Origin of the sequence: Enterobacteriaceae endosymbiont of Plateumaris sericea, assembly GCF_012562605.1 — a bacterium.
In the GTDB taxonomy this organism is placed as follows: domain Bacteria; phylum Pseudomonadota; class Gammaproteobacteria; order Enterobacterales; family Enterobacteriaceae.
On sequence record NZ_CP046224.1, the window covers coordinates 312,659 to 370,329 of the forward strand.

Annotated in this window: 45 protein-coding genes, 7 tRNA genes and 2 pseudogenes (2 of these 54 running past the window's edge); 10 read left to right on the top strand and 44 right to left on the bottom strand. The window is 21.2% G+C overall.

Translation table 11 applies throughout. The features are described from left to right. The 3 genes in view from rplD to rpsJ are tightly spaced (at most 40 nt apart) and all read right to left on the bottom strand, a layout consistent with a single transcriptional unit that may run on beyond the window. Nucleotides 1-34 carry the beginning of a 50S ribosomal protein L4 gene (gene rplD, locus GJT84_RS01505; RefSeq protein ID WP_168867177.1) on the bottom strand. Its footprint begins 572 nt before the window's first position, so only the first 34 of its 606 coding nucleotides appear in the window; the start codon lies at nucleotides 32-34; its stop codon lies beyond the left edge, outside the window. A gap of 24 nt (nucleotides 35-58) precedes the next feature. Beyond that, a complete protein-coding gene (rplC, locus tag GJT84_RS01510) occupies nucleotides 59-706 on the bottom strand; it encodes a 50S ribosomal protein L3 (RefSeq protein ID WP_168867178.1) in 648 nt (215 codons plus the stop codon). A gap of 40 nt (nucleotides 707-746) precedes the next feature. Further along, nucleotides 747-1,058, bottom strand: coding sequence for a 30S ribosomal protein S10 (gene rpsJ, locus GJT84_RS01515; RefSeq protein WP_168867179.1), 312 nt, complete (start codon nucleotides 1,056-1,058; stop codon nucleotides 747-749). A gap of 262 nt (nucleotides 1,059-1,320) precedes the next feature. On the opposite strand from rpsJ, the gene ruvX reads away from it, so the two are divergent. The 3 genes from ruvX (at nucleotide 1,321) to hemW (ending at nucleotide 3,689) form a co-directional block, all read left to right on the top strand. Continuing rightward, nucleotides 1,321-1,767 (top strand): Holliday junction resolvase RuvX, encoded by a 447-nt coding sequence (gene ruvX, locus GJT84_RS01520; protein ID WP_168867180.1) that lies wholly within the window; start codon nucleotides 1,321-1,323, stop codon nucleotides 1,765-1,767. 206 nt (nucleotides 1,768-1,973) lie between these two features. Next, a complete protein-coding gene (locus tag GJT84_RS01525) occupies nucleotides 1,974-2,531 on the top strand; it encodes a YggT family protein (protein WP_168867181.1) in 558 nt (185 codons plus the stop codon). 9 nt (nucleotides 2,532-2,540) lie between these two features. After that, on the top strand, nucleotides 2,541-3,689 hold the full coding sequence (hemW, locus tag GJT84_RS01530; protein WP_168867182.1) for a radical SAM family heme chaperone HemW: 1,149 nt from the start codon (nucleotides 2,541-2,543) through the stop codon (nucleotides 3,687-3,689). A gap of 13 nt (nucleotides 3,690-3,702) precedes the next feature. Here hemW and trmB read toward each other — a convergent pair whose 3' ends face one another. Beyond that, the gene (trmB, locus tag GJT84_RS01535) at nucleotides 3,703-4,383 is read right to left on the bottom strand and encodes a tRNA (guanosine(46)-N7)-methyltransferase TrmB (RefSeq protein WP_168867183.1); all 681 of its coding nucleotides are present in this window, start codon (nucleotides 4,381-4,383) and stop codon (nucleotides 3,703-3,705) included. 117 nt (nucleotides 4,384-4,500) lie between these two features. On the opposite strand from trmB, the gene GJT84_RS01540 reads away from it, so the two are divergent. After that, the gene (locus tag GJT84_RS01540) at nucleotides 4,501-4,737 is read left to right on the top strand and encodes an oxidative damage protection protein (protein WP_168867184.1); all 237 of its coding nucleotides are present in this window, start codon (nucleotides 4,501-4,503) and stop codon (nucleotides 4,735-4,737) included. 35 nt (nucleotides 4,738-4,772) lie between these two features. Here the strand turns inward: GJT84_RS01540 and GJT84_RS01545 are convergent. Together GJT84_RS01545 and GJT84_RS01550 are read right to left on the bottom strand one after the other, a co-directional pair. Beyond that, a tRNA-Ala gene (locus GJT84_RS01545) sits at nucleotides 4,773-4,845 on the bottom strand. 6 nt (nucleotides 4,846-4,851) lie between these two features. After that, nucleotides 4,852-4,925, bottom strand: a tRNA-Ile gene (locus GJT84_RS01550). 129 nt (nucleotides 4,926-5,054) lie between these two features. Between GJT84_RS01550 and rmuC the strand changes: the two genes are divergently transcribed. The 4 genes from rmuC to GJT84_RS01570 all read left to right on the top strand — a co-directional run bounded on the left by rmuC (nucleotide 5,055) and on the right by GJT84_RS01570 (nucleotide 10,097). Continuing rightward, a complete protein-coding gene (gene rmuC, locus GJT84_RS01555) occupies nucleotides 5,055-6,491 on the top strand; it encodes a DNA recombination protein RmuC (RefSeq protein ID WP_168867185.1) in 1,437 nt (478 codons plus the stop codon). Nucleotides 6,492-6,533: 42 nt separating this feature from the next. Further along, nucleotides 6,534-7,325 carry a TatD family hydrolase gene (locus GJT84_RS01560; protein WP_168867186.1) on the top strand — a complete coding sequence of 264 codons (792 nt, stop codon included), beginning with the start codon at nucleotides 6,534-6,536 and terminating at the stop codon, nucleotides 7,323-7,325. 55 nt (nucleotides 7,326-7,380) lie between these two features. Then, nucleotides 7,381-8,781 (top strand): asparagine--tRNA ligase, encoded by a 1,401-nt coding sequence (gene asnS / locus GJT84_RS01565; protein ID WP_168867364.1) that lies wholly within the window; start codon nucleotides 7,381-7,383, stop codon nucleotides 8,779-8,781. A gap of 140 nt (nucleotides 8,782-8,921) precedes the next feature. Next, nucleotides 8,922-10,097, top strand: coding sequence for a porin (locus GJT84_RS01570; protein WP_168867187.1), 1,176 nt, complete (start codon nucleotides 8,922-8,924; stop codon nucleotides 10,095-10,097). A gap of 112 nt (nucleotides 10,098-10,209) precedes the next feature. Here GJT84_RS01570 and GJT84_RS01575 read toward each other — a convergent pair whose 3' ends face one another. The 14 genes from GJT84_RS01575 to GJT84_RS01640 all read right to left on the bottom strand — a co-directional run bounded on the left by GJT84_RS01575 (nucleotide 10,210) and on the right by GJT84_RS01640 (nucleotide 25,027). Continuing rightward, complete coding sequence (locus GJT84_RS01575; RefSeq protein WP_168867188.1) at nucleotides 10,210-10,833, bottom strand: MBL fold metallo-hydrolase; 624 nt, start codon at nucleotides 10,831-10,833, stop codon at nucleotides 10,210-10,212. Nucleotides 10,834-10,863: 30 nt separating this feature from the next. Further along, nucleotides 10,864-11,157 (bottom strand): HU family DNA-binding protein, encoded by a 294-nt coding sequence (locus tag GJT84_RS01580; protein ID WP_168867189.1) that lies wholly within the window; start codon nucleotides 11,155-11,157, stop codon nucleotides 10,864-10,866. Between the two features lie 54 nt (nucleotides 11,158-11,211). After that, nucleotides 11,212-12,870, bottom strand: a complete 1,659-nt coding sequence (gene rpsA / locus GJT84_RS01585) for a 30S ribosomal protein S1 (protein ID WP_168867190.1) — start codon at nucleotides 12,868-12,870, stop codon at nucleotides 11,212-11,214. Between the two features lie 297 nt (nucleotides 12,871-13,167). Then, nucleotides 13,168-14,457 carry a 3-phosphoshikimate 1-carboxyvinyltransferase gene (aroA, locus tag GJT84_RS01590; protein WP_168867191.1) on the bottom strand — a complete coding sequence of 430 codons (1,290 nt, stop codon included), beginning with the start codon at nucleotides 14,455-14,457 and terminating at the stop codon, nucleotides 13,168-13,170. Nucleotides 14,458-14,502: 45 nt separating this feature from the next. Next, nucleotides 14,503-15,594 (bottom strand): 3-phosphoserine/phosphohydroxythreonine transaminase, encoded by a 1,092-nt coding sequence (serC, locus tag GJT84_RS01595; protein WP_168867192.1) that lies wholly within the window; start codon nucleotides 15,592-15,594, stop codon nucleotides 14,503-14,505. A 124-nt stretch (nucleotides 15,595-15,718) separates the two neighbouring features. Then, complete coding sequence (rodA, locus tag GJT84_RS01600) at nucleotides 15,719-16,825, bottom strand: rod shape-determining protein RodA (protein ID WP_168867193.1); 1,107 nt, start codon at nucleotides 16,823-16,825, stop codon at nucleotides 15,719-15,721. 21 nt (nucleotides 16,826-16,846) lie between these two features. Further along, nucleotides 16,847-18,712 carry a penicillin-binding protein 2 gene (gene mrdA / locus GJT84_RS01605; RefSeq protein ID WP_168867194.1) on the bottom strand — a complete coding sequence of 622 codons (1,866 nt, stop codon included), beginning with the start codon at nucleotides 18,710-18,712 and terminating at the stop codon, nucleotides 16,847-16,849. Nucleotides 18,713-18,778: 66 nt separating this feature from the next. Then, nucleotides 18,779-19,795 (bottom strand): DNA polymerase III subunit delta, encoded by a 1,017-nt coding sequence (gene holA, locus GJT84_RS01610; RefSeq protein ID WP_168867195.1) that lies wholly within the window; start codon nucleotides 19,793-19,795, stop codon nucleotides 18,779-18,781. Between the two features lie 92 nt (nucleotides 19,796-19,887). Further along, a complete protein-coding gene (gene leuS, locus GJT84_RS01615) occupies nucleotides 19,888-22,422 on the bottom strand; it encodes a leucine--tRNA ligase (RefSeq protein ID WP_168867196.1) in 2,535 nt (844 codons plus the stop codon). 381 nt (nucleotides 22,423-22,803) lie between these two features. Continuing rightward, nucleotides 22,804-23,256 carry an rRNA maturation RNase YbeY gene (gene ybeY, locus GJT84_RS01620; protein WP_168867197.1) on the bottom strand — a complete coding sequence of 151 codons (453 nt, stop codon included), beginning with the start codon at nucleotides 23,254-23,256 and terminating at the stop codon, nucleotides 22,804-22,806. A gap of 70 nt (nucleotides 23,257-23,326) precedes the next feature. Next, complete coding sequence (miaB, locus tag GJT84_RS01625) at nucleotides 23,327-24,673, bottom strand: tRNA (N6-isopentenyl adenosine(37)-C2)-methylthiotransferase MiaB (protein WP_168867198.1); 1,347 nt, start codon at nucleotides 24,671-24,673, stop codon at nucleotides 23,327-23,329. 81 nt (nucleotides 24,674-24,754) lie between these two features. Beyond that, nucleotides 24,755-24,826, bottom strand: a tRNA-Gln gene (locus GJT84_RS01630). A 29-nt stretch (nucleotides 24,827-24,855) separates the two neighbouring features. After that, nucleotides 24,856-24,938: transfer RNA gene (locus GJT84_RS01635), tRNA-Leu, on the bottom strand. Between the two features lie 15 nt (nucleotides 24,939-24,953). Further along, nucleotides 24,954-25,027, bottom strand: a tRNA-Met gene (locus tag GJT84_RS01640). A 125-nt stretch (nucleotides 25,028-25,152) separates the two neighbouring features. Between GJT84_RS01640 and glnS the strand changes: the two genes are divergently transcribed. Then, complete coding sequence (gene glnS / locus GJT84_RS01645) at nucleotides 25,153-26,811, top strand: glutamine--tRNA ligase (protein WP_168867199.1); 1,659 nt, start codon at nucleotides 25,153-25,155, stop codon at nucleotides 26,809-26,811. Between the two features lie 61 nt (nucleotides 26,812-26,872). Here the strand turns inward: glnS and fldA are convergent, their stop codons facing one another. Continuing rightward, complete coding sequence (gene fldA, locus GJT84_RS01650; protein WP_168867200.1) at nucleotides 26,873-27,385, bottom strand: flavodoxin FldA; 513 nt, start codon at nucleotides 27,383-27,385, stop codon at nucleotides 26,873-26,875. Nucleotides 27,386-27,409: 24 nt separating this feature from the next. Further along, nucleotides 27,410-28,183, bottom strand: a complete 774-nt coding sequence (locus GJT84_RS01655; protein ID WP_168867201.1) for an alpha/beta fold hydrolase — start codon at nucleotides 28,181-28,183, stop codon at nucleotides 27,410-27,412. A gap of 228 nt (nucleotides 28,184-28,411) precedes the next feature. Here GJT84_RS01655 and pgi point away from each other — a divergent pair, with 228 nt between their 5' ends. After that, nucleotides 28,412-30,034 carry a glucose-6-phosphate isomerase gene (gene pgi / locus GJT84_RS01660; RefSeq protein ID WP_168867202.1) on the top strand — a complete coding sequence of 541 codons (1,623 nt, stop codon included), beginning with the start codon at nucleotides 28,412-28,414 and terminating at the stop codon, nucleotides 30,032-30,034. A 163-nt stretch (nucleotides 30,035-30,197) separates the two neighbouring features. Here pgi and GJT84_RS01665 read toward each other — a convergent pair whose 3' ends face one another. The 22 genes and pseudogenes from GJT84_RS01665 to fusA all read right to left on the bottom strand — a co-directional run. Then, nucleotides 30,198-31,871, bottom strand: coding sequence for a DEAD/DEAH box helicase (locus GJT84_RS01665; RefSeq protein ID WP_168867203.1), 1,674 nt, complete (start codon nucleotides 31,869-31,871; stop codon nucleotides 30,198-30,200). Between the two features lie 407 nt (nucleotides 31,872-32,278). Then, nucleotides 32,279-34,369 carry a polyribonucleotide nucleotidyltransferase gene (gene pnp, locus GJT84_RS01670; protein WP_168867204.1) on the bottom strand — a complete coding sequence of 697 codons (2,091 nt, stop codon included), beginning with the start codon at nucleotides 34,367-34,369 and terminating at the stop codon, nucleotides 32,279-32,281. Nucleotides 34,370-34,449: 80 nt separating this feature from the next. Next, entirely contained in the window at nucleotides 34,450-34,719 is a 270-nt protein-coding gene (rpsO, locus tag GJT84_RS01675) for a 30S ribosomal protein S15 (RefSeq protein ID WP_168867205.1), read from the bottom strand. Nucleotides 34,720-34,758: 39 nt separating this feature from the next. Then, on the bottom strand, nucleotides 34,759-35,682 hold the full coding sequence (gene truB / locus GJT84_RS01680) for a tRNA pseudouridine(55) synthase TruB (protein WP_168867365.1): 924 nt from the start codon (nucleotides 35,680-35,682) through the stop codon (nucleotides 34,759-34,761). 30 nt (nucleotides 35,683-35,712) lie between these two features. Beyond that, nucleotides 35,713-36,081, bottom strand: coding sequence for a 30S ribosome-binding factor RbfA (gene rbfA / locus GJT84_RS01685; protein WP_168867206.1), 369 nt, complete (start codon nucleotides 36,079-36,081; stop codon nucleotides 35,713-35,715). A 46-nt stretch (nucleotides 36,082-36,127) separates the two neighbouring features. Then, nucleotides 36,128-38,419: pseudogene (gene infB, locus GJT84_RS01690) on the bottom strand (translation initiation factor IF-2); the annotation flags it as partial. A 226-nt stretch (nucleotides 38,420-38,645) separates the two neighbouring features. Beyond that, nucleotides 38,646-40,136: a transcription termination factor NusA gene (gene nusA / locus GJT84_RS01695; RefSeq protein ID WP_168867208.1), complete on the bottom strand. Its 1,491-nt coding sequence runs from the start codon at nucleotides 40,134-40,136 to the stop codon at nucleotides 38,646-38,648. Nucleotides 40,137-40,385: 249 nt separating this feature from the next. Next, nucleotides 40,386-40,462 (bottom strand) — tRNA-Met (locus GJT84_RS01700). Nucleotides 40,463-40,523: 61 nt separating this feature from the next. Further along, a tRNA-Leu gene (locus GJT84_RS01705) sits at nucleotides 40,524-40,613 on the bottom strand. Between the two features lie 22 nt (nucleotides 40,614-40,635). Continuing rightward, complete coding sequence (gene secG, locus GJT84_RS01710) at nucleotides 40,636-40,896, bottom strand: preprotein translocase subunit SecG (RefSeq protein ID WP_168867209.1); 261 nt, start codon at nucleotides 40,894-40,896, stop codon at nucleotides 40,636-40,638. 203 nt (nucleotides 40,897-41,099) lie between these two features. Then, nucleotides 41,100-42,911, bottom strand: a pseudogene (ftsH, locus tag GJT84_RS01715) (ATP-dependent zinc metalloprotease FtsH); the annotation flags it as partial. A gap of 44 nt (nucleotides 42,912-42,955) precedes the next feature. Continuing rightward, complete coding sequence (locus tag GJT84_RS01720) at nucleotides 42,956-43,588, bottom strand: RlmE family RNA methyltransferase (RefSeq protein ID WP_168867211.1); 633 nt, start codon at nucleotides 43,586-43,588, stop codon at nucleotides 42,956-42,958. 380 nt (nucleotides 43,589-43,968) lie between these two features. Beyond that, nucleotides 43,969-48,168 (bottom strand): DNA-directed RNA polymerase subunit beta', encoded by a 4,200-nt coding sequence (gene rpoC, locus GJT84_RS01725; protein ID WP_168867212.1) that lies wholly within the window; start codon nucleotides 48,166-48,168, stop codon nucleotides 43,969-43,971. A 68-nt stretch (nucleotides 48,169-48,236) separates the two neighbouring features. Then, nucleotides 48,237-52,280, bottom strand: a complete 4,044-nt coding sequence (gene rpoB / locus GJT84_RS01730; protein WP_168867213.1) for a DNA-directed RNA polymerase subunit beta — start codon at nucleotides 52,278-52,280, stop codon at nucleotides 48,237-48,239. 176 nt (nucleotides 52,281-52,456) lie between these two features. Continuing rightward, nucleotides 52,457-52,828, bottom strand: a complete 372-nt coding sequence (rplL, locus tag GJT84_RS01735) for a 50S ribosomal protein L7/L12 (RefSeq protein WP_168867214.1) — start codon at nucleotides 52,826-52,828, stop codon at nucleotides 52,457-52,459. 53 nt (nucleotides 52,829-52,881) lie between these two features. Then, nucleotides 52,882-53,382: a 50S ribosomal protein L10 gene (gene rplJ / locus GJT84_RS01740; protein WP_168867215.1), complete on the bottom strand. Its 501-nt coding sequence runs from the start codon at nucleotides 53,380-53,382 to the stop codon at nucleotides 52,882-52,884. Nucleotides 53,383-53,536: 154 nt separating this feature from the next. Next, entirely contained in the window at nucleotides 53,537-54,232 is a 696-nt protein-coding gene (gene rplA, locus GJT84_RS01745) for a 50S ribosomal protein L1 (RefSeq protein WP_168867216.1), read from the bottom strand. A gap of 9 nt (nucleotides 54,233-54,241) precedes the next feature. After that, nucleotides 54,242-54,670, bottom strand: a complete 429-nt coding sequence (rplK, locus tag GJT84_RS01750; protein WP_168867217.1) for a 50S ribosomal protein L11 — start codon at nucleotides 54,668-54,670, stop codon at nucleotides 54,242-54,244. Between the two features lie 57 nt (nucleotides 54,671-54,727). After that, the gene (gene nusG, locus GJT84_RS01755; protein ID WP_168867218.1) at nucleotides 54,728-55,273 is read right to left on the bottom strand and encodes a transcription termination/antitermination protein NusG; all 546 of its coding nucleotides are present in this window, start codon (nucleotides 55,271-55,273) and stop codon (nucleotides 54,728-54,730) included. Then, nucleotides 55,274-55,657 (bottom strand): preprotein translocase subunit SecE, encoded by a 384-nt coding sequence (gene secE, locus GJT84_RS01760; RefSeq protein WP_168867219.1) that lies wholly within the window; start codon nucleotides 55,655-55,657, stop codon nucleotides 55,274-55,276. Nucleotides 55,658-55,821: 164 nt separating this feature from the next. Then, the gene (gene tuf, locus GJT84_RS01765; RefSeq protein ID WP_168867220.1) at nucleotides 55,822-57,006 is read right to left on the bottom strand and encodes an elongation factor Tu; all 1,185 of its coding nucleotides are present in this window, start codon (nucleotides 57,004-57,006) and stop codon (nucleotides 55,822-55,824) included. A 65-nt stretch (nucleotides 57,007-57,071) separates the two neighbouring features. Further along, nucleotides 57,072-57,671: the 3' portion of an elongation factor G gene (gene fusA, locus GJT84_RS01770; protein ID WP_168867221.1), read on the bottom strand. The gene runs 1,518 nt beyond the window's last position; only the last 600 of its 2,118 coding nucleotides appear in the window; its start codon lies off the right edge, out of view; it ends in the stop codon at nucleotides 57,072-57,074.

The following is a 57,671-nucleotide window of genomic DNA, read 5'->3' on the forward strand; positions in this document are numbered from 1 at the left end:
CTATTTTTTTTGTATCTTGTGTTATAATTTCCATTTTTATTCCTGAAAGTTAAATTTTTCAGATTTTAAAGTTAGTTTTAATAGCAGGTTTAACAATAACATTACTACCAGTAAATCCAGGAATAGCACCTTTAATTAATAATAAATTTTTTTTTATATCTAATTTAATAATATTTAAATTTTGAGTTGTAATTTTTTTATTTCCTAATTGACCTGCCATTTTCTTACCTTTAAATACTTTTCCTGGTGTTTGATTTTGACCAATAGATCCAGGAACTCTATGAGATAACGAATTTCCATGACTAGCATCTTGAGTTTTAAAATTCCATCTTTTAACTGTTCCAGAAAAACCTTTACCTTTAGAAATTCCAGTTACATCTACTTTTTTTATTTTATTAAAAACTTCAATAGTTATATTTTGACCTATATAAAATATATTTTTATTTTTAGAAAAAAAACGATGTTCCCATAATATATATCCAGCTTGAGTTTTTGCTTTAGCAAAATGTCCTGCTTCAGCTTTATTTATACGACTAACTTTTTTTTGACCTGTCGTCATTTGAATTGCATCATATCCATCATTCAAAACAGTTTTTATTTGAGTAATACGAATAGATTCAAATTTTATTACTGTTATAGGAATAGATATACCATCTTCAGTAAAAATACGAGTCATCCCTAATTTTTTACCGATTAAACCAATCATGATTATATAACCTCATATAATTTTAAAAATAATGATATTTTTAACCTAAACTAATTTGTACATCTACACCTGCTGCTAAATCTAAACGCATTAAAGCATCTACAGTTTTTTCTGTAGGTTCTATAATATCAACTAAACGTTTATGAGTACGAATTTCATATTGATCACGAGCATCTTTATTAACATGCGGAGAAATTAAAATTGTAAAACGTTCTTTTTGTGTAGGTAATGGTATTGGGCCATGTACTTGTGCACCAGTACGTTTAGCAGTTTCAACTATTTCAGTAGTTGATTGATCTATTAAACGATGATCAAAAGCTTTTAAACGAATACGGATTCTTTGGTTGGGCATTATTAAACTAGAGCCTCTAATTTAAAAAATTAAAATAACCTTCCACAAACTTTAAAATAGCTTTGAGAAGACCTATGTGATATTATAATAATTATTTTATAAAAATTATTATGACATAATCTTTCTATTATGACTTATAAAATATATAGAAAGCAATATATTTAGTCTATAAAACTTAAAAAATAATATATAAATTTAAAATTAATGTTTTATAAGAATTTTTTATAAAAAGTAATAATAAATTAAAAATTATTTTAATAATATGATTTTAAATAAAAAAAATATAACTTTATTAGCATTTGATTATGGAACTAAAAATATAGGTGTAGCTGTTGGAAACACTATTATTAGAATAGCTCATACATTAAAAAAAATCAAAAATAATAAAAAAGAAAAAATTTACTGGAATAAATTTCAAACAATAATTAAATATTGGGAACCTAAAAAAATAATAATTGGTTTACCATTAAATATGAATGGTAGTGAACAAAATATTACAATATTAACTAAAAAATTTGCTCGTCTTATAAAAAATAAATTTAGTTTAGATGTAGAATTACATGATGAACGTTTAAGTACTGTTGAAGCTAAAAATATTTTATTTACAAATGGAGGATGGAAAATGTTAAAAAAAAATGATATAAATTCTTTATCAGCATCAGTTATACTTCAAAGTTGGTTTGAAAATAATAAAAAATATTATTGTTAATATTTTTTAATTAAATTAAATTAAATAATCAATTTTATTATAAAATTTAAAATAAAATAACTTATTATTTTATTTTAAATTATAGAAATATACATTTATTTAAATTATTATTACTAAATAACAATATATATAAAACAAAAATATTATTAAAAATAATATTTTTATGAAAAATATATTTTATTGATATTAATTATTTTGAGGAAATTATGTTAACATTAACATTTTTATTTAAAAATATATTTGATATTATTACAACAATCTTATTATTAAGAATTTGGATTATTTGGTCTATGAATAATACTTATAATTCTTTTATACAATTTATTACTGTAATATCACAACCTATTGTTAAACCAATACAATCAATTATACCTAATGTTAAAAATATTGAATTAGCATCATTAGTTATATTAACTATTGTTCTTTTAATAAGATATCCATTATTAGTATATTTACAAATAGGAATTCTTTCTAAACATTTAGTTTGGTATATTTTTATAGGGTTATTATCTGGTTTAAAATCTATTGGATATGTAATATTTTGGCTAATAACCATACGTTCTATATTCAGTTGGTTTAATAGAAATTATAATGATTTTGACCATGTATTAAATACATTAACAGATCAACTTTTAGAACCTTTAAAAGTATATATTCCTCCTATTTATAATATAGATATATCACCTTTTATCATTAGTATTACTTTATATTTATTAAATTGTTTAGGTGCAGATTGTTTTCCTTTATTTTGGCCATTTATATAAATTTTATATATGAAAAAACAATATTATAGTTTATATATCCATATTCCATGGTGTTTAAAAAAATGTCCTTATTGTGATTTTTATTCTGTAATTATTACTGATAATAATTTATATGAAAATATAAAGTTAAAATATATTAATAATTTATTATTAGATTTAGATAACGATTTATTATTCTTAAAAAAAAAAATTTATATTAAAAGTATTTTTTTTGGAGGAGGAACACCTAGTTTAATAAGTGGAAAATTAATTTCTTATTTATTAAATGAAATAACAAAAAAAGTATATATAAAAAAAACAGCTGAAATTACTATAGAAACAAATCCCTCATCTATTAATAAACAAAATATTATAGAATATAAAAAAAGTGGAATTAATCGTATTTCTATTGGTGTTCAAAGTTTTAATGATATTAGTTTAAAGTTATTAGGTAGAATTCATTCTGCTAAAGATGCTATTAATGCGATTAATACAGTAATAGATAATGATTTGATAAATTTTAATATAGATTTAATCTATGGCATACCAGGACAATCTTTAAAATCAGCAAAAAATGATTTATACCAAACATTATCATTTAATCCTAAACATATATCATGGTATCAACTTACAATAGAACCTAATACAATATTTGGAAAATATAAACCAAAAAATTTACCAAAATATAATATTTTATGGAAAATATTTAAAGAAGGAAATAAAATTTTACAACAATATGGATATATTAATTATGAAATATCTTCTTATGCAAAAGAAGATATTTTTAAATGTAAACATAATTTAAATTATTGGAATTTTGGTGATTATATTGGTATAGGTTGTTCTGCTCATGGTAAATTTACTATGAGTAATAAAACTATTATTCGTACTGTTAAAAACAGTAATATAACAAAATATATGAATGGTTATTATTTATTTTCTAGTAATAAAATTAAAGATTGTGATAAAACATTTGAATTTTTTTTAAATAAATTTCGTATTTTAGAAAAATTTTCTAAAAAAGAATTTACTTCAATTACAGGAATAAATATTCATTCTATTCATTCTCATATAAAAAAATCAGAAAAATTAGGATATATTAAATATGATAAAAATGATTTTATAATTACTAAAAAAGGTTATTTATTTTTAAATAATTTATTAGAAATTTTTATTTAATTAATTGTATTTTTTAAATTTTTTTATATTCTAAAATCCATATTTGTTTTTTTTTTTCTTGCGCTTTTTTAAAAAATTTTGTTGATAATAAATTATCAAAATTTTTATATATCATTGTAAATATATTTGATGGAATAATATAATTATTATAATTAATATTATTAACATTAGAAATAATATAATCTTTATATTCTTTATGATCTGTATTAATATATAATATTCCTTTTTTTTGTAATACTAAAAATACTTGTTTTAAAAAATCATAAGTTAATAATCTTCTTTTTTTATGTTTTAATTTTGGCCAAGGATCAGGAAAATATATTTGAATTAATTTTACACAATTAAAAGGGATCATTCTTTGTAAAACATCTACAGCATTATAATTAATTAATTTTAAATTATTTATTTTATTTTTATTAATATTTTTTAAACAATTAATTATTCCTGGAATATATACTTCAATTCCAATAAAATTATATTGAGGATTATTAATAGCAATATCAATAAGTAATTCTCCAGTTCCAAAACCAATATCAATTATAATTGGTAAATTATTATGAAATATTAAATCAAAATTTATAGGAGTCATTTGAAATTTAATATTAGATATACGTGAATATTTTTCTAATATTTTTTTTTTAAATATACTTAATTTTCTATAACGACAAGTAAAACTTTTTATATTATTTTTCATTTTTATATCTTTTATAAAATAAATATAATATATTTTTATGATTTTATTGATTTACTTCTATAATTATAATTAATATCATATAAAAATATAATAAAATTATATGTTGGAAGATTTTATATGTCTAGAGAAATTTTTTGTATCTTTTATAAATGTAAAATGAAAGGATTAGATCATTATATATATCCTGAATATATAGGTCAAATTATTTTTAATCAAATATCTGAAAAAGCATGGAATAAATGGTTAAATAAACAAACTAAATTAATAAATGAAAATAATTTAAATATGATGAATAAAAAACATTTTAATTTTTTAAAAAAAAATATGATCAATTTTCTTTTTGTAAAAAATTAATATAATATTTTAAAATTTAAAATATTAATAAAAATTGGAGCTAAGCGGGATCGAACCGCTGACCCTCTGCGTGCAAAGCAGATGCTCTACCATCTGAGCTATAGCCCCTTTTATTAGGCTTGAGTGGATTTGAACCACCGACCTCACCCTTATCAGGGGTGTGCTCTAACCATCTGAGCTACAAGCCTATTATTTATTATTAAATAATTTATTCATATTTATTATTAAAAGTCAACTTAAATATTTTAATTATTTTATAAAATAATTTTTTCATTTAATATAAATAGTTATTATCTCTTAATATAAGATTAAATCATATGTTATATTACAAAATATTTGTGTTTTTAGAATCAATATTAATTTTTATTTTTATATTATTATATAAAAAAAATATTAAAAATTTAAATAAATTAAATTTAAAATTTAAAATAAATGAAAAAATTTTAGAACAAACAATAAAAGAAAATAATAAATTAAATTATGAATTTAAAAAATATTTACATTTAGAAAATAATTTGAATAATAAATTAAAAAAATTAGAAATTGAATTAATTCTTACAATAGAAAAAAATAATAATTTAAAATTTTTAAAATTAAAAAATAAAGATTTAAAAATAAAAATATTTAATCAATTAGAAATTATTTCTGATTTAAAATCAGAAATAAGTAAAATTAAAACTCAATTAAAAGATTACATTATTTTTTTTGAAAAAAAAGAAATATTAATGACAAAAAATAAGAACTATTTAAATTCAGAATTTATAAATTTAGCTAATAAAATTTTTGAAAATAATGAAAAACGAATTAATGAAAATAATAATAAAAATATAAAAAATATAATTAATCCATTAAAAGATCAATTAAATGACTTTAAAAATCAACTTCAAAATAATTTACATCAAGAATCTTCTGAAAGAAATATATTAACTTATGAGTTACGCAATTTACAAAAATTAAATAATCATTTATCTCAAGAAGCAATTAATTTAACAAATGCTTTAAAAGGAAATAATAAAATTCAAGGTAATTGGGGTGAATTAATTTTAAATAAAATATTAGAATCATCAGGTTTAAGAAAAGGATATGAATATGAAATTCAAAAAATGATAAAATTAAAAGATAATCAAAAAAAAATACAACCTGATATAATAATAAAATTACCTCATGATAAAAATATAATTATTGATTCTAAAATGACTTTAGTAGCTTATGAGCGTTATTTTAATTCTGATGATAATAAATCTAAAAATAAAGCTTTAGAAGAACATATTCTTGCTATTAGAAATCATTTACGTTTATTAAGTAATAAAAATTATCAAAATTTACCTAATATTAAATCATTAGATTATATCATTATGTTTATTCCTATAGAACCAGCATTTTTAATAGCTATAGGTTATAAACCTTCATTATTAAATGAAGCATTAAAACAAAATATTATGTTAGTTAGTCCAACAACATTAATGGTTACTCTTAGAACTATTAGTAATTTATGGCGTTTTGATAAACAAAATAAAAATTCTTTAATAATAGCTAATAAAGCTACAAAATTATATGATAAAATTAGACTTTTTATAGAAGATATATATAATATTGAAAAAATTTTAAATAAATTACAAGATAATTATAATTCAGTAAAAAAAAAATTATTTACAGGTAAAGGTAATATTATTTCTCAAGCAGAAAGTTTTAGAAAATTAGGTATTAAAGTAGTTAATAAAATAAACAAAAAAAATATAGATAATAATGATTAATATAAATTTATTACATTTATTTTATAATAAGGATATTAAATAATGTTTGATATTAGTGTTAACTTAACTCACGTACAATTTAATAAAGATCTTAATTTAGTTATTGATAGAGCAGTAAATAAAGGAATAAATGGTATGTTAGTTATAGGATCTAATATTATTGATAGTTACCGTGCATATACCATTGTTAAAAAATATAATAATTATTGTTGGTCTACTGTAGGAGTTCATCCTCATTATGCTAGTTTATGGAAAGAAGATACAATTAAGAATATTTATTCTATGACATCTAAAAAAAAAGTAGTAGCTATAGGAGAATGTGGTTTAGATTTTTATAGAAATAAATCTTCTATAAAAGAACAATTATTTGCTTTTAATGCACAATTAGAATTAGCATCAAGTTTATTTATGCCAGTATTTTTACATTGTCGTAATGCTTTTCATATTTTTATTAAAGAATTATCTCCTTGGATTAGTAAAATTCCTCAATCAATAATTCATTGTTTTTCTGGTAATAAATATGAATTAGAACAATGTTTATCTATGAATTTAGCTATAGGTATATCTGGATTGTTTTTTAATAAACAATATAGATCATCATCCATCAATGATCTTAAATTAATACCACAAGATTATTTATTAACAGAAACAGATTCTCCTTTTTTATCATTTAAAAAAATACAAAATAATCATTATTACAATATAATAAAAAATAGAAATGAACCATTATTTTTATATTATCTTTTACAAAATATAGCATATATAAGAAATGAGGATTTTAAATCACTACAAATATATACAGAAAAAAATGCCCGTAATATTTTAAAAATTTAATTTTTATAAATTTAAATTCTATAAGATAAAATTGAAATAAAGAGAAAAAATTATGATTTTAGTTTCTAGTATTTCTCAATTAATAAAAGATAAAATTAAAGTTAATAGTGAAATAACTATAGGTGGATGGGTTCGTACAAAAAGACATTCTAAAATAGGAATAACTTTTATTGTTTTATATGATGGTTCATGTATTAATGATATTCAAATTATAGCTAATTCATCATTAGATAATTATAAAAAAGAAATATTATTAATAACTAGTGGTTGTTCTTTAATTGTTATAGGAAAATTAGTAAAATCTCCTAAAAAATTACAAAATTATGAAATACAAGCTTCACAAATAAAAATTTTAGGATGGGTTAAAAATCCTGAAAGATATCCTATTACACCTAAAAAACATAGTTTAGAATATTTAAGAGAAGTATCTCATTTACGTTCACGTACTAAATTAATTAGTAGTATTACTAGAATAAAACATAATATAGCTTTATATATTCATAATTTTTTTCATAAAAATAATTTTTTTTGGATTAATACTCCATTAATTACTACTTTAGATACTGAAGGATCAGGTAAAATGTTTAGAGTTTCTACTTTAAATTTTAAAAAATTATTTTTAGATAAATATCAAACAATAAATTTTAAAAAAGATTTTTTTGGTAAAGAATCTTTTTTAACTGTATCTGGACAATTAAATTTAGAATCATATGCATGTTCTATGTCTAAAGTATATACATTTGGACCTACTTTTAGAGCAGAAAATTCTAATACTAATCGACATTTAGCTGAGTTTTGGATGTTAGAAATAGAAATGTCATTTGCAAATTTAAAAAATATTATTAATTTATCTGAAAAATTATTAAAACATTTATGTAAAAAATTTTTAAATAATCATATAGATGAAATTAATTTTTTGTCAAAGATAAAAAAAATTAATTTAATTAATAAAATTAATAAAATTATATTAAATAAATTTATAATTATTGATTATAATAGTGTCATTAAAATTTTAATAAAAAATGGAAAAAAATTCAAAAATCAAATAATATGGGGCAAAGATTTATCTATAGAACATGAAAAATATTTAACTAATAAATATTTTGATGGACCAGTAATAGTATATAATTACCCAAAAGAAATAAAAGCTTTTTATATGTATCTTAATAATGATAAAAAAACAGTTGCTTCTATGGATGTATTATTTCCAGATATAGGAGAAATTATAGGTGGTTCTCAACGAGAACATAGAATAAATATTCTAGATAATAGAATTAATGAATTAAAATTAAATAAAAAAGATTATTGGTGGTATCGTGATTTAAGAAAATACGGTACTGTTATACATTCTGGATTTGGTTTAGGATTTGAAAGATTTATAGCATATATTACAGGATCTTGTAATATTAGAGAAATTATTCCGTTTCCAAGAACTCCATATAATGCTAAATTTTAATTAAGTCTATTATAAATTAAAACATTATAAATAAAATTAAATATTAGTTTTCTGAATTAAAAAAATAAAGTAATATTATTAATATAAATATATTTAAATAATTAATAAATATTATAAAAAATATATTATCGAGGATAATTATGAAATTTAATATATTAAAAATATTCATACCATTTTTATTATTATTTAACATTGTATATGCTAATGAAATTTATAATAAAAATGATCAAACATTAGATTTATATGGAAATCTAGATGTAAATAATATTATTACTAAAAAAGAAGCTAAATCAACAAAAAGTGTAGAAAAATATAATTTTGATTTAGGATTAAAAGGTACTACAATTATTAGTAATAATTTTAAAGCATTTGGACAAGTTGAATATACTATACAAATAAATAAACCTGAATCTAGTACTAATTATCCCATAATACACCTAGGATTTTTAGGATTACAATATAATGATATAACTATAAGTTATGGTAGAAATTATGGTATATTATATGATACTATTTCATACATAAAAAAATTTCCTATGTTTGATAAAGCAATATATTATACTAATGATAGTTTTATGTTTGGTAGAGCAAATAATTTAACAACATACCGAAACAATAATTTTTTTGGTTTTGATGGATTAAATATTGCTTTACAATATCAAGGAAATAATAATTTTAATAAAATAGAACAAAATGGTCAAGGTTGGGGAACTTCAATTGAATATAATTTAGGTTTTGGAATTAATGTTATTGGATCTTATTTTTCTTCTTATAGTAATCCAGATCCTAATTCATCATTTGCTAAATACTTCTATGGAAATTCTTATTTTTCAAAAAAAAATAAACTAAATAAATTTAAAAAACCAGAAAAAAAATTAAAAAAAGTACATAATAATAAAAAAATGTCTAATGCTTATGCATTAGGTATAAAATATAATAAAAAAAATATTTATTTATCAACTGTTTTTAGTGAAACTAATAACTCAGTAAGATATCATACTAATTATGAATACTTATTAGCTAATAAGACTAAAAGTTTAGAAATTTTAGGTCAATATACTTTTAATGATAATATAAAAGCTTCAATATCATATTTACAATCACAAGGATATAATATTCCACCAGGAGTAGATTACGCTGCTGGACAAATTGATTTAGCTAAATATTTAACTATTGGTACTACTTATTCTTTTAGTAAAAATTTTTTAGCTTATTTAGGATATAAAATTAGTTTATTAAATGATACTGATTATGTACTAAGTGGTAGAATACCAAATAAAAACATGTTTGGTTTAGGTTTAACATATCATTTTTAATATAATAAAAAATTTATTATTTTAAATATTATAAAAACTAATTAACTATCTAATAATTATTATTAATTTTAATAGATAGTTAGTTAGTATTTTAAGTTATTTTAATAATTTTTTATAAAAATGGATTATTTAATATTTCATAACCTATAGTAGTTATAGGTCCATGTCCTGGAATAATAATTACATTATTACCTAATGGTAATATCTTTTGTTTTATAGAATTAATTAAATCATTATAATTACTTAATGGCAAATCAGTTCTACCAATACTTTTTTTAAAAATTACATCTCCTGATAATAAAAGATTATTTGATTTATTAAAAAAAACTATATGTCCAGGAGTATGACCTGGACAGTGATATACTTTTAATAAAATATTACCTATGAAAATTTGATTATTATTTTTTAACCATATATTTTTTATAAAAGTACAACTAGGAATTTGAAAAATTTTTTTTTGAAAAGTAATATTTTTTATCCAAAAATTATCTTTTTTATGAGGTCCTAAAATAGGTATTTTATATATATTAGATAATATAAATGCAGAACCAATATGGTCTAAATGACCATGAGTTATTAATATTTTTTTTACAGATAATTTATATTTAATTAAAGTATCTATAATTTTATTATGTTCTCCTCCAGGATCAATTATTGCTGCATGTAAAGTAGTAGAACACCATATTATACAACAATTTTGAAGAAAATTAGTTACCGGTATAATTATATAATTCATTATGTATGTAAAAAAATATAAATAAATATTTTAATTTAATTTAAAATTTATTTGTTCTTTTAGTTTTTTTCCTGGTTTAAAATGTATGATATATCGAGATTTTAATTGTAATAAACTACCAGTTTTAGGATTACGTCCTATTCTTGAAGCTTTATAATATAAAGTAAAACTACCGAATCCTCTAATTTCTATTCTATGTCCTTGGGAAATATTTAAAATCATACAACACAATATTTCTTCTACCATATTTTTAATAATATTAATTGGAATTTTATTATTTTTATTTTCTAATATTAAATTATTAACTAATTCAGACTTAGTCATTAATATATCCTATTTTTTAGGAAAATTATTAATTTGTTTTTTCATGAATAAAGTTTATTCACATTTGGCAGCTTTAAAAGCTTCAGTCATAGCATTAGCAAAAGAAATTTTCTCTTTATCTTTTTTTAAAATATTATTCTCTGTCTCTTTAAATTTAATAGAAAGATTTACTAATCTATTTTTTCTGTCAATATTAATTATTTTACCTTCAATATTATTTGTTACCTTAAAATATTTAATAAAATTTTCAATTTTACAATTTACTTGATCAGATAATTTTATATTTCCTAAAATTCCATCTGAAAATTTTATGAATATTATTTTAGGATCAATACTAATAATATTACCACTAACAATATTTCCTTTTTTTTGAGCTACAATATAATTATTCAATGGATCTTCAATTAATTGTTTAATTCCTAAAGATATCCTTTCTCTTTCAGAATCTACTTGAAGAACTATAGCTGTAATTTCATCTCCTTTTTTATAATTACGTACTTCTTCTTCACCATTATTTATCCAAGATAGATCTGATAAATGAACTAAACCATCAATACCTCCATTTAAACCAATAAAAATCCCAAAATCTGTTATAGATTTTATTTTACCTTTTACTTTATCACCTTTATTATGATTTTCTGAAAAATTTAACCATGGATTAATAGTACATTGTTTTAATCCTAAAGAAATTCTTCTTCTTTCTTCATCAATATCTAATACCATAACTTCTACTTTATCATTAACTTTAACTACTTTTGAAGGATGAATATTTTTATTAGTCCAATCCATTTCAGATATATGTACTAATCCTTCTATTCCTTCCGATATTTCAACAAAACATCCATAATCTGTTAAATTAGTTACTCTTCCTATTACTTTTTTATTTTCAGGATAACGTTTAGCAATAGATACCCATGGATCTTCACCTAATTGTTTTAATCCTAATGAAACTCTAGTTTTTTCTTTATCAAATTTTAATACTTTAACAAAAATTTCTTCTCCTATATTAACAATTTCACTAGGATGTTTTACTCTTTTCCATGCCATATCAGTAATATGCAATAACCCATCAACTCCACCTAAATCTACGAAAGCTCCATAATCAGTAAGATTTTTAACTAAACCTTTAATTTTTATACCTTCATGTAAAGTATCTAATAATTGATTTCTTTCAGCACTATTTTCAGATTCTATTACTGCTTTTCTAGAAACAACTACATTATTACGTTTTTGATCTAATTTAATAACTTTAAAATCTAAATCTTTTCCTTCTAAATGAAAAGTATCTCTTATTGGTCTAATATCTACTAAAGAACCAGGTAAAAAAGCTCTAATCCCATTTAAATCTACAGTAAAACCTCCTTTAACTTTTCCAGTAATAATACCAGTAATATTACTGGTATTATTATATGATTTTTCTAATATTAACCATGCTTCATGTCTTTTAGCTTTTTCTCTAGATAATATTGTTTCTCCAAATCCATCTTCTATAGCATCTAGTGCAACATCTACTTTATCTCCTACTTTAATTTCAATATTTCCTTGAGAGTTTTTAAATTGTTCTATAGGAATAGAAGATTCAGATTTCAAACCTGCATCTACTAATACAATATCTTTTTCAATAGAAATAATAATTCCAGTAATTATAGAACCTATATTAATAATATTATTTTGTAAAGATTTTTCAAATAATTGAGAAAAACATTCAGTCATATTGATAACTTCGAATATATTAAATAAATATCAACTTAAATCCTATTAAGTATTATTTTTTTAAAAAACTCATATAATCCATATTATGAGAAGTAAATTAAAATTATAGAAAAATTTTATAAATATAAAATATAATTTATAGATTTAATCTTTTAATATATTAATAAAAAAATTAAATAATTTGTTTAAATTTAACATCAATAATATTTTACTGCAACTATACATATAATTATTAATTTATAAAAAAAAATTATTTTTATAATTTAATTTTATAATTAATTAACTTTAAATTATTATTTAATAATAACTAATTTTTTTTAATTCTTTAAAATAATTAGGATATGTTTTTCTAATACAACTAGGATTTATAATGTGTACTAATTTAGTAGATAAAGATAACAATGAAAAACACATTGCCATTCTATGATCATTATAAGTTTCAATAATAGTACTTTTTATATTCTTAGGTGGAGTAATAATAATATAATCTTTTCCTTCTATTATAAAAGCTCCAGTTTTACGTAATTCATTAACCATAGCAGTTATACGATCAGTTTCCTTAACACGCCAGTTATAAATATTTTTAATAATAGTTGTTCCTTTAGCAAATAAACTAGTTACTGCTATAGTCATTGCAGTATCAGGAATATGATTCATATCCATATTAATACAATTTAATTTATTACGAGAACAAGAAACATAATTTTTTCCATTATGTACTTTTGCTCCCATACTTCCTAATACATTAATAAATTTAATATCTCCTTGAATACTATTTTTATTGATATTAATTAATTTAACTGTTCCTCCTTTAATAGCAGCTGCAGCTAAAAAATATGAAGCAGATGATGCATCACCTTCAATTATATATTCTCCTGGAGAAAAATATTTTTGATTTCCACGAATAATAAAATGAGAATAATTATTATTATATATATTAACACCAAAAATCTTCATCAATTTAATTGTTATATCAATATATGGTTTAGAAACTAATTTTCTTTTTATAAAAATTGAAGTATCTATTTTTAATAAAGGACAAACTATTAATAATGAAGTTAAAAATTGACTAGATATTGATCCTTCTATTTTAATATTATTTATTCCTGTAAATCCTCCTTTTAAATGAATCGGAGGATAATTTTCATTATTTAAATATTCTATTTTAGCACCACCACTGCGTAAAGACTCTATAAGATGTCCAATAGGTCTTTCTAACATACGTGGTTCACCAGTTAATATAATATCACAATTATGATTTAAAGATAAAAGAGCAGTTAGTGGTCTTATAACGGTACCAGCATTACCTAAAAATAATGTTAATTTTTTATTATATTTAAAAAATTCATTATTACCTATAATATTACAAATAGTATTATTGTTTGATAAAGTATATTTAATACCTAATAATCTTAAAGCATTAAGCATATAATTAATATCATCACTATTTAATAAATTAATTAATTTAGTTTTTCCTTTTGATAAAGCAGATAGTAATAATACTCTATTAGAAATACTTTTAGATCCTGGTAATTCAATACAACCATTAATTTTATTAATAGGTTTTAAAGTTAAAATATTTTTCATAATAAATAATTCTATTTATATAAATGATATTATTAATAATATCATTTATATATATTTTTTTTCAAAACTATTCATAAATTTCACTAAAGTTTCTATTCCTTCTATAGGCATAGCATTATATATTGAAGCTCTTATACCACCTAAAATACTATGTCCCTTAAGAAAATATAATCCTTGTATTTCTGCTTCTTTTAAAAAAATATTTTCTATGTTTTTTTTATTAATGTTAAAAACAATATTTGTTAACGATCTATTTTTAATAGATATATTATTTGTATATATTTTACTATTATCTATAGTTGAATATAATAAATTAGCTTTTTTTTGATTGATTTTATCAATATGTTTAACACCACCTTTTTTCTTTAACCAGTTTAAAACTAAATTAGATAAATATAATGAAAATGTTGGAGGTGTATTAAACATTGAATTATTATCAGCAATAATTTTATAATTTAAAACAGATGGTATTTCTTTACGATAATTTTGTTTTATAATTAAATCATCTCTAATTATTAGAACAGTTAAACCAGATGGACCAATATTTTTTTGAGTACTGGCATATATTATTCCATAACGTGATACATCAATTTCTTTTGTAAGTATAGTAGAAGATAAATCTGCAACAACAATTTTATTTTTAAAATTAGGTTCTTCGTTTACAGCAATACCCTCTATAGTCTCATTAGCACAATAATGAATATATATTGATTTATTATTTAATAACCATTCAATCATTGGTTTTATATATACAATATTATTAATTATTTTCTTAGTCTTAATAATATGAGGTATACAATATTTTTTTGCTTCTTCTACTGCTTTATAAGACCAATATCCAATATTTGCATAATCAGCATTTTGATTATAATTTAATAAATTCATTGGAATAGCAGCAAATTGTGTTCTTGCACCTCCCTGACAAAATAATATTTTATATGTTTTAGGAATATTCATTAATATACGTAAATTATTTTTAAATTCTTCAACTAAATTAATAAAATCTTTATTTCGATGACTAATTTCCATTACTGAAAAATGTAAGTGATTCCAATTAATTAATTCATTTTGTGCTTGTAATAATACTTTATGAGGAATCATTGATGGACCTGGACTAAAATTGAATATTTTTTTCATTAATAATATCCATAAATTTAATTTTAAATTTATATAATAATATATATTATGTATAAATAATATTTATTATTGAATATAAAATTATTTATAAAAGATTAATTATTTTATTATTTAAATATATTTTTTAGGTATAATTTTTTTTATGAGTATGAATGGACATTATAATACCAAAACTAGTTAAAATTACTATAAGAGATGATCCTCCACAACTAAATAAAGGCAAAGGTATACCCACAACAGGTAATAAACCACTAACCATACTAATATTAATAAAAACATAAAAAAATAATACCATTATTATACCACTAATTACAATTTTTCCAAAAAAATCTTCTGTTTTTAAAGCCAAAAATATTCCTCGAAATATTAATAACATATATAAACTAATTAATAATAATACACCTGTAAATCCAAATTCTTCTGCTAAAACATCAAATATAAAATCTGTAGATCTTTCAGGTAAAAATTCTAATTGATTTTGAGTTCCATTTAACCATCCTTTTCCAAATAATCCTCCTGATCCAATAGCTATTTTAGATTGAATAATATGATATCCTGCTTTTAAAGGATCATTTTCAGGATGAAATAACATAAAAATTCTTTCTTTTTGATAATCATGAATAAATAAAAACCATAATATAGGCATCATTATTAAAATTATTAATAAACTGTTAAAAATAATTTTCCATGATAAACCTGATAAAAATAAAATAAACAATCCAGAAATATCAATTAAAACAGCAGTTCCTAAATCAGGTTCATTAATTATAAGAATAGTAGGAATAATAATTAAAATAATTGTTTTAAAATATGTTTTTATTGAAATAGGATAAATATTTTTACTTACTATCTTAGATATAACTAAAGGTATTACTATTTTTATTAGTTCTGATGGTTGAAATTTTATTAATCCTAAATCTAACCATCTTTGTGCTCCTTTACTACTATATCCTGTTATATAAACAATAATTAATAAAAAAATACAAATATAATATAATATAAAAGCCCATTGTTTAAAAAATTTTGGGGGTATTTGAGCAACTATTACCATTAAAATTAATCCTAATAATATTTGTATTAATTTATTTTTCAATATATAATCATTTGTTCCAGAAGCACTCCATGTAACTATAACACTCATAAATAAAATTAATATAATACATATTAACATTATTAGATCTATATGTAATTTTGAAGTAAAAAAATTTTTTAATGATTTATTATTTTTCATATTTTTATATTTATAAATATATTATTGTATTAGATAATCTTTCTCATGTAAAAAAATATAATTAAAAATTTTTCTCATAATATTTCCTATGAATAAGCCATTATTATTTTCAATAATAATTACAATAGCTATTTGTGGATTTTCATAAGGAGCAAAAGCTATTAAAAGTTTATGGTCTCTTAAATTTTCTTTTATTAAATGAATATTACGTATATTTTTATTCCTTAAATTAAAAATTTGTGCTGTACCAGATTTAGCAGCTATTTTATATTTTGAAGATGCAAAACTTTTATAAACAGTACCATTATGATGATTTGCTACTCCATACATCCCAATTTTTATTAAATACCAATATTTATAAGGAATATTATTAATTGAAGGATAATGTTTAAATTTAAAAGGATAATATTTATTATTTATTTTTATTTCTTTTAAAATATGAGGTTGTTTTACAATACCATTATTAATTAATATCATTAATGCTTTAATCATTTGTATTGGTGTAACATTCCAATAACTTTGTCCTATTCCTACAGATATAGTATCTCCTTGACGCCAAATATCTTGTATATGATTTAACTTCCATTTTTGTGTTGGTAAATTACCTGGTTTTTCATTAAATAAATCAATATCTGTTAGTTCTCCATAACCAAATTTTTTCATCCAATGATGTAATTTATTAATACCCATATTAAAAGCTATTTGATAAAAAAAAGTATCAGCTGATTCTTCTAATGATTTAATAATATTTAAATAACCATGACCATTTTTTTTCCAATCTTTATAAGACGTATTATACTTAGGAAGTATCCACCATCCAGGATCAAAAATAATAGTATTTTCATCTATTAATTTTAATTTTAAAGCAGCTATAGATATATATGGTTTAACTGTTGATGCTGGAGGATATATTCCTTGAATAACACGATTAATTAATGGTTTATTTTTATTATTTAATAAAATATTTAAATTTTTTTGAGTAATACCATTTATAAATAAATTTGGATTAAAACTAGGAGTAGAAACCATAGCTAAAATACTACCATTTTTAGGATCACTAACAATAATAGCAGAACGTACATTATTAGGAATTAATGATGAAATATATTTTTGTAATTTTATATCTATATTTAAAATAATATCATAACCTGAATATGGAAGTTTTTGAGAAATTTGACGTATAATATAACCTTTATTATTTACTTCTATTTTTTTATATCCAGTAACTCCATGTAAAATATTTTCATAATATTTTTCAATACCTACTTTACCAATATTTTGAGTACCAAAATAATTATTTCTTATATGTTGTTTTTTTAAATTTTGTAAATCTTCAATATTAATTGTTGATACATATCCAATAATATGAGCACATAACTTACTATAAGGATAAAATCTTTTTTGATAAGTTTTTAAAAAAAAAGTTGGAAATTTATATTTATTTAGAATAAATTTTGCTATTTCTATATCAGTTAAATCGTTTTTTAAAACTATTGGACGTAATCTATTTTTTTTTAATTCTTTTATAAATAAATCAATATCATTATTTGATAAATGTATTATCGATTGTAATTCTATTATTTTTTTTATAATATTTTTCATTTTAAGAGGTATCATTATTAATTTATAATGAGTTTTATTCATAGCTAATATTATTCCATTTCTATCATAGATTAATCCTCTTATAGGTTCTAAAGGTAATAATTTAATATAATTATGTTTAGATTTTTTTTGATAAAAATTAAAATTTTTTATTTGTAAACTATATAAATTAAATAATAAAATAGATAAAAGGAATATAATAATTATTAATGATATTATTATTCTTTTAAAAAAAATTTGAGATATTTGTGAGTTTTTTTGAAAATTTTTTAAATCTAATTTCATTAGATAATTATTTCCTTAATTGTTAATAAAAATTAATATTTTATATTTATAATTAGTAATTTTCTTTTATGAAATTAATAAAATTAATTTTTCTAAATCTATCCAAAAATATTTTTTTATATAATCATTAATTAAAAAACTTTTAATATTTATTTCTATTTCTAATAATAATTTAATTGATAAATATAATTTATTATGAGTAATTTTTTTTAATAAATTCGTTAAAATAATATATTTATTTTTAGGTATTAAAAATTTTTCTAATAATAAATTAAAATTACTCTTATTTATATTTCTTTTTAAGATTAAAAGTATAAAAATATTATCTGTTATTTTATTTAATATTATAAAAGGATTTATTCCTTCATATTTCATTTTTGTTAATATATTAATACTATGTTGTTTTTCTTCTAATAATATAGAATCAATTAAATCATAATATTTTATAAATAAAAAATTATTTGTAATATTTAAAATAATTTTTGAATCAATATTTTTTTCTTTAGGATATAATAAAGATATATCTTTAAGAGTCTGATATAAAAATGTCAAATTATCTTCATATAAATAACATAATAATTTACAATTATAATCATCTAACGATAAATTTAATTTTTTAATTTCAAGGTTAGTCCAATGAATTAATTGTATATTATTTAATTTATTACATATAACTAACAGAAATAATTTATTGTTAATTATTTTAAAAATAAAATTTGAAGTAATAGCAATATCTGTATGAATTTCTAAAATTAATATAATATCAATATTAATAATTTTAAAAAAATAATTTATTTCTTTTTTAAATTTAATAAATATTTTTTTATCAAGAAAAATAAGATTAATTATTTTTTTTTTATAAAAAAAATTTTTTTCTAAAAAATGATTAAAAATTAAATTCCATTTAATTTTATTATCAATAATTATAGAATTATATTCTATAAAATTTAATATTTTTATTTGATTTCGTAAATTAATAATAGTTTGTTTTATAAATAAAGGTTCATTACCAATTATTGTATAACAATTATATTTATTTTTATAAATATTAACATTCGTATTTTTTATTAAAATTTGGTTCATAAAAAATATTATTTATATAATTATATTATATATTCAATAATCATTAATTATAATGATAATATCATTAACAAAAAATATTTTAAAGATTTTTATTATTCAGTAACTATATTAAATATCTTATTTGGTATATATATAGTTTTAATTATATTATAATTTAATATTAATTTTGATATTTTATCATTATTAAATATATATTTTTTAATATTATCTTTAGAATTTTTATAAATATACGGTATTTTTATTATATATTTTTTTTTTCCATTAAGTTGTACGATAATATTTAATAAATTTTTTATTTTTAATTTAGTATTAATAATTAAAGGCCAATTTTCATAATCAATATTATTATTATTTCCCATGTATTTCCATAACACAAAACAAAAATGAGGTGTAAATGGATACAACATTTTAATAATAACTATTAATGCATTATGAATGATAATATGATCTTTTGTATCAGAAATTTCATATTTAATAATTTTATTTGATAATAACATTATTGATGCTATTGCTGTATTAAAAACTTGTCTTCTTTCAATATCATCTGAAACTTTAATTATTATTTTATTTATATAATTTTGTAATAATGTTTGTTTTATGTTCATTTGTGAATAAATTTTTTCTTTATTCATATTTTTTATATAACAATTAAATTTATTATGTTGATAAATAAATTTCCATATTTTTTTTAAAAATCTTGACATTCCTTTAATTCCAGATTCTTTCCATTCTAAAGATAAAGTAGGTGGAGCAGCAAACATTATAAAAAGTCGTAAAACATCAGCACCATATTTTTTTATTATATTTTCTGGATCTACTCCATTATTTTTTGATTTAGACATTTTAATCATTCCATTATATACTAATTTCATACCTGTATTGTCTTCGACATCAAGAATATTATTATTTTTATCTCTTTTTTTTATAATAATATTTTCAGGTGATATCCAATGATATTTATTTTTTTTATCTATATAATAAAATGAATCAGCTAAAACCATTCCTTGACATAATAAATTTTTTACCGGTTCATCAGTATCTAATAAATTAAAATCTCTCATTAATTTATGAAAAAATCTAAAATACATTAAATGCATAGTAGCATGTTCTATGCCACCTATATATTGATCAACAGGAAGCCAATATTTTACAGCAGATTTATTTAATATTGATTTATTATAATTAGGGCAGGTATATCTTGCATAATACCAAGAAGATTCTATAAAAGTATCAAAAGTATCTGTTTCTCTAATACCTTTTAAACCATTTAAATCATATTTAAACCAATCTAAATTATTATTAATTTTTTCACTATAAGTTTCTTTTTTATTTTGATTAAATATTTTATTAGGAAATGATATTGGTAAATCTTTTTCTGTTAAAGTAATAATTTTTTTATTATTTAATATAATTACAGGTATAGGTGTACCCCATAACCTTTGTCTTGAAATACTCCAATCTTTTAAACGATAATATTTTTTTTTTTTTGCTATACCTTGTTTAATTAAATTATTAACAAATAATTGAATATTATTTTTATCAATTAAAAAATCTATATTTTTATCTAAAAATATAGGTATATTATATTTTTTAGCAAATATTAAATCTTCTTTATTATGAGTAGGTAATCCAATACTAACTTGAATATCATAATCATTATAAATTTTATTAACTATAAATATAGGAATTTTTTTTTTTGTTATTGTATTAATAGCAAACAATTCACTATTAATACATAATTTTTCAACAGAATTTTTTTCTAAAAATAAATTAGATAATTTTATAAAATTATTAATTTTAGTATTTATATAAGAAAAATTTTTACATATAGGATGATTAAATAATATTTTTATAAAGCAAATATCAGTAATATAATAAATATTTTTTATAAAAACTTTTATTTTATAATTACTATTAAAAATATAGAAATCTACTTCTAATCCTTCTATTTTACCTATCCAATTGATTTGCATGGTTTTAACTTTTTTAGGCCAACCATTTAATTTTTTTAATGAATTTAATAATTCTTCAGCATAATTAGTTATTTTAAGAAACCACTGAGAAATAGATTTTTTTGTTACAATACTATTACATCTCCAACAACAATTATTATGAACTTGTTCGTTTGCTAATACAGTTTGATCAATTGGACACCAATTTACAGATGAAATTTTTTTATAAACTAATCCATGATTATATAATTTTAAAAAAAACCATTGTTCCCAACGATAATAATTAGGATCACAAGTAGTTATTTCTCTATTCCAATCAAAACTAAAACCTAATAATTTTAATTGTTTTTTCATATAACTAATATTATTTTTAGTCCATATATTAGGTTTTACATTATTATTTATTGCTGCTATTTCAGCAGGTAATCCAAAAGCATCCCAACCAATAGGATGTAAAACATTTTTACCTAACATACGTTGATATCTAGCAATTACATCTCCAATAGTATAATTACGTACATGTCCCATATGTAATTTTCCTGAAGGATAAGGTAACATAGAAAGACAATAAAATTTTTTTTTATTTTTATCTTCAGTAACTTGAAATGTTTTATTTATTTCCCATTCTTTTTGTACATATGATTCTATTTCTTTAGGTAAATATTCTTTTTTCATATTTATATATACTTTTTATTTTTTTCTGCATAAAATTAATAATATTATTTATATTAGAATATAATATTTAAATAGTATTTATTATTTTAATATATATTTTTTAATTAAAATAATATTTATTTTATTTTTAAAACTTTGAAATTATTTAAAGAATACTTTTATTTAAATTATTTCGTTATATTAAATCTTAATAAATTTCTAATTAATTTTATTTTTTTTCATATCTATAAATAACAAACATTAACAAAATTATAATAAATTATAAACAATAAATTATTAATAATTTTAATTTAAAATAAAATTATAATAGAAATTATATTTATCAAATATAAAAATTATTTTTTTAAATTTAAATTAAATATATATTTTATATAAATATAATTAACTATAAGGATTAGAATATCCAAGTAAATTAAGTAATTTAATTTCTTCTAATTGCATTATTTTTTTTTCATTATCATAAAAATGATCAAATTTTAATAAATGTAAACTTGAATGTACAATCATATGAGCCCAGTATTCTTCTATTTTTTTATTATATATACAAGCTTCATATTCAATAATTTCTTTACATACAATAATATCTCCTAAAAGAAATTTTTTAGATAAATAATCTTCATAAGGAAAACATAAAACATTAGTTGTTTTATTAATATTTAAAAATTTTATATTAAGTTTTCGTATTATATTTTTTTCTACAATACAAATATTTATTATAAATTTTTTTTTATAACTATAAAAAATAGTATTTAACCAATTATATAAATTATTTTTTAAAGGTAAATTATTATTATTTTTACAATAATTATTATAATTTAATGTAATTTTTTTCATGTATTATTTATTAATAAATTTTAATTTAAAATTATCAATTTAAAATTATAAAAATAATTTTAAATTAATATTAATTATTATCACTTACAGAAATAAATTTACCATGTAAAGAATATAAATAAAAAGCAGTAATTTTTATATTAACTAATTTTCCAATATAATTATATTTATTTTGAAAAAAAACAACTCTATTATTTTCTGTTCTTCCAAAAAAAAATTGTTTATTTTGAGGAGATATTCCTTCTACTAAAATAGTTTGTATAGTATTTAACATTTTTTTACTAAATTTTATTGTTTGTTGTTTAATATAATATTGTAATATATATAATCTTTGTTTTTTTTCATATTCACTAATATTATTATTATTTAATCTGTTTGCAGGAGTTCCAGGTCTAGGAGAATATATAAAACTAAAACTCATATCAAAATCAATATCTAATATTAATGAAATAGTTTTATAAAAATCATTTTTTGTTTCTCCTGGAAAACCAACAATAAAATCTGAACTAATTTGAATATTTGGTCTAATATTTCTTAATTTATTTATGATATTTTTATATTCAATAATATTGTATCTTCTTTTCATTAATGATAAAATTTTATTAGAACCACTTTGTACAGGTAAATGAATAAAACTAACTAATTGAGGTATTTTTTTATATGTTTCAATTAATTCTTCTGAAAAATTTTGTGGATGACTAGTAGTAAATCTAATTCTTTTAATATTTTTAATTTTAGAAATCATTTTTAATAATACTGAAAAATTATAAATGTTTCCTTGTAAATCTACATATTTATAAGCATTAACATTTTGTCCTAATAAATGAATTTCTTTAACTCCTTGTATAGTTAAAGTTTTTATTTCAGAAATAATATCTTGATAAGGTCTACTTATTTCTTTTCCTCTTGTATATGGTACAATACAATAAGTACAGTATTTATTACAACCTTCTATTATAGTAATAAATTCACTAATATTTTTTTTTTGTGGTAATGGAAAATAATTAAATTTTTCTATTTTTGGAAAACTAATATCAATTAAATATTTTTTAAATTTAAGAACTTTATTAATCATCATAGGAATTCTATGTAAAGTTTGTGGTCCAAAAATAATATCTACATGATTAGCTCTATTTAATATTTTTTTACCTTCTTGTACTGCAACACATCCTCCAACACCAATAATAATATTAGGATTCAATTTTTTTAAGTTCTTCCATCTACCTAATTGATGAAATAATTTTTCTTGTGCTTTTTCTCTGATAGAACATGTATTTAATATAATAATATTAGCATTTTCTATAGAATTTGTAATTTTACAATTTAATTCTAATTTCATTAAATCGGCTATCTTAGATGAATCATATTCATTCATTTGACAGCCCCAAGTTTTAATATATAATTTATTATTTAACATAATAATCTACTATTAAATTTATTAAATATAAATATTATAAATAATATAATATATTTTATAAATATTAGTTAAAATATAACTCTGGGGTACCTGGATTTGAACCAGGGATGCCGGTATCAAAAACCGGTGCCTTAACCTCTTGGCTATACCCCAAAATTTTTATATGTAAAATAAAAAATATTTGCGGAAGACGAGATTTGAACTCGTATATTATAACAATGCCAGAACCTAAATCTGGTGCGTCTTCCAATTCCGCCACTTCCGCTTAGTAGTTTGTTTATAGCTACGATGGGAATCGAACCCATGACCTCAGCGTTATGAGTGCTGTGCTCTAACCATCTGAGCTACGTAGCTAAAATTTATTTTTATAACACATATATTAATATATTATGTAAATATAAAATTAGAACGTCAACTAATTTATTATCTAAAATTAATATTTTTATTAATTATATTATAAAAAAATGGTATATAAATCAATGTATAAAAAAAATAATACTTATAAAAATAATTTTATTTATCAAATTATTAATAATGATTTAAAAAATAAAAAATATAATTTAATATATACAAGATTTCCACCTGAACCTAATGGTTATTTACATATTGGACATATTAAATCTATATTTCTTAATTTTAAAATAGCAAAAGATTTTAATGGTAAATGTAATTTAAGAATTGATGATACTAATCCTATTAAAGAAAATATTGAATATATAAAATCTATAAAAAAAGATTTAATTTGGTTAGGTTTTAAATGGTCTAATAATATTAAATATTCATCAGATTATTTTTATCAGTTATATCAATATGCTTTAGAATTAATTAATAAAGGCTTAGCATATGTTGACGAATTAAATATAGAAGAAATTCGTAATTATAGAGGTACTTTATTAATTCCTGGTAAAAATAGTCCATATCGAAATCGGAGTATACAAGAAAATTTAAAATTATTTGAAAAAATGAAATTAGGTGAATTTCCTGAAGGAAGTGTATCTTTAAGAGCAAAAATAAATATGCAATCTAAAATTATTCTTTTACGAGATCCAGTTTTATATAGGATAAAATTTGTAAAACATCATCAAACAGGAAATAAATGGTGTATATACCCTATGTATGATTTTGCTCATTGTATTGCAGATGCTATTGAAGGAATTACACATTCTTTATGTACATTAGAATTTCAGGATAATAGAGCATTGTATAATTGGATACTCAAAAATATAAGTATAAATCATTATCCAAAACAATATGAATTTTCTAGATTAAATATAGAATATTCTGTATTATCTAAAAGAAAAATGAATCTATTAGTTAATAATAAAATTGTAAATGGATGGGATGATCCTAGAATGTTAACAATTTCAGGATTACGAAGAAGAGGTTATTCTGCATCATCTTTAAAAGAATTTTGTTCTCGTATAGGTGTTACAAAACAAAATAATATGATAGAAATGGTATCTTTAGAATCATGTATTAGAGATGAATTAAATAAAAACGCTCATAGAATAATGGCTATATTAAAACCTTTAAAAGTAATTATTACAAATTTTCCTATTACAAAAAAAAAAATTAAAATTATTGCTCCTAATCATCCCCATAATAATACTATGGGATTTAGAGATATTTTTTTTACTAAAGAAATATATATAGATGAATTAGATTTTATTGAAAATGACATAGAAAATAATAAAAAACTTACTTTAGGAAAAGAAATACGTTTAAGATATTCTTTTGTAATTAAAGCAGAAAAGATTTTAAAAAATAGTAAAGGAAAAATTATTTGTGTATATTGTACTTATGACTCTAATACCTTAGGTAAAAAATTAAGTAAAAACAGAAATGTAAAAGGAGTTATTCATTGGATATCAATTTCTCACTCTATTCCTGCTGTTTTTCGTATATATAATAATTTATTTACAAAAAAAAATATTGATAATATTGATAATATTTTTTCTTTTTTAAATAAAAAATCATTATTAATATATAATGGTTTTATTGAAAAAAATATTCTAGAAAAAAAAAATAAATCTTTTCAATTTGAAAGAGAAGGTTATTTTTGTTTAGATAAAATAGATTCTAATAAACAAATGTTATTTTTTAATCAAATAACATCATTAAAAACAAATGTTAAATAATTATAATTTTTAAAAAAATCAATTATATATAAATAATATAATTGATTTTCTTATAAAAAAATTAAAATCTAAATTCTTTAGATATTTGTTTAACCCATTTTTTAATACGTAAAGAAGTTAAATGAGATTGCCTATCTTCATCTATAGTTAATCCTAAAAAATAATCTTTATTTTTTAAACTTTTAGTATATTCAAAATTATAACCTAAAGTAGGCCAATATCCTATTATTGTAGCTTTATTTCTTTTAACAATTTTATAAATTAAACTAATTGCATCACAAAAATAATCTCCATAATCTTCTTGATCTCCACATCCAAATAAAGCTACAATTTTATTTTTAAAATTAATTTTTTTTAAAATAGGAAAAAAATCATCCCAATCACATTGGGCTTCACCATAATACCAAGTAGATATACCAAATAATAATATTGGAAAATTTTCAATATCTTGTTTACTACTTTTAGAAATATCAAAAATTTTAGTAATATTATTACCTAATTCTTTTTGAATATTTAATGCAACATTTTCCGTATTTCCTGTATCACTACCAAAAAAAATACCTATTTTAGACATATTAATTATTATCCTCTAATAATTTTATTTTAAACAAAAATTCAATATTTGATTTATAACTACATTAGTTACTTCAATATGTAAAAAATGACCCGCAGGAATATTATATATTCTTGCTGATGGAAATTGATTAAATAAATCTTTATAATGAAGATTATTAATATAAGAAGATTTTTCTCCTTTTAAAAATAATGATTCTCCTAACCATGCAGGTATTTTTTCCCAATTTAATATTTTATCATATTCATGATTTAATATAGGTAGATTAAATTGCCATTTACCATAAGAAAATGAATTTAAAAAATATTTTATTATATATTTTTTTTTTATATAAAAATTCATTATTTCAAAAGCTTTTTTTTTAGTAAATATCTTTAATTTATTAATTTTTTTTAATATAAAAAAAATATTTTTATTATTATAAAAATAATGAACTGGAGCTATATCAAGAATAATAATTTTTTTTATAATATTAGGAATTAATTTAGTTAAAGTCATAGCAATTTTTCCACCCATAGAATGTCCTATAATGATAATATTATTTTTAATTCTGATATAATTAAGTGTATCTAAAATATCTTGAGCCATTATTGTATAATTCATACTACTATTTTTAGGAGATAAACCATGATTTCTTACATCAATTTCAATAATTTTATATTTTAATCTTTGATTTAAAATTTTTGCAATGTAATGTAAACTATTTATATTACCAAATAATCCATGAATTGTAATAATAGTTATATTTTCTTTTTGATAAAAATTTTTTATAGGAATAATAGAATAATTTAAAATCATATTATATTTAAATTAAAATTTCAAAAATATATAAGTTGTGTTAAAATATATAATATTTAAAATTAAATATATATTTATTATTAATATAATATTATAGAAAATTTTATTAAATATAAAAAATACTAAATTATAAATTTAATATTAATTTTTTGATAAAATAAAATATTAATTGTAGTAACTATTAAAATTATTTAATTAATATAATAAATATACAAAATAAAATTTTTTATGAAAAATATAAATCCTACAAAAACTATTTCTTGGAAAATATTAACAGAACATTTTCAAGATATAAAAAAAACAACATTAAATGATTTATTTAAAAAAGATAAAAAAAGATTCTCTAAATTTTCTATCAATTTTGAAAATGAAATTCTTTTTGATTTTTCAAAAAATATAATTAATGAAAAAACAATTAATAATTTAATTAATTTAGCTAAAGAAGTTAATTATAATGATGCTATTAATTCAATGTTTTATGGTAAAGACATTAATATAACAGAAAAAAGGCCAATTTTACATACTGCATTACGTAATCAATATAGTACAAGTACTTTTTTAAATAATGAAAATATATATAATAATATTATTATTAATTTAAAAAAAATTAAACAAATTTCTGATGATGTAATTTCAGGAAAATGGAAAGGATATAAAAATAATATAATAAAAGATATTATAAATATAGGTATTGGAGGTTCAAATTTAGGTCCATTAATGGTTACAGAAGCATTAAAACCTTATAAAAATCATTTAAACTTACATTTTATATCAAATATTGATAGTACTCAATTAGTAGATGTTTTAAAAAAAATTAAACCAGAAAATAGTTTATTCATTATTTCTTCTAAAACTTTTACAACTCAAGAAACTATTTCTAATGCAAAAAGCGTAAAAGAATGGTTTATTGAAAATACTTCTCATATAAATTTTAATGATAATATATCAAAACATTTTATTGCTATAACTAATAATATTCATTATGCTCAAAAATTTGGAATAAATAAAAATAATATTTTATCATTACCAGATTGGATAGTAGGACGTTTTTCTTTATGGTCATTTATAGGTCTTCCAATATCATTATCTATTGGTTTTAATAATTTTAAAAAATTATTAAAAGGTGCAGATAAAATGGATAACCATTTTTTTTATAATCCTATTAGATATAATATACCTATTATTATGTCTTTAATAAGTATTTGGTATAATAATTTTTGGAAATCAGAAACAGAAGCAATAATACTTTATGATCATTATATGAGATATTTTCCAAAATATTTACAACAATTAAATATGGAATCTAATGGTAAATCTATAGATAGAAATGGTGAAATTATAAATTATCAAACTAGTCCAATTATATGGGGTGGAGTAGGAACTAATAGTCAACATTCATTTTTTCAAATGTTACATCAAGGAACAAAACTTATTCCATGTGATTTTATTGCTCCAGTAATTACTCATAATTATTTAAATAATCATCATGATAAATTAATATCTAATTATATAGCACAGACAAAAGCATTAGCATTTGGAAATCAAGATGATGATAATATTAAAAAAAATATATATAAATTATGTTTAGGTAATCATCCAAGTAATTCAATTTTTTTAAGAGAAATAACTCCATATAATTTAGGATCATTAATTGCTTTATATGAACATAAAATTTTTATGCAAGGTGTAATCTTAAATATTTTTTCTTTTGATCAATGGGGTGTTGAATTAGGGAAAAAAATAGCTAATATGCTAATATTGGATTTAAATAATTCTGAAAAAATAATTCATTATGATGAATCAACTAACGGACTAATAAATTTTTATAAATTATTTAATACATTAAATTAATATTATATAAAAATATTATTTTATTTTTTAGTAAAATAAAGAACTAATAATTTTAGTTAAATATAATATATAAAAAAATATTTATGTAATAAATATATAAATATTTTTTTACAAATTTAATTTATTTTATTTTAAATTAAATATTTTTAAATAAAATGATAATCTATTTATTAAATAATTTAATATTTATAAGTTTATTTAAAATTCTTATTTTTTTAAAATTTTTTAAAATATTTTTCTTTAAAATTTTAGATAATTCAATAGTAGAATATAAGGGAAATAATTTTATATTACCAATATAATGACTATTAATTTCTCCTTCATTAATCATAGCTCCAACAATATGACGAATTTCAACACCATCTTTTTTACCAATATTTATACTATATAATTCCATATCTTTATTTTTATTTTTATAATTTTTTTTATATATATTTTTTACGTTTTTATTTTTTAATATACTATTAAATTTAATAAATTTTGATTTTTTATAAAATGTTTTTTTAGCTATAAAAATAGGATCAGGAGGTAAAATTAAAGGTTTGAGACCTTGTGCTATTTTTAATAAAGCTATTGATAATTTTTCTAAATCTAAATTATTATTATTTTGTAATTTTTGTAAAATTACTTTATATTTTTCTAAATCTTTAGATTCTAATTCTTTATTTATTTTCATTGAAAATTTTATTAATCTTTTTTCTGTTAATAATTTTGAATTAGGTAAAAATACTTCTGGAATATGTAATTTTATTTTTCTTTCAATATTTCTTAAAAATCTTTTTTCTCTATTTTCTACAAACATTAAAGCTTTACCAGTTCTTCCAGCACGTCCTGTTCTTCCTATACGATGTACATAAGATTCTACATCTATTGGAATATCATAATTTATAACTAATGATATTCTTTCAACATCTAATCCTCTAGCAGCAATATCCGTAGCGATTAAAATATCTAAATTTCCATTTTTAAATCTTTCTAATGTCTGTTCTCTAATATTTTGATTCATATCTCCATTTAAAGCTGCACTATTATAACCAGATTGTTTTAATATTTCAGAAACTTCAATAGTTGCATGTTTAGTACGTACAAAAATTAATGCTGCATCAAAATCTTCAGCTTCAAGAAATTTTTTAAGAGCATCTATTTTTCGTCCAAAAGAAGTCCAATAACTTTGATTAATATTTGGTATTGTATCAATATTTGATGCAATTCTAATTTCATGAGGATTATTCATGAATTTTTTTGTAATATTTTTAATTTGTATTGGCATAGTAGCAGAAAATAATGCAATTTGATATCCTTTAGGTATAATAGATATTATATGTTCGACATCTTCAATAAAACCCATTCTTAACATTTCATCTGCTTCATCTAAAACTAAACTTTTTAACTTTGATAAATTAACAGTACCTCTTTTAATATGATCTAATAAACGTCCAGGAGTAGCAACAATTATTTGTGGTCCTAATCTTAATCCTTTTAATTGAATACTATATGATTGTCCTCCATATAATACCAATACATTTACGCCAAGCATAAATTTACTAAATAAAGATATTGCTTTTGATACTTGCATTGCTAACTCCCTAGTAGGAGCTAAAATTAAAATTTGAGTATTTTTATTAGATACACTAATATTTTGTAATAACGGTAAAGAAAATGCTGCTGTTTTACCACTTCCAGTTTGTGCTATACCTAATACATCTTTTTTAAATAATAAAGGTGGAATACATTCTTTTTGTATAGGAGATGGTTTAATATATCCAATTTTATTTAATGCTTTTAAAAGATAATTATTTAAACCAAGTTTAGCAAAAGTAATTTCAACATTAGTCATGTAATACACATGCCTCTTAATTTTATAATGTAAAAATTAAAATATAAATAATAATTATTTTTTAAAATTAATAAATAATGAATTATTTTATAATAATGTTTATTGAAACAATATATTAGATAAATTAAATTTATACATTATGTATTTTATTAAAGTTTTAAAATTATATTAAAATATATTTAATTAAATATATTTTAATATAATTTGTAATTATGTTTCAAAAAATAAACATAATCACAAATACTTTATTTTATTGAAAATATCAAAAAACAACTATAAAAAAAATTATTTAATTAATACTTATTATTAAAATAATTAATTTTATTATAAATCATGAATATAAATTATAAATAGAACTTAATTAAAGAAAATATATATTTAAATTGTTTTTTTATATATTATAATTATTAAATTTTATTAATAGCTGCTTTTATACTTAATCTTATACGTCCTTGTCTATCAATTTCCATAACTTTTACAAGAACTTTTTGTTGTAATTTTAAATAATCACTAACTTTATTTACATGTTTATTAGTAATTTGTGAAATATGAACTAATCCTTCTTTTCCATTATCTATAACAATAAAAGCACCAAAATCTACAATACGTATAACTTTACCATTATATATTTTTCCTACTTCTATATCTGCTGTAATTTCTTTTATACGACGAATAGCAAATTTTATTTGTGAATTATTTTTAGCAGCTATTTTTATAATTCCAGTATCTTCAATTTCTATAATTGTATCAGTTTCTTCAGTTAAAGCTCTAATTACAGAACCACCTTTACCTATCATATCTTTAATTTTTTCTGGATTAATTTTTATTGTATGTATTCTAGGAGCAAATTCTGATATATTTTTTCTAGGTGTAGAAATAACTTGTTTCATAACTTCTAAAATATGTAATCTTGCTGATTTAGCTTGAATTAATGCTAATTTTATTATTTCATAAGTAATACCTGTAATTTTAATATCCATTTGTAATGCTGTAATTCCTTCATGTGTACCAGCAACTTTAAAATCCATATCACCTAAATGATCTTCATCACCTAATATGTCAGATAATATTATAAAATTATTTTTATTTTTAATTAATCCCATAGATATACCAGCTACAGCATTTTTTATAGGAATTCCTGCATCCATCATTGCTAAAGAAGCACCACATACCGATGCCATCGAAGAAGATCCATTTGATTCAGTTATTTCTGAAACAATTCTTGTTGTATAAGGAAATTCTTCTATATTTGGCATAACTGGAATTATTGCTTTTTTTGCTAAATACCCATGACCAATTTCGCGTCTTTTAGGAGATCCTAAGATACCAATTTCACCTACAGCATATGGAGGAAAATTATAGTGAAAAATAAAATTATTTGTTCTATCTCCTAATAAATCATCTAAAATTTGTGCATCTCTTGTTGTTCCTAAAGTAGCAGTAACTAAAGATTGTGTTTCTCCTCTTGTAAATAATGCAGAACCATGTGTACGAGGTAATATTCCTGTACGTACATCTAAATTACGAATCATATCATGATCTCGTCCATCAATACGTAAATTATTATTAAATATTTTTTTCCTAATAATATTTTTTTCTAAATTATAAAAAATCTCATTAATTTGATTATTAGAAATATCATTATATTCTTGTTGTATTAATGTATTTACTTGTGATTTAATAGAATTAATTTCATTTGTTCTATTATTTTTTTCTTTAATATTATAAGCATCATTTAAAGAATTTTTAGCAAGAAAAATAATTTTTTTTTCTATTTCTTCATTAATTTTAATTAATTGCCATTCGAAATTATTTTTTTCAATTTTATCTGTTAATTTTTGAATGTTATCTATTAAAATTTGTTGTTCATTATGTCCAAATATTATTGCATTCATTATTTGATCTTCATTTAATGAATTAGCTTGAGCTTCAACCATTAAAATTTCATTTTTAGTACCAGTAACAACTAAATCTAATTGACTTTTTTTCATATCTTCTGTAGTAGGATTTAAAATATATTGGTTATTAATATATCCAACTCTTGAACTACCAATAGGGCCATTAAACGGGATACCAGATAAATTTAAAACAGCTGATGCACCAATAATAGCTACTATATCAGGATTAATAGATGTATTTACAGACATTACTGTTGCAGTAATTTGAATTTCATTTAAAAAACCTTTTGTAAATAAAGGTCTTATTGAACGATCAATTAAACGAGAAATTAATATTTCTCCTTCACTTTGTCTACCTTCTCTACGAAAAAAATTACCTGGAATACGTCCTGCTGCATATGATCTTTCTTGATAATTTACTGATAATGGAAAAAAAGATTGTTCTGGTTTTAGATTTTTATCTACCATTATAGTAACAAATACAGCTGTATCATCAATACTTACCATAACTGCCGATGTAGCTTGTCTTGCTATAATTCCTGTTTCAATAGTTACAATATTATTACCATATTTAAATCTACTAATAATTGGATTTAACAAAATAAATATCCTTAAATATAATTTTTATTGGAGATATAAAATTTTTAATTTAAAAAAAGATTAATAATTTTAAAAATGATTTATTTTCTTAAACCTAAATTTTCAATTAATAAGTTATACTTAATTAAATTCTTTTTTTTAAAAAAATCTAATAATTTTCTTCTATGTGATATCATTTTTAAAAGCCCACGACGACTATGATAATCTTTTTTATGAATTAAAAAATGTTTTTGTAAATGATTAATTTTAAATGTTAATAAAGCTATCTGTATTTTTGTTGATCCTTTATCAGTATTATGAATTCTATGTTTTTGAATAATTTTTATTTTATTTTCTTTATTAAAATACACAACTTAACTCCATTAAATTATTTATTGATGATATTAAAATTAATTTTGTTGGTTTATTAATTTATATTTTATTATATAACTTTTATTATCAACTTTACAAATTCCTATAAAAATATGTTTATTATAAATACGAAAAGTATTAATAATACTATTATTAATTTTTATTTTTTTACCATTTTTAAGATTATTAATTAAATTCATAGATAATTGTAATTTTGGTAAATAATTTAACATATAATCTGTAGGAAGTAATAATTTATCTAATAATGAAATATTTAATAAATTATTTTTATAATTATTTATTAAATTTTGTAATGTTTCAATTGTAACAATATTTTTATTTAAAATAGATAAATGAGAAATTTTAATTCTACGTAATTTTATTACATGTGCTCCACAATTTAACTTATCTCCTAAATTATCAATTATAGTACGAATATAAGTTCCTTTAGAACAATGTATTTTTAATTTAATTTTATCATTATTAAAATAAATTAATTGTAATTTATAAATTGTTACTTCTCTTTTATTTAATGATAAATTAATACCTAATCTAGCATATTTATAAAGAGGAATACCTTTAAATTTTATTGCAGAATACATAGTTGGAGTTTGTTTTATTTTTCCTCTAAATAAAGAAAGTGTTTTTTCTAATGTTGTTTTAGAAAAATTTATATTATTTTTCTTTATAATACAACCATCTTTATCAGCAGTATTTGTTTTTTCACCTAAACGAGCTGTAACAATATATTTTTTATCTGAATTAATTAAATAACTTGTAAATTTTGTTGTTTCTCCTAAACATATAGGAAGTAATCCACTAGCTAATGGGTCTAAAGTTCCTGTATGTCCTGCTTTTTTAGCCTTATATATAAATTTAATATATTGAAGAATTTTATTTGATGTATATCCAATAGGTTTATCTAATAATAATAAACCATTAACATGACGTTTATTTATAATTTTTCCTCATAGTTTAATATATTATGATTTTTATATATTATTTTTAGAAATATTTGTAATAATATTACTAATATACCTTCCTTTTTCTAAGGAAAAATCGGGAAAAAATATTAATTTTGGTATATTACGTAATATTATTCTTTTTTTTAAAATATATTTAATATATCCTGTAATATTATTTAAATAACAAATTGTTTTTTTTAAGTCATTATGTATTTCTTCTTTATATGGTAACATTATAAATATCTTTGCAAAAGATAAATCTTTTGATATTAATAGATCAGTAACTGTTATAAACTTATTTATACGAGGATCAGAAATATTATGTTGTAAAATATCTGATATTTGTCTTTTTAGTTCATTAGCAATTCTTAACTGACGATATAAATAGTCTACCATTATTTTATTTTACCTTTATAAATATATTATTTATTATTATTAATAATTATTTTTTTTTAATTTCGATATTTTCAAAAACTTCTATTTTATCTCCAATATAAATATCATTATAATTTTTAATACTAATACCACATTCCATTCCATTACGAACTTCATTTACATTATCTTTAAATCTTTTTAAAGATTCTAACATACCTTCATAAATTACATTATTATTTCTTAATAAACGTATTGAATTATGACGTTTTATTGTTCCTTTTAAAACATTACATCCTGCAATTACTCCAATTTTTGTAATTTTAAAAACATTTCTTACTTCAGCTAATCCTAATAATTTATATTTATATTCAGGAGATAAAACATTATTTATATATTTTTGTATATCATCAATTAAATTATAAATTATAGAAAAATATCTTATATCTATATTTTCTTTTTTAATTATGTTACGTGCTACATTATCAGCTTGTACATTAAAACCAATAATCATAACATTATTTAATGTTGCTAATGCTAAAGAAGTATCTGTTTCAGTAATTGATCCTACACCAGAACTAATAATCTTTATATTTATTTGATTATTAGATAAATTAATTAATATATTTTTAATAACTTCTATAGTCCCTTGTGAATTTGTTTTTAATAATATATTTAATTCATAAACTTTATTTTTATCTAATTCTAAAAAAATTTTTTTAAAGTTTTTTTGTTGATTAGCTATTTTTATTTCACGTGATTTATTTTTTCGATATATAGCAACTTCTTTAGCTTTTTTTTCATTACGAACTACTATTATTATATCTCCGGTTAAAGGCATACCAGATAAACCTAAAATTTCTATAGGAGTAGAAGGTCCTGCTTGTAATACTTCCATACCTTTTTCATTACGTAATCCTCTTATACGTCCATATTCAAAACCACATAATACAATATCACCTTTTTTTAACATACCTTCTCTTACTAAGATATTAGCTATAGGACCTCTTCCTTTATCTAAATAAGATTCAATTACTATTCCTTTTGCCATTCCTTTATTAATAGCTTTTAATTCTAAAATTTCTGCTTGTAATAAAATAGCATTTAATAAATCATTAATTCCTATCCCTAATTTAGCAGAAATATTAATAAATATATTATTACCTCCCCATGATTCAGAAATAATTTTATGATTACTTAATTGATTTTTAATATTTTCAATATTTGATGTAGTTTTATCAATTTTATTAATAGCTATAATTATAGGTACTTGTGCTGCTTTAGCATGCTGAATAGCTTCTATAGTTTGAGGCATAACACCATCATCAGCTGCTACTATTAAAACTACAATATCTGTAATTTGTATTCCTCTTAATCTCATTGATGTAAAAGCAGAATGTCCTGGAGTATCAATAAAAGTAATATTTTTATTATTTTTTAATTTAACTTGATATGCTCCTATATTTTGTGTTATACCTCCAATTTCATTAGAAGCTATTTGAGTAGAACGAATATAATCTAATAAGGAAGTTTTTCCATGATCTACATGCCCCATAACAGTTACTATAGGAGATCTATAAATTGGTGTCTCATTAATATTATCTCGATCATTAATTAAAGATATTTCTAAATCATTTTCATGATGTATAATAACTTTGTGACCCATTTCTTCTGCTATTAACTGAGCAGTTTCTTGATCTAAAAATTGATTAATATTTAATACTTCTTCTCCCATATTTATCATAGTTTTTATAATTTGAGAACTTTTAACAGCCATTTTATTAGCTAATTCTATTATACTAATAGTTTTATTAATAATAACATCACGATTTATATGTTTAATAGGTTTATTAAAATTTTGATATAAAATATGAGGATTATTATTAGTAATATTTTTAATTTTAGAATAAATTTTATGATCTTCTTTATCTATTCTATTATTTTTATAATATCTTTTTTTACGAGTAACTTTATTATTTCTCATATGAAAATTTAAATTTATATTTTTTTCATTTAAATTTTTTTTTTTATAAGAATGTTTTAAAAAAGAATTTTTTTTATTATTTATGTTTGATTTATCTTCTATTTTTTTATTTATTATATTATTTTTTTTATTTTTAACTTCTATATGGTTATTAATTTTATTTTTTCCCTGTATATTAATTTTTAATTGTTGCGTTTTTTTTTCTAATAAATAAATATTATTTTTATTAACAGATCTAATATCTTTTTTATTAATATTATTAGATAATATATTATGATTTTTTAATATAATTTTTTTTTTACGTATTTCAACTTTTACAGATTTATTTTGACCTTTATTATTTTGTATATTTAAAATACTATGTATTTTTTTTTGTAAAGTTAATTTTTTAATAAAATTATTTTGTATATTATCTAAGTATATAAAAAGTTTTTCTTTTTCTATTTGATTTACTAAATCATTTTCTGATTTAATAATATTAATATCAGAAAATTTCTGAATTATATATTTTACTGATTTTTGAATTTCAACAGCTAAAGATTTTATAGTTATAACAACATTATCTATCATGCTGTTTACTCCTCTATTTAAAAAAGTAATTTAGTTATACATTATTTTTTTTATTAAACCAACAAGTATTACGAGCAGACATAATCATTTTTCCTGCTTGCTCTTTTTTTAAACTATTTATATCAGATAAATCTTCAATACTTTGTTCTGCTAAATCTTTTATAGAAAGGATTCCTTTTAATTTTAATAAGTTAGCTAATTTATTATTCATTCCTTCAATATTTAATAAATCTTTATCTAAAGGTTTTTTATTTTTTATCTTTTTAATTAAAGATAAACTATATTTAGCTATTTCTTTTATTTTTCTTAAATAGTCTATAGATAAATTAAATTGACTAGTTAATTTATATAATTCATTAATAGGTATATATATTACTTCTTCTATAGAAGTAAGACCAGATTTAATTAATTGTATAGCTAAATTTTTATCAATCTTTAAATTTTTTACAAACATATCAATAATAGCTTTTTTTTCTTCCTTATGTTTTATCTGTAATTCATTATTTGTCATAACATTTAATTCCCATCCGCTTAATTGTGAAGCTAAACGGATATTTTGGCCATTACGTCCAATAGCTTTTGCTAAATTTGCTTCTTCTACAGCAATATCAACAATATGATTATTTTCATCTATTACTATTGATGATACATCAGCTGGAGACATAGCGTTTATAACAAATTGAGCTGGATTTTGATCCCATAAAACAATATCAATTTTTTCTCCATTTAATTCATTAGAGATAGCTTGTACTCTAGCACCTCTCATTCCAACGCATGCACCTACAGGATCTATACGTTTATCATGTGTTTTAACTGCTATTTTTGCTCTATAACCAGGATCTCTTGCTGCAGCTTTAATTTCAATTAATCCTTCATTTATTTCTGGTACTTCAATTCTAAATAATTCAATTAGCATTTTAATTTTTGATCTACTAATAAATAACTGAGGACCACGTAATACTTCTTTTACAGAAAAAAGAAGACCTTTAATTCTATCTCCAGGCCTAAAATTTTCTCTAGGTAACATATCTTCACGTAAAATAGTAGCTTCTGCACCATTACCTAAATCTAAATTTAGATAAGTTTTATTTATTTTTTTTACAATTCCATTTAATATTTTTCCTTCTTTTTGTCTAAATTGTTCAATAGTTACAGCTTTTTCTGCTTCTCTAACTTTATTTACAATAACTTGTTTAGCAATTTGTGTGGTTATACGATCAAAATTAATAGAAGTTATTTGATCATAAATATAATCACCTATATTTAATGAATTATCTTCAATACGTGCTGCATCTAATGTAATCTCTTTAGTAGGATAATGAACTTCTTTTACGATTAACCATTTTCTAAAAGTTTGAAAATTTCCGTTTTTACGATCAATATTAACATATACTTCTATATCATATTCATATTTTTTTTTTGTTGCACTTGCTAATGCACTTTCCATAGCTTCAAATATTTTTTCACGTGGTAAAGATTTTTCATTAGAAACAGCTTCAACAACAGCTAATATTTCTTTATTCATCCTAGTTATCCTCAAAACTAAATTTTTATATAATAGGGAACTAGATTAGCTTGATTAAATATTATTTATAAAATTTTATATTTAAAATTATTTATTTTAAATGGTAACAATATATATACATATTTTATTACTCCTTTTATATAAAGTTTAATTTAAATAATTTTAAATATAATTCAATAATTAAATTATTGAATTAATTTTATTTTAATAAATATATTAATTAGAAATGAGATCTAAATTGATAGTAAATGGTTGCGGGGATTGGATTTGAACCAACGACCTTCGGGTTATGAGCCCGACGAGCTACCAATCTGCTCCACCCCGCGTCTACTTAGTGATATACATGATATGTTAAAATATAAAAAAATATAATAAAAAAATAAACTGTGGTACCGAAGACGGGATTTGAACCCGTAAACCCATTTAAAGGGTACTACCACCTCAAGGTAGCGTGTTTACCAATTTCACCACCTCGGTTTATCATTAAATTAAATCATTTTTATGAATTAATATAATTATTTGTTACAATATTTTTTCTATGATTATTTAAATTACTTAATGTTAAACTAATCATAAAAAAAATTATAGCTAAAACAAAAATAGATTTAGTAATAATTTTATTAGGAGTATTAGTATTAAAAAAAGATTTTGAGTTATTCATAGAAGAACCAATATCAATAGTATTATTATTTTGTAACATAATTAAACCAATTAAAATTATTGATACTATAATAAATAAAATCAAAAATAATTTATACATAATACTATAAAAACATTTAAAATAAAATTATATATATAATAATATATCATTTAAATTTAATTTACAATACATTTTAATAGTTTTTATTATTTATATTTTAATAATATATAAAAAATATAATATTTATAAGTAATATTATAAATTAAAATAAAATTAATTTATTAAATTAATTATTTTTAATAAAATTATTTTTTTATCCATTCAGGTACTCTGACTTCTTTTCTAGACATTAAATCATCTATTTGTAATAAATCTATAGTTTCATATTTAATTAAAGCATTTTTCATTGCATGTAATATATCAATATTCTCTTTTAAAATTTTAAATGCTCTATTATAATTTTCTTGAATTAAATATTTAATTTCTTCATCGATGATACGTGCAGTTTGATCTGACATATATTTTGTTTTTGCTACATTTCTTCCTAAAAAAATTTCTCCTTCTTCTTCTGCATATAATAAAGGACCTAATTTTTTAGAAAAACCCCACTGGGTTACCATATTTCTTGCTAAATTAGTAGCAATTTTTATATCATTAGAAGCTCCAGTAGATACATATTTTTCTCCATAAATTATTTCTTCTGCGATACGACCACCATAAAGTGTAGAAATTTTACTTTCTAATTTTTGACGATTTAAACTAATAATATCAATTTCTGGTAAAAAAAATGTAACTCCTAATGCTTGACCTCTAGGAATTATAGTAACCTTATGCACAGGATCATGTCCAGGAACTAGTCTACCAATTATAGCATGTCCTGCTTCATGATAAGCAGTAGATTCTTTCTGAGATTCGGTCATAACCATGGAACGTCTTTCAGAACCCATCATAATTTTATCTTTAGATTTTTCAAATTCAATCATTGATACAAATTCATGATCTTTACGAGCAGCTAATAAAGCAGCTTCATTTACTAAATTCGCTAAATCAGCACCAGAAAATCCAGGAGTACCACGTGCTAAAATTGTAAGATTAACATCTTTCCCAAGTGGTACATTTTTTATATGTATATTTAATATTTGTTCTCTACCTCTAATATCTGGTAAACTTACTATTACTCTTCTATCAAATCTTCCTGGTCTTAAAAGAGCTGGATCTAATACATCAGGACGATTTGTTGCAGCAATAACAATAACACTTTCATTATGATTAAAACCATCCATTTCAACTAACATTTGATTTAATGTTTGTTCTCTTTCATCATGACCACCTCCTAAACCGGCCCCTCTTTGACGTCCTACTGCATCTATTTCATCAATAAATATAATACATGGAGATGATTTTTTTGCTTTATTAAACATATCACGAACTCTAGAAGCTCCTACTCCAACAAACATTTCAACAAAATCAGATCCAGAAATAGTAAAAAATGGTACTTTAGATTCTCCTGCTATAGCTTTTGCTAATAAAGTTTTTCCTGTACCTGGTGGACCTACCATTAATACTCCTTTAGGAATTTTACCACCTAATTTTTGAAATTTTAATGGTTCTTTTAAATAATCTACAATTTCTTTTACTTCTTCTTTTGCTTCATCACATCCAGCTACATCATTAAATGTAGTTTTTATTTGATCTTTTGTTAACATACGAGCTTTACTTTTACCAAACGATAATGCACCTTTTCCTCCTCCTTGAATTTGACGCATAAAAAATAACCAAATAAAAATAATTAAAATCATAGGAAACCATGATATAAATATAGATAATAATATATTAGGACTTATAGGAGGTTCACCAAATACTTTAATATTTTTATCTAATAATATTTTAAGTAAATTAGGATCACTTATAGGCATATAAGTTGTATATTTACTATTATCTTTTTTATAAACATTAACTTGACGTTCACTAATATCAACTGAATTTATTTGTTGATGTTTAATTTCTGATAAAAAAGTTGAATATTCTATTTTTGATGTTGTATCATCTTTATTTGGATTTAAACTCTGGCAAACAGATATTAAAGTAATTGCAATCGCTAACCAGAGCATTATATTTTTTGCTATACCGCTCAAAAGAGTAACTCCATTATCATTTTTAATATAAATACAATAACATATTATTTATTTTGATATCCTTTTGCTACAATATATATTTCACGAGAACTAGATCTTGAAGCATTAGGTTTTCTAATTTTTATTGTTTTAAATAATGAATTAATTTTTTTTAAATATTTTTTTAATTCTATACCTTGAAATACTTTTATCAAAAAATTTCCATTAAAATCTAATATAGAATAACATAATTTTAAAGCTAATTCACTTAAATAAAAAAATTTAGGTATATCTATTTCTGATATACCAGAAATATTAGGAGATATATCGGACATTATTACTTGTGCTTTTAAATTATTTAATTTATTTTTAATTAAATTAAATATATTTTTATCACATAAATCTCCTTGTATATACTCTACATTATTTATTTGTTTCATTGGTAATAAATCACAAGCTATTATTTTTCCTTTTAATCCAATTTTTATTGATGCAAATTTAGACCAACCTCCAGGAGAACATCCTAAATCTATAACTATCATATTTGGTTTAAAAATTTTATCTAATTTTTGTATTTGTTGTAATTTAAACCATGATCGTGATCTTAATTTATTATTTTTTTTTACCTGTTTAACATAGATATCTTTAAGATATTTTTTTAACCAAATATTTTTTTTTTTATTTTTTTTATAAAACATTAATTTTATTTATTAAAATAATAAATAGATATGATTATATTTATGATAAATTATTAAAAATAATTATTTTAATTAATTTAAATATATTTTAAATAAGTATAACAAAAAAATTTTTTAATTACAATTTAAGTAAATGAATACTTATATTATTTTTTATTAAAAAATCTAATTTATTAATAATAAATATTATTTAATATTTATTATTTAAATTAGATTTAAATTTTTATAAAAAAATTTTAAATAATTTATTTCTTTTTAATATTCATAATTATAATTAAAAATATAAGTTTTTATTAATAAATTAAAAATATTTTAATTATTATGTTAATATTAATTTATTTATATAATAGTTTTATTATAAAATAAAATTATTATGTAATTTATTCTTTATTTAAATTTGCATTTAATAATTCAGTTAAATTTGCAGATGCCGATGCTGTTGTAGTAATATTATTTTTTCTTTTTTTAATACGATTTTTATGATAAGAATATCCGGTACCAGCTGGAATTAATCTTCCAACAATAACATTTTCTTTTAAACCTCTTAATCCATCAAATTTTCCTGCAACAGAAGCTTCTGTTAATACTCTTGTAGTTTCTTGAAAAGAGGCAGCAGAAATAAAAGATGCAGTTGCTAAAGATGCTTTAGTAATACCTAATAAATCATGAGTATAAGATATTATTTTTTTTCCTTGTTCTTTTAATTTTTTATTAGTTATCTTAATTTGAGATACTTCAACTTGTTCTCCATCTAAAAAATCAGAATCTCCTTTGTTTTTAATTGTTGCTTTACGTAACATTTGTCGTATTATAACTTCAATATGTTTATCATTTATTTTTACTCCTTGTAAACGATATACTTCTTGAACTTCATTAATTATATAATTTGTTACTTCATTAACACCTTTTAAACGTAATATATCATGTGGAGATTCAGAACCATCTGAAATAATATCTCCTTTATTTACTAATTCTCCTTCAAATACATTTATTTGTCTCCATTTTGGTATCATTTCTTCATATATATCTTCATTATTATTAATAGGACTAATTATTATACGTCTTTTACCTTTAGTTTCTTTACCAAAAGAAATTACACCACTAATTTCCGCTAAAATAGCTGACTCTTTTGGACGACGAGCTTCAAATAAATCTGCTACTCTAGGTAATCCTCCAGTTATATCTTTAGTACCTCCTGATTCTTGTGGTATCCTTGCTATAATGTCTCCTGCATGAATATTAACACCATTTTCTAAGTGAACTATTGTTTTACTAGGTAAAAAATAATGAGCAGGAATGTCAGTTCCAGGAATAAGAATATCTTCATTTTTATAATTTACAATTTTTAACATAGGTCTTAAATCTTTTCCTATTGAAGTTCTTTCAGATGTATCTAATACTACAATAGAAGATAAACCTGTTAATTCATCAGTTTGACGAATAATAGTTTGACTATCTAACATATCAATAAATTTTACTTTTCCATTAACTTCACTAATTATAGGCATAGTATGTGGATCCCAATAAGCAATTATTTCTCCTGAATTAATTTTTTCACCATTTTTTTTAGTTATAATTGCTCCATATGGTATTTTATATTTTTCCTTTACACGTCCAAATTTATCTAAAATTTTTAATTTAACATTTCTTGAAGTAATAACTAATTTACCATCAGAATTAATAACTGATTTCATATTTGTTAGATTTATAGTTCCCTTATCTTTTATTTGTATACTAGATTCAGATGCTACTCTAGAAGCTGCTCCACCTATATGAAATGTTCTCATAGTTAATTGTGTTCCAGGTTCACCTATTGATTGAGCTGCAATTACTCCAATTGCTTCTCCTTTATTAATAATATGTCCTCTTGCTAAATCACGACCATAACAATTAGCACATACACCAAAATCAGTTTCACAACTTACTACAGATCTCACTTCAATAGTATCAATAGAATATTGATCTAATAAATCACAATATTTTTCATTTAATAATGTATTTCTAGGAATTAAAATATTTTTTTTACCTGGTATTAAAATATCTTTTGCAGTTACTCTTCCTAAAACTCTTTCTCTAAGAGATTCTTTTACATCTCCTCCTTCAATTATAGGAGATATTTCAATACCATTTTTAGTTAAACAATCATTTTCTGTTATTACTAAATCTTGAGCAACATCAACTAATCTACGAGTTAAATAACCTGAATTTGCTGTTTTTAAAGCAGTATCTGCTAATCCTTTTCTTGCACCGTGAGTAGATATAAAATATTGTAATACATTTAATCCTTCTCTAAAATTAGCTGTTATTGGAGTTTCAATAATAGATCCATCAGGTTTGGCCATTAATCCTCTCATACCAGCTAGTTGTCTAATTTGAGCAGCTGAACCTCGTGCACCAGAATCTGCCATCATAAAAATATTATTAAAAGAAATTTGTTTTTCTATTATTCCTTTTTTATTGATTACATTTTCTGTAGATAAATTTTTCATCATTGCTTGTGCAACTTTTTCATTAGCTACTGACCAAATATCAATAACTTTGTTATATCTTTCTCCTGAAGTTACTAATCCTGACTGAAATTGTTCTTGTATTTCAGAAACTTCAGATTCTGCTTCTAATATGATTGAAGATTTTTTTTTAGGAATAATAATATCATCAATTCCTACAGAAGACCCTGATCTAGCTGCATAATAAAATCCAGTATACATAATTTTATCTGCAAAAATAACTGTAGGTTTTAATCCTAAAATTCTATAACATATATTTAACATTTTAGAAATTGATTTTTTACCTAAAGTTTTATTTATTATTTTATAAGGTAAACCTTTTGGTACATACATCCAAAATATTGCTCTACCTATTGTAGTATTTACAATATTTCTATTTTTTATCCATTCATTATTTTTATTTTTATAATATTCAGTTATTCTAACTTTAACACGTGCATGTAAATCTCCTTGTCCTGTACGATAAGCTTTTTCTGCTTCTTTAGGATTAGATAATATCATATCTTCTCCTTTAGCATTAATCCTTTCTCTAGTCATATAATATAAACCTAAAACTACATCTTGTGATGGAACAATAATAGGTTCTCCATTAGCTGGTGATAAAATATTATTAGTAGACATCATAAGTGCTCTAGCTTCTAATTGTGCTTCTAAAGTTAGAGGAATATGGACAGCCATTTGGTCGCCATCAAAATCAGCATTATAGGCTGCACATACAAGAGGATGTAATTGTATTGCTTTTCCTTCAATTAATATTGGTTCAAAAGCTTGTATTCCTAACCTATGTAAAGTTGGTGCACGATTTAATAATATTGGATGTTCTCTTATAACTTCTTCTAAAACATCCCAAACTACAGATTCTTCTTTTTCAACCATTTTTTTTGCAGATTTAATTGTAGTTGCTAATCCTTGTATTTCTAATTTTCCATATATAAATGGTTTAAATAATTCTAAAGCCATTTTTTTAGGTAAACCACATTGATTTAAATGTAAATAAGGTCCTACTGTAATAACAGATCTTCCTGAATAATCTACTCTTTTTCCTAATAAATTTTGTCTAAACCTTCCTTGCTTACCTTTAATCATATCTGCTAATGATTTTAAAGGTCTTTTATTAGATCCTATTATTGCTCTTCCTCTTCTACCATTATCTAAAAGAGCATCAACTGCTTCTTGTAACATACGTTTTTCATTTCTTACTATAATATCAGGAGCTGATAATTCTAATAAACGTTTTAATCTATTATTACGATTAATAACACGACGATATAAATCATTTAAATCAGAAGTAGCAAATCTTCCTCCGTCTAATGGTACTAAAGGTCTTAAATCAGGAGGTAAAACTGGTAATACATTCATTATCATCCATTCCGGTTTATTTCCTGAATGAATAAAAGATTCAAGTAATTTTATACGTTTAGTAATTTTTTTTCTTTTAGTTTCAGAATTAGTATTATATAATTCATTACGTAAAAATTCACATTCTTCTTCTAAATTAATATTTTTTAACAAGTATTCAATAGCTTCTGCTCCCATTTTTGCATTAAATTCATCTCCAAATTCTTCTAATGCATCTAAATATTGTTCTTCTGTTAAAATTTGTCTTTTATTTAATTTTGTTATACCTTCTTCAACAATAACATAAGATTCAAAATATAATACTCTTTCGATATCTTTTAATGGCATATTTAATAATAATCCTATCCTAGAAGGTAATGATTTTAAAAACCATATATGTGCAGTAGGAGATGCAAGTTCAATATGTCCCATTCTTTCACGTCTAACTTTAGTTTGTGTAACTTCAACACCACATTTTTCACATATTACACCACGATGTTTTAATCTTTTATATTTTCCACATAGACACTCATAATCTTTTACAGGTCCAAAAATACGAGCACAAAATAAACCATCTCTTTCTGGTTTAAAAGTACGATAATTAATTGTTTCTGGTTTTTTTACTTCTCCAAAAGACCAAGATCTAATTATATCAGAAGAAGCTAAAGAAATTTTTATTGCGTCAAATTCTTCTATTCTATTTGGTGATTTTAAAAGCTTAAATAAATCTTTCACAAAAAAATTACCTCACTCATATTAGGAATTAATAAAAGTATTTAAATTAAAATAATTAATTATAAATTTTATTCTTTATTTTCTAATTCAATATTTATTCCTAATGAACGTATTTCTTTAAGCAAAACATTAAATGATTCTGGCATTCCTGGTTCCATTTGGTGATTTCCATCAACAATATTTTTATACATTTTTGTTCTACCATTTACATCATCAGATTTAATTGTTAACATTTCTTGTAAAGTATATGCTGCTCCATATGCTTCTAAAGCCCATACTTCCATTTCTCCAAATCTTTGCCCTCCAAATTGAGCTTTACCTCCTAATGGTTGTTGTGTAACTAAACTATATGATCCTGTAGATCTTGCATGCATCTTATCATCTACTAAATGATTTAATTTTAACATATACATATAGCCTACAGTTACAGGTCTTTCAAATTTTTCACCTATAAGACCATCATATAATGTAATTTGTCCTGAAATTGGTAAACCAGAAAGTTTTAATAATTTTTTTATTTCACTTTCTTTAGCTCCATCAAAAACTGGAGTTGCAATTGGCATCCCTTGTTTTAAATTATTTGCTAAAGATAATATTTCTTTATCTGAAAAATTATTAAAATCTATATTTTGTCTAATATTATTACCTATATTATAAGCTTTTTGAATAAAACAACGTATTTCTTCAATATTTTTTTGTTGTTGTAATAATAAGTTAATTTTATTACCAATACCTTTTGCAGCCATACCTAAATGTGTTTCTAAAATTTGTCCTATATTCATTCTAGATGGAACACCTAAAGGATTTAATACAATATCAACAGGATAACCATTATCATCATACGGCATATCTTCTACAGGACAAATTTTAGATATTACTCCTTTATTACCATGTCTTCCTGCCATTTTATCTCCTGGTTGTACTTGTCTTTTAACAGCTAAATTAACTTTAACTATTTTTAATATACCAGGAGCTAAATCATCACCTTGAGTTATTTTCTTTTTTTGTATATTAAGTATTTTATTAAATTTTATTTTTAATTCATCATATTGTTTTATGAGATTATTTAATTTATTTCCTTTTTCTTTATTTTGAGAAGAAAATAATTTAACCCAATGATTTAAAGAATATTTTAATATATCTTCTTTATGAATACCATTTTGTATTAGAAATAAACGTATACGTGTAAAAATATTTACTTCAAATATTTTTTGTTCATCAAACAAATCTTTTTTAATTTGTTTTAATTCCATTTCCTCAATTTCTAAAGTTCTTTTATCTTTTTTTACTCCATCTCTTGTAAAAATTTTTACATCAATAACAGTACCTGAAACTCCATTAGGAACTCGTAATGATGTATCTTTTACATCAGAAGCTTTTTCTCCAAAGATAGCACGTAATAATTTTTCTTCTGGTGATAATTGTGTTTCTCCTTTAGGAGTAACTTTTCCAACTAAAATATCACCACTTGTTACTTCAGCACCAATATATACAATACCTGATTCATCTAATTTAGATAAAGAAGATTCACTAACATTAGGAATATCTGAAGTAATTTCTTCAGATCCTAATTTAGTATCACGAGATATACATGATAATTCTTGTATATGAATAGTTGTAAATCTATCTTCTTGTACAATTTTTTCTGAAAGTAATATAGAATCTTCAAAATTATAACCATTCCATGGCATAAAAGCTACTCTCATATTCTGGCCAAGTGCTAATTCACCCAAATCTGTAGAAGGCCCATCTGCTAATACATCTCCTTTTTCTACTAAATCATTTAACTTAATACATGGAATTTGATTAATACAAGTATTTTGATTAGATCTTGTATATTTAGTTAAATGATAAATATCAATACCTTTTGTTTGTATATTTGTTTCATCATTATCATTAATTTTGATAATAATACGAGATGCATCTACATATTGTACAATTCCTGAATTTTTTGCAATAATAGTTACCCCTGAATCTACAGCTACTATTCTTTCCATTCCAGTACCAACTAAAGGTTTTTCTGATTTTAAAGTAGGTACAGCTTGTCTTTGCATATTAGCACCCATTAATGCTCTATTTGCATCATCATGTTCTAAAAATGGAATTAAAGAAGCTCCTACAGAAACTATTTGTTGATTTGAAACATCCATATAATTAATTTGTTCTTTTTTAAATAAACTAGATTCACCTTTATTTCTACATGTAACTAAATCATTTAAAATTAATCCATTTGATGGATTAATTTTAGTATTAGCTTGAGCAATAATAAAATTTCCTTCTTCTATAGAAGATAAATAGTGAATAATATTAGTAACATAAGCATTATTAACACAACGATAAGGTGTTTCTAAAAAACCATATTTATTAGTTCTCGCATAAACTGATAATGAATTAATTAAACCTATATTAGGACCTTCTGGTGTTTCAATAGGACATACTCTACCATAATGAGTAGGATGAACATCTCTAACTTCAAAACCTGCCCTTTCTCTAGTTAAACCTCCCGGTCCTAAAGCTGAAATACGTCTTTTATGTGTAATTTCTGATAATGGATTATTTTGATCCATAAATTGAGATAATTGGCTTGAACAAAAAAATTCTTTTATAGCAGCAGAAATAGGTTTAGCATTAATCATATCTTGAGGCATTACATTATTATTATCACTTAATGATAATCGTTCTTTAACAGAACGTTCAACACGAATTAATCCTATACGAAATTGATTTTCTACCATTTCTCCAACAGATCTAATTCTTCTATTACCTAAATGATCAATATCATCTATTTCTCCTCTACCATTACGTATATCTATTAATTTTTTAATTACATCAATAATATCTTGTTTATTTAAAATTCCAGAACCAATTATATTATTACGTAATAAAGAACGATTAAATTTCATTCTTCCTACAGAAGATAAATCATAACGTTCTATATTAAAAAATAATTTTTTAAATAATAATTCTGCTGATTCTTTAGTAGGAGGTTCACCAGGTCTCATCATTCTATATATTTCTACTAAAGCTTCTAATTTATCAGCAGTAACATCTATTCTTAATGTCTCAGATATATATGGACCATTATCTAAATCATTAGTAAATATTGTATCAATTACGTCATATTCATGAGTTTCTAATATTTTATCAATACTATCTAATTCTAAATAAGAATTAGCAGAAATTATAATTTCTCCTGTTTTACTATTTATATAATCTTTAGATACTACTTTTCCTATAAGATAATCTTTTGGTATGTTTATATATTTAATTTTATTTTTTTTTAAATTATTTATATGTCTTAAAGTAATACGTTTTCCTTTTTCTATATAAATTATACCATTAACTATTATATCAAATAATGCTGTTTCTCCTCTTAATCTATCTGGTATTAATTTTATTGATAATTTTTCATTTTTGATAATATAGATGTTTTTTTCAAAAAAAATATCTAAAATTTTTTCAGTATCATAACCTAAAGCTTTTAACATTATTGTAACTGGTAACTTTCTTCTTCTATCAATACGAAAAAAAATATTATCTTTTGGATCAAATTCAACATCTAACCATGATCCTCTATATGGAATAATACGAGCATTATATAATATTTTCCCTGAAGTATGTGTTTTTCCTTTATCACTATCAAAAAATACTCCAGGACTACGGTGTAATTGAGATACTACTACTCTTTCAATACCATTAATTATAAAAGTACCATTTTTTGTCATTAATGGAATTTCTCCCATATATACTTCTTGTTCTTTTATAATTTTTTTATTTATTTCTGATAATTCTTTATTATGAATAATTAATTGTAATATTACACGTAAAGGTGCAGAATAAGTCATACCTCTTATTTTACATTCTTTAACATTAAAAATAGCTTTACCCAAACGATAATTTATATAATGTAATTCACAATTACCACTATAACTTTTTATTGGAAAAATAGATTTAAAAGCAGCCTCTAATCCATATTTCCCCGTAAGATCTTGTTTTATAAATTTTTTAAATGAATCAAGTTGTATAGAAAGTAAATATGGAATACTTAAAACTTGAGATTGTTTACCAAAATCTTTACGAATACGTTTTTTTTCAGTTTGAGAATAAACCATATGGTTCCTCAGTTATCTGATAAATTGAGTAAATTTATTCACTATCTGTATATTAATGAATAGTGTACATATTATTTTAAATTTAAATTTTATTTGAATAATATCTAATATATATTATAAAATGTTTTAAAAAAATTTAGTAATTTTATAATTAATATTATTTATATGTTAAAAAATTATTTTATTTCTATTTCAGCTCCAGATATTTTTAATATTTTTTCTAAAGCTAAAGCTTCTTCTTTATTAATAGCTTCTTTAAGTATAACAGGAGCTGATTCTACTAAATCTTTAGCTTCTTTTAATCCTAAGCTTATAGCATTTCTTACTGCTTTTATAACTGCTATTTTATTTTTACCTATATTTTTTAAATACACATTAAATTCAGTTTGCTCTTCTACTTCTTCTACAATTTTATCATTAGCTGTATTTGTCATAATAGTAGCTGATGATACTCCAAATTTTTTTTCCATATCACTTATTAAATCCATTATATCCATAATAGACATAGTACTAACAGCTTCTATTATTTGTTTTTTAGTTATAGACATAAAAAATTCCTAAAAGTTAAAAATAATGTATTATTTTTAATAAAAATTATTTTTTATAAATTAATTTTTTTTGTATTTTTAATAACTACTAATATTTTAATAAATTTTCCTATAGCAGACTCTTTAATTATAGCTAACATAAGAGATAAAGCTTCTTTATAAGTAGGTAATTTAGCTAGTTTATCGATATCTTTAGCATCAATTAATTTACCATTAAAAGATGCAATTTTAATTTTAAAATTAGTATTAGTTTTAGAAAAGTTTTTAAATAAACGTGCTGCTGCACCAGGATGTTTAAGTGAATATCCAATTAATATTGGTCCATTTAATTGATTTTGTAAACATTCAAAATTACTATTTTTTATAATTAATTTTAATAATTTATTTCTAACTACTCCTATAAAAACATTATTTTCACGACTGTTTTTTCTTAATTGAGTAATATTGTTAACACTTACACCACAAGCATTAGCAATAACAACAGACAAAGCTTTTTGATTTATTTTACTTAATTTTGCAACAATCATTTTTTTTTCTTTAATATTTAATGGCATTATATTATTGCACTCCTGAGTTTTAATATAAAAGAATTAAATAATTAGAATTGATATTTTAAATATAAAATAATTGTATTTAAATATGTATATGATATTTTTAATTAAAAACAATTATTTTAATATAAAAAAAACTATTCGTAAAGTAAAAAAATTAAATATTTATTAAAGACGTTGTTATATTAATAGAAATTCCCATTGTCGATGAAATATATATTTTTTTAATAAAATTTCCTTTTATTTGTGATGGTTTATGTTTTTTTAAAATATTTATTATATACTCTATATTTTCTTTTATTTTATAATTATCAAAATTAATTTTACCTATATTAGTATGAATAATACCATTTTTATCATTACGTAAAGTAATTTGTCCTTTTTTAATTTTATTTATAGTTTCTTTTATATTTTCAGTAATGGTTCCTAGTTTAGGATTAGGCATTATCCCTCGTGGACCTAAAATTGGAGCTAATTTTCTAACTAAATTCATTGCTTCTGGAAGAGTTATTACTACATTAATTTTTTTTTCACCATTTTTAATTTTTATTGCTAAATCTTCCATACCAACTAAATCTGCACCTGCTTCTTTAGCTTCTATTGCTTTATCTCCGTGAGCAAATACAGCAATTTTTATACGTTTGCCTGTTCCATGTGGTAAAATAATATTTTTTCTAATATTTTGTTCTGATTTTTTTGAATCAATACCTAATTGTATTGCAATATCAATACTTTCAATAAAATTAACTGTACTAAATTTTTTTAACTCATTAATAGCTTCATCAATAGAAAATTTTTTATTTTGATTAATTTTACTATACATATTAGTCATACGTTTTGTTTGTTTAACCATTATTATACTTTAATCCTCTATTACTAAACCCATAGAAAGAGCTGTTCCTTCTATAGAAAGCATCATTGCTTCAATATTTACTCCTGTCATATCAACAGATTTCAATTTTGCTATCTGACGAATTTGATCATGAGTTATTTTACCTATTTTTTCTATTTTTGGTTTACTAGAACCAGATTTAATTCCTATTGCTTTTTTTATTAAAAATGATGCAGGAGGTGTTTTTGTAATAAATGAAAAAGAACGATCTAAATAAATAGTAATTATAACAGGAATAGGCATGCCTTTTTCTAAATTACTAGTTTGAATATTAAATTTTTTACAAAAATCCATTATATTAATTCCATGTTGACCTAATGCTGGTCCAATAGGAGGACTAGGATTAGCAATTCCTGCTGAAACTTGTAATTTAACATAAGTTTTAATTTTTTTTGCCATTATTATTCCTTGTAATTAATAATTTAATTAAAAAATAAAAAATTTTATATAAATTAATTATCCTTTTTCTACTTGACTAAAATCTAAATCAACAGGTGTTGCTCTACCAAAAATTGATACTGATACTTTTAAACGACTTTTTTCATAATCAACTTCTTCAACAACACCATTAAAATCAGAAAAAGGACCATCGTTTACACGAATCATTTCTCCAGCTTCAAATAATATTTTTGGTCTTGGTTTATCTCCAATTTGTTGAAGGCGACTTTTTATTATATCTATTTCTTTATTACTAATAGGTGATGGATTATCAGAAGTACCTCCTACAAAACCTAATACTCTAGGAACGCTACGAACTAAATGCCAACTAATATCTTTCATAATCATATTAATTAAAATATATCCAGGAAAAAATTTACGTTCACTTTTATAACGTTGTCCACTACGAATTTCTACAACTTCTTCTGTAGGTATTAAAATATCTCCAAAAAGTTCATCCATATTATTAATATTAATATGTTCTTTAAGAGATTGTGCTACACGATTTTCAAATCCAGATCGAGCTTGAATTACATACCATCTTTTTTGTATAGATTTAGTCATTTATAATCTCATATTAGTTAAAAAAGATATTAAATAAATTAAAATGCTATCAAGTCCCCAAATAATTATTGATATAATTAAAGTAATTATTATAATAATTAAAGTTACTTGTAAAGTTTCTTTATAAGTTGGCCAAATTACTTTACGTGTTTCTATACGTGCTTCACGAATAAATAAAAATATTTTTTTTCCTGTGTTAGTAGACAATATAATAAAAACTATTAAAATTAATATAGGGCAAATAACTATTATTCTGATAGGAAATTCTATATTTTGATATAAATAATCATATATTATAATTGAAATAAATAAAAATATACTAATAGTCCATTTTATAATTTCTAAAATGTATTTACTCCTTTTAAATCCTAAATTATTAATCATATATAAACCAATAAGAAATAAACTTAGTTCAATAACATGTTATTTAAATAATATTTAATAAAAATATTCTTTATAATTAGATTATTTATGTTATTTTAAATTATTAAAAAAAGAATCAAAGGGATTAATATTTTAATACCCTATCATCTTCTTTTATTTTATTATTATTTTAATATTTTAGTAACAACTCCAGCACCAACAGTTCTTCCACCCTCACGAATAGCAAATCTTAAACCATCAGTCATAGCAATAGGATTTATTAAAGTTACGGTCATTTTAATATTATCACCAGGCATTACCATTTCAATTTCTTCTGGTAATTCAATAGTTCCAGTAACATCAGTAGTTCTAAAATAAAATTGTGGACGATAACCTTTAAAAAATGCAGTATGCCTTCCACCTTCATCTTTAGATAAAACATATACTTCTGATTCAAATTGAGTATGAGGTTTTATGGATCCTGGTTTAGCTAAAACCTGTCCTCTTTCAATCTCTTCTCTTTTAATACCTCGAAGTAAAATTCCTACATTTTCTCCAGCGCGACCTTCATCTAATAATTTACGAAACATTTCAACTCCTGTACAAGTAGATTTTACAGTATTTCTAATACCAACAATTTCTACTTCTTCTCCTACTTTAATTATTCCTCTTTCAACTCTTCCTGTTACAACTGTTCCTCTTCCAGAAATAGAAAAAACATCTTCAATTGGTAATAAAAACGGCTGTTCAATAGCTCTTTTAGGTTCAGGTATATAATTATCTAAACAATTTGATAATTCAATAATTTTTTTCTCCCAAATTATATCACCTTCTAATGCTTTAAGAGCAGAACCACGAATTATTGGAGTTTTTTCTCCTGGAAAATCATATTGAGTTAATAAATCACGTATTTCCATTTCTACTAATTCTAATAATTCCTCATCATCAACTAAGTCACATTTATTAAGAAAAACAACAATATAAGGAACTCCAACTTGTCTCGCTAATAAAATATGTTCTCTTGTTTGAGGCATTGGACCATCTGTAGCTGCAACTACTAATATAGCACCATCCATTTGTGCTGCTCCAGTAATCATGTTTTTTACATAATCAGCATGTCCAGGACAATCTACATGTGCATAATGACGATATTTTGTATCATATTCTACATGAGAAGTATTAATAGTAATACCTCTTTCTTTTTCTTCTGGAGCATTATCTATTTGATCAAAAGCTTTAGCTGAACCACCATATTTTTTAGATAACACAGTTGTAATAGCTGCTGTCAAAGTTGTTTTACCATGATCAACATGTCCTATGGTACCTACATTAATATGTGGTTTAGAACGTTCAAATTTCTCTTTAGACATAGAATAATTCCTTCTATATTATTTTCTTTTATAAAATAAAAAAAAATTATTTAATTATTGAACTATTATTTACATCTAGAATCAATAATAATTTGTGAAATATTATTAGGTGCTTCAGTATATTTTAAAAATTCCATAGAATATGATGATCTTCCTTGAGTATAAGAACGTAAATCAGTAGCATAACCAAACATTTCAGATAATGGTACACAAGCACGTATTAATTTACCAGTTGGAATATTATCTATTCCTTCTATAATTCCTCTTCTACGATTTAAATCTCCTATTACATCTCCCATATATTCTTCAGGAGTTTCTACTTCTACCTTCATAATAGGTTCTAATAATACTGGATTAGCTTGTTTAAATGCATTTTTAAATGCAATTGAAGCGGCTAATTTAAATGCTAATTCTGAAGAATCTACATCATGATATGATCCATAATGTAATCTAACTGCAATATTTACAACTGGATAACCAGCCATTGGTCCTGATTTTAACTGTTCTTGAATACTTTTATCTATAGACGAAATATATTCACTAGGTATTACACCACCTTTTATATCGTTAGTAAATAAGTATCCTATGTTATTTTTTTTATTAAGTTTAATTGGAGATATATCTATAACAACATGACCATATTGTCCTCTTCCACCAGTTTGTTT

Excerpts from the sequence above, each read along its gene's own strand:
- GJT84_RS01580 (WP_168867189.1), bottom strand. The coding sequence starts at position 11,157 with ATGACTAAGTCTGAATTAGTTAATAATTTAATATTAGAAAATAAAAAT.
- rplJ (WP_168867215.1), bottom strand. The coding sequence starts at position 53,382 with ATGCCATTAAATATTAAAGAAAAAAAAATGATTGTTGCAAAATTAAGT.
- rplC (WP_168867178.1), bottom strand. The coding sequence starts at position 706 with ATGATTGGTTTAATCGGTAAAAAATTAGGGATGACTCGTATTTTTACT.
- rmuC (WP_168867185.1), top strand. The coding sequence starts at position 5,055 with ATGTTATATTACAAAATATTTGTGTTTTTAGAATCAATATTAATTTTT.
- glnS (WP_168867199.1), top strand. The coding sequence starts at position 25,153 with ATGTATAAAAAAAATAATACTTATAAAAATAATTTTATTTATCAAATT.
- leuS (WP_168867196.1), bottom strand. The coding sequence starts at position 22,422 with ATGAAAAAAGAATATTTACCTAAAGAAATAGAATCATATGTACAAAAA.
- GJT84_RS01525 (WP_168867181.1), top strand. The coding sequence starts at position 1,974 with ATGTTAACATTAACATTTTTATTTAAAAATATATTTGATATTATTACA.
- aroA (WP_168867191.1), bottom strand. The coding sequence starts at position 14,457 with ATGAAAAATATTTTAACTTTAAAACCTATTAATAAAATTAATGGTTGT.
- rpsA (WP_168867190.1), bottom strand. The coding sequence starts at position 12,870 with ATGACTGAATGTTTTTCTCAATTATTTGAAAAATCTTTACAAAATAAT.
- GJT84_RS01665 (WP_168867203.1), bottom strand. The coding sequence starts at position 31,871 with ATGACTAATGTTGAAATTACTTTTGCTAAACTTGGTTTAAATAATTAT.
- secE (WP_168867219.1), bottom strand. The coding sequence starts at position 55,657 with ATGATTAATAATTTAGGATTTAAAAGGAGTAAATACATTTTAGAAATT.
- rpoB (WP_168867213.1), bottom strand. The coding sequence starts at position 52,280 with ATGGTTTATTCTCAAACTGAAAAAAAACGTATTCGTAAAGATTTTGGT.
- GJT84_RS01540 (WP_168867184.1), top strand. The coding sequence starts at position 4,501 with ATGTCTAGAGAAATTTTTTGTATCTTTTATAAATGTAAAATGAAAGGA.
- pgi (WP_168867202.1), top strand. The coding sequence starts at position 28,412 with ATGAAAAATATAAATCCTACAAAAACTATTTCTTGGAAAATATTAACA.
- holA (WP_168867195.1), bottom strand. The coding sequence starts at position 19,795 with ATGAACCAAATTTTAATAAAAAATACGAATGTTAATATTTATAAAAAT.
- rodA (WP_168867193.1), bottom strand. The coding sequence starts at position 16,825 with ATGAAAAATAATAAATCATTAAAAAATTTTTTTACTTCAAAATTACAT.
- hemW (WP_168867182.1), top strand. The coding sequence starts at position 2,541 with ATGAAAAAACAATATTATAGTTTATATATCCATATTCCATGGTGTTTA.
- GJT84_RS01570 (WP_168867187.1), top strand. The coding sequence starts at position 8,922 with ATGAAATTTAATATATTAAAAATATTCATACCATTTTTATTATTATTT.
- ybeY (WP_168867197.1), bottom strand. The coding sequence starts at position 23,256 with ATGAAAAAAATTACATTAAATTATAATAATTATTGTAAAAATAATAAT.
- rpsJ (WP_168867179.1), bottom strand. The coding sequence starts at position 1,058 with ATGCCCAACCAAAGAATCCGTATTCGTTTAAAAGCTTTTGATCATCGT.
- GJT84_RS01720 (WP_168867211.1), bottom strand. The coding sequence starts at position 43,588 with ATGTTTTATAAAAAAAATAAAAAAAAAAATATTTGGTTAAAAAAATAT.
- rplA (WP_168867216.1), bottom strand. The coding sequence starts at position 54,232 with ATGGTTAAACAAACAAAACGTATGACTAATATGTATAGTAAAATTAAT.
- GJT84_RS01560 (WP_168867186.1), top strand. The coding sequence starts at position 6,534 with ATGTTTGATATTAGTGTTAACTTAACTCACGTACAATTTAATAAAGAT.
- fldA (WP_168867200.1), bottom strand. The coding sequence starts at position 27,385 with ATGTCTAAAATAGGTATTTTTTTTGGTAGTGATACAGGAAATACGGAA.
- miaB (WP_168867198.1), bottom strand. The coding sequence starts at position 24,673 with ATGTTAAATAATAAATTATATATTAAAACTTGGGGCTGTCAAATGAAT.
- rplK (WP_168867217.1), bottom strand. The coding sequence starts at position 54,670 with ATGGCAAAAAAAATTAAAACTTATGTTAAATTACAAGTTTCAGCAGGA.
- tuf (WP_168867220.1), bottom strand. The coding sequence starts at position 57,006 with ATGTCTAAAGAGAAATTTGAACGTTCTAAACCACATATTAATGTAGGT.
- nusG (WP_168867218.1), bottom strand. The coding sequence starts at position 55,273 with ATGACTAAATCTATACAAAAAAGATGGTATGTAATTCAAGCTCGATCT.
- rbfA (WP_168867206.1), bottom strand. The coding sequence starts at position 36,081 with ATGGTAGACTATTTATATCGTCAGTTAAGAATTGCTAATGAACTAAAA.
- serC (WP_168867192.1), bottom strand. The coding sequence starts at position 15,594 with ATGAAAAAAATATTCAATTTTAGTCCAGGTCCATCAATGATTCCTCAT.
- secG (WP_168867209.1), bottom strand. The coding sequence starts at position 40,896 with ATGTATAAATTATTTTTGATTTTATTTATTATAGTATCAATAATTTTA.
- mrdA (WP_168867194.1), bottom strand. The coding sequence starts at position 18,712 with ATGAAATTAGATTTAAAAAATTTTCAAAAAAACTCACAAATATCTCAA.
- nusA (WP_168867208.1), bottom strand. The coding sequence starts at position 40,136 with ATGAATAAAGAAATATTAGCTGTTGTTGAAGCTGTTTCTAATGAAAAA.
- ruvX (WP_168867180.1), top strand. The coding sequence starts at position 1,321 with ATGATTTTAAATAAAAAAAATATAACTTTATTAGCATTTGATTATGGA.
- trmB (WP_168867183.1), bottom strand. The coding sequence starts at position 4,383 with ATGAAAAATAATATAAAAAGTTTTACTTGTCGTTATAGAAAATTAAGT.
- rplL (WP_168867214.1), bottom strand. The coding sequence starts at position 52,828 with ATGTCTATAACTAAAAAACAAATAATAGAAGCTGTTAGTACTATGTCT.
- GJT84_RS01655 (WP_168867201.1), bottom strand. The coding sequence starts at position 28,183 with ATGATTTTAAATTATTCTATTATTCCTATAAAAAATTTTTATCAAAAA.
- GJT84_RS01575 (WP_168867188.1), bottom strand. The coding sequence starts at position 10,833 with ATGAATTATATAATTATACCGGTAACTAATTTTCTTCAAAATTGTTGT.